Here is a 54,220-nt window from a genome sequence, read left to right as displayed (position 1 = left end):
GTAGCCCCGGTTGAAGTAGCGGATCATGCCGGGGTTGAAACCGATGATCGCGCCGGTGGCTGGATCCTGTTCAATCTCGACGATAGCGCCGCCGACGTGCGCCTCGATCGACTTCTTGCGCATGAACGGGGTCTGGTCCTGGCAGCATCCGGTCTGGAGATACCAGACGTTCCGCACCAGGCCGGGGTCGAGCTTGTGGTAGTGGCCGAGCAGGATGATGGCCGGCTTCGTGCCGCCTTCCAGCGATTCGATGATCTTCTGCGGCCGATAGGAGAGGGCGTAGGCAGTGCCGCCGCCGGGGTGCACAACGGCCATGATGACCGACTTCCCGGTGTTGGCGTTCACGATCTCGACGTGCGCCTCCATGAAGCCGAGGTCATGCCAGTCCTCGCGCCCCGCCTGGCGGAACGTCGACTGGCAGTAGCGGCCGACGTCGACGCCCTCGCGCTGCGCATACCAGCCCTCGTGATCGTCGCCCCACACGGCGTAGGTCGAGATGCCCTCCCGCTCCGGCCACCGGTTCGCCAGCTCGCGGCACTGGTTGTCGAGTCCCGCCGTGTCGATATCGTATTTGTTGAACCGCGCCTCGCCGTCGATCCAGTTGCCCGTGTGGAACACATGCTCGACGCCGGCCGCGGCGAACCGGTCGTAGAGGTCGTCGACCACATCCCACCGGCTGTACTTCGATCCGGCGTGATTGTCGCCGATGGCGCCGAAGACGAGGCGGTTGTTGGCGTCGGTGTAGATGCGCAGCGGCTCGCCGGCCGTCCATGCCGGCTGATGCTGCCGCGCCACCTCGAAGCGCTCGCCGACCAGCATGACCGACACGCCGGTGCTGCGGAGCGTCTCGACCGCCGAGAGAGCCTGCGCGGCCGTGATGCCGAACCGCGACGACAGCTCCTCCAGCGAGGCGGGCGCGGTGCGTAGCGCCGCGGCCACCTTGGCGGCGAGATCCTCGCGCGGCTGCGCGGCCACAGCGCCGGATCGGAAGAGGCTCCAGTCGGGCTCGAAGTTCGGCTTGCCGGCCTCGGCAAGCTGCCGCTGGCGCCGGACCCAATTGGTAAGCGTCGCATCGTGGATCCCGAGCATCCTGGCCGCGACCTGCACCGCGGAACCCCGGCCGCCCATGTCGACGTTGAAGGGGTTGGCGCCGCCCCGGAGCGCCGCCTCGATGGCCTCCTTCCGGCGCCGGGACTCGTTCTCGTTGATCGGAGGTGTCGGCATTGCGTCTTTCCTTTCTTCCCAACTCACAACACTTCGGGCGCGCTACTTGCGGTAGCGCGTGCCTTCCCATCCCTCGACGGCGATCGGCAGGCCGGCGGCCCATGCCGGCACCTCGCCCATGATGCGCTCGAACTCCTCCAGCGAGCCCTCACCGAGGGCGCGCTCGGCGACAACCTCGTCGTGGACCGTGAGCACGATCGGATAACCGGCGGCCTCCAGGCGCACCATGGAATCGGCGAGCACGTCGCGAGCGATAGCCTGCGTCACGTTCTCGGCGAGCTTGCCGCCGTAGGTGTACTGCTCGCCCCATTTGTGGGTGCGGCTGTCGACGCCCATGTACTGGAGCGTCCGCTTTGTCGTGCCCCACGACGTCGCCTTCTCGACAAGCTTCGGGTAGGGGTAGCAGAGCGGCCGTCCGCTCGGCAGGAGCAGCCACAGGAACGAGCCGGCCACGCGGAACTTGACCGGAGCGGCGTAGGGGTCGCCGTATTCGTCGAGAACCGGAACGACCTTGCCGGGATGCTCGACCGCTTCGATGGCCGCGTTTTCGAGATCCTGCCAGTAGCACACGATCCGCGGGTGCTTGTGGCGCCACGCGCGCTTGACGACCTCGGCCGGAAGCCACGCCCGCTTGGCGATGCCCGAGGACTTGCCGTAGGCATCCCATGCCTCGTGCGCCTCGTCGACGAACCGCGGGTCGGCCGCCTCCATGACGATGTCGAAATACTCCTCGATCTTGAGGCCGTAGGTCTTTGCCATGGTGCGGAAAGCCGCCGGGCCGCCCTGGTAGCCGAGCGCCAGCTCGGAGACCTTGCCGATCTGGCGCCGGCTGTCCTTGCCGATCTCGCTCGGTGGCACGCCGAAGATGCCGCCGGCCGCGACCTTGTAGAGGTCCGGGCCGGTGCCGGCGTCATATGCCCGGAATGCGTCGAGCTTCCAGCGCTCCCCGGCCAGCCACGCGATGCCGCGCCCTTCGATGTTCGCGAAGTCGGCCGTGACGAACCGGGTGCCCGGCGCGGAGATGACGGTGCCGCGGATGCAATTCGCCACCGCCGAGATGGGCTCCTCGTACATCATGTCCATGACGTCGAGGTCGCCGACGAGGATGGCCTCGACGGCCTGGTCGACGTCGAAGCCGTCTTCCGGCCGCATGAGGTTCTGCGGCTGGAATCGCCGGCCGGCCCACCGCCCGGTGGACGCGGCGTGGAACTGGAGCATCATCTTCGAGCGGCCGTCGCTGCTCTTGCCGGCCATGAGCGCGTTGATCTTCGACACGCTGGCCTTGGCCGCCTGCCGGCGCAGTTCCAGCGCGCGGCGCACGTCGGCCGGCAGGTCGTCGCGCACTAGGATGTCGGTGAGCGTGTCCTTCGACAGGCTCGTCGCGTCGACGCCGCGCAGCTTCACGAACTCAAGGAGCTTCTGAACCTGCGAGCATGCAGTCACGCGCTGCTCGGTGACGCGCGCCATTTCCTTGTCGAGGCGCTCGGCCGTGGCCTTCACGATGCGCTTGGCGCTCTCGCACATGGCGACGTCGACATAGACGCCGCGATCGTTGATGCTCTGGTCGAGGTGCCACAGCGCCAGCTCGGACGGGGTGAGGGGCACAAGGCGCTTGTGAAGGGAGCGCTCGACCTCGACGTCATGCTGGCAATAGGTGTAGAGGCGCTCGCGTTTCTCCGGCTCATCCCACCACTGGATGCAGCCGCAGGCGAGGCCGAGGTTGCCGTAGAACTCGCCGGTGCCGTCGCAATAGGAGCACTTCGGGTCCGGCCCCTTCCGCGGCCGGCACATCTGGAGCATGAGCGCGCGGCCCTTGGTGTCCTTCTGGACGTCGAGCCCGAGCGCGCGGGCAGCGTTCTCCAACGAGCCCGGTAGCGCCATCGCATGCGCCATCACCATCGTGCAGCGCTGCCGCTCCAGCGGGATTTCCGGCCAGCCGTAGCGCGGGGCCATGATGTAGTGCTCGGCGAGGCGTTCAAACGCCGCGTTGTGGGCATACGCCAGCCAATCCGGGTTTTCGGCGGCTTCGACGAACTCGTCGGGCACCGGATCGCCGGGCACCCACAACTTTACCGGCCCTTCGTCGACGGCGTAGGCGCAGCACCAGACGTCGGTTGTGGCGTGCTCCATATAGGCGTGGGTGCCGGCGGCCTGGAGATCGACGACGGATCGGGTCTCGTAGTCGCGGTGGAGGATGTGCTTCATGCCGCGCCCCCCGGCTTGTCGACGATGTCGTAGGAGACGATCCCGAGCCCCGCCGGCCGCCAGATGCACCACATACAGTCGGTGTGCGGGGCGCCGGCACCCGTGAAATCAAGGCGCCAGTTGAGCGCGAGGATCTGGTGCGGGCGCCACCGGCGGAAGAGCGGCGCGCGGCGTTTGGCCTGCCAGAAATTGCTCTTGAGCAGGAGGGCCATGTGCCCGATGCCGAGACGCTCGGCGTGCTCGATGAACTGCTGCGCGAGCTTGAACGGGGGGTTGGTGACGATCGCGGCGCCCCATGCGCTACGCGTCCCGAGGAAGTCGATACCTCCCTTGCCGTAGCCGCGGTCGACGAGGTCGGTGGGCGTTACAGCGTAACCGGCCTTGCGCAGCACCTCCGCCAAGGCGCCGTCGCCGCAGGCCGGCTCCCACACCCCGCGGGGGAAGTCCTCGATCCAAGGCAAGAGCGCACGGGTGGCCTCGGGCGGCGTCGGGTAGAAGTCATCACTCCGGCGCTCGCCGCCGGAAAGCATCGCGTTCAGGACAGCCATGACTGCGGCGCCCCGTTCACGAGCCGGTAGAACATGAGCTTGAAGTGCGCCGCGGCGGCCTTCGGCCTCCACAGGTGCAGCGTCACGCCGAGGGGTTCGCCTGGCAGGCGCCACGGGGCCGGCTCCGGCCTCATGAGCTGCGCCTTCTCGTCGTGCAGGATCCGGTTATCGAGATCCTTGACCTCGGCCGGCCACGGGTGGGGCACGCCGAACTTCGCGGCGATCGCCCGCTCGACGGCCGCCTCGGCCTCGGCGTAGCCGCTGACGCTCCGCTTCACGGGCCGCGGCAGGTCGCACAGATAGGCCTCGGCCGCGTCGTGCAGCAGCGCGGCCAGCTTGTTCGGCGGCGATGCGCGCTCGGCGACGAGGACGCTGTGCTCGGCGACGCTGTAGAAGGCGCGGCAGTGGCCGTTGTAGCGGCACAGATTCCCGAGCGCGTGAGCGATATCGTCGATGTCGACGTCGTCGGGGCGGGGATCGAGTGGCCAGAACTGGCGGCCCGTGTAGGTCTGCATCCAGTCGCCTTTGCGGGTGTCCATTTTCGCAACTCGCAACATCAGGGGCGAAGTGAGCCCCATTGGTCAGCCATGGCCTCGGCGATGCCGGGAAACGTTCGGGACCGCTCTTTCCATCGGTCGGGGCCTGGGGGCGCCCGATGCACGCGCGACCACGCGCGGTGCTCCGGGGTGCCCGGCTTCGGAGGGATCAGTCGTTTGGTGGGGACGAGCGGGGGAAGCCCTTTGAGGTAGAAGCTCGTTGCCTTGAAGAAGGGGTCTCCGAACCACCAGGGCTGCACCGTTTGCGCCGGCGGCTGATAGTTGCGGATGCGCTCCTTCGCGTACCGGTGCATGACCGGGTTCTCGACAGCGATCCGGGGGATGGGCGCATTCCAGCAGGCCGAGAAGAGGTCGGCGCCTTCATCCAGCTCCCGCCACATCTCCTCGGCCGTGCGGCCAGGCGGGGGCACTTTGAGCCAACGGACGCCGGAGTTGCACAGACGGGTGCACGGCGGGTGCGCGACCATGAGCAGATCCCACCCGTCGTTGAGGTAGTTCCGCACGTCGCCGACAAGGTGCTTGTTGCTCCGGTCCTCGGCCGGTAGCAGGTCGCACGACCATGCGTCGTGTCCGCGGGCGGCGAACGCCCGGCGCACGATGCCCGAGAACTCGCAAGCGATGAGGACTCTCATTTTCGCAACTCGCAACAAAGAGGGCGGACGGGGGCCGTAGCCCCCGTCACGTTCAGGCCAGCATCTCGGAGAGGAGGTGCTCCTCGTACAGCTCGACGACCGCCTGGAAGTCCGATTCCTGCTTCTGGCGGCGCCGGGCCTCCTTGAACGCCTTCACGTCGAACCCGCGGGCCTTCATCTCGGCGTAGACCTCCTTCATGTCGTCACGAACCGATTTGGCCTCTTCCTCCAGCCGTTCGATGCGCTGCTGATAGCTGCGCAGCTCCTCGGTCGCGACGGCGCCGGAGTTGTGCCCGATCGAGGGGGTTCCTTCGCTCATGCCAGGAGCCCCTTGATCTTGTCGGCCGTTGCCTTCGCACGGTCGGCCTCACGGTTGTGGGCCTCGTGCTCGGCCATCAGCCGACCGCTCTCGACGAGCTTGCGCTGGCCTTCGGTCTTCTCCCTGTCGGCGAACGCCAGCAGGTCATCGACCATCTTCGAGAGTCCGGCCGTGATGCTCTCGAAGGTCTTCTTGCGCGGAATGACCTTCATTTTCGCAACTCCCAACAAGCGGGTCACACGAAAAGCGACGCCGCGTCCTCGCTGTCGTCCCCGCCGATGCCCTCGACCGGCTCGAACTCGCTCGACGCGGCCACGCGACCGCCGCCGATGGGCTCGTCGTCCTCGAGGAGCTGGACGTTCTGGAGGCCGAAGCTGACACCCTTGCCGCCGGTCGGGTGCTTCCACGCATACGGCCGCAGCGACACGAACGCCCACCGGCCGCCGTAGACCTCGTCGGCGCGGTCCTCGAAGACGTCCTTGCCCTCGCGGTCGGCCACGCCCGGCCGCTCGTTCGAACGGGCGCGGATCATGGTCGGGTACTCGTCCGCGTAGTCGGCGAACCGCTCCTGCTCCTCGGTCTTGATGAACGGCGTCTTCACCCCCTTGGCGTCCTTGCCGAACTCGGCAAACGCCGCGTCCTGGGCGCCCTTCTTGAGGAGGGCGATGTCGGCCGCCTTCGGGACGAGGATCGTGAGCTGGAACTTCGGTTCCTGGTCGCTCCCGCGAGGCGCCCACGGCTTGAACAGGGCCGGGTATACCATGCGGATACGCGGCGTGATGATGTTGCCGGTCTTCTGGCTGATGCGGCAGACCAACGGATTGATAGCCATGCGAATTTTCCCTTTTCTCAATTCACAACATCGATCTCACACTTTGAGCACGGCTCCGGCACGTGAGCGCCGATTCCACTGGTTGGCGGGGATGTCGGGGAATCTGCTAGTGCGCGCGCATCCCGGCGATGCATCCGCTCTCGCGGAAGGCCTCTTCCATGCCGTCGAGCGCAGCGGCGATAGCCGAGGAGTCGCCGGCCACGGTGGTGGCGATCTCCTGGTCGTTCAGAAGCAGCAGAACAACGTCGCCGTTGTGCAGGACGACGATAGGAACCTCCAGCCCCTCGAAGCTCCCCATCACCACATGCGAGAACGCCCACGCTTTCTGCCGCAGGACGGCCTCGATTGTCGCCAGGATCGGTTCCGTGTTGCGCATATCAAGCCTCCGCAAACTCGGTTTTCGCGTCCACACGAACCGCCGGTCTCTTGTCTTCTTCTGGAACAAGGTTCGTGCCAGATGATTTGCTGACGACGAGGTGCTTAATGTCGTCTTTATTCTTCTTGCCGATTACCGTCTCGGCCTTCGCCGGGGACAGCATCTTGCGCTCGTAGAGCGCCTCATCGTCGAGGCCGTAGACCATCGACAGGTAACTCGCCGCCTCGTCCTCGTCGCGCCACCGGCGTGTGGCGCGCTTGGCCACCAGCTTGAACCCCGGCGGCATGCGGCCTTCGGTGGCCTCTGCGTGGGCGAACTCCTCGACGCGACGGAACCAGTCCTTGAAGAGGTGCGCCTCCCGCAGGATGGCGGCCAACCGCTCCGGGGCGATCGTCGAAGGCTCGGACAACTTCAGCTCTCCATCCTCGGCGAACTCGATCCGCGCCAGCTCGGCGCGGCGCGCCCGGTTGGCCGGGCAGTCGGGGAGAGCGGGACAGAACTTGCACCACTCGCCGGCCTGGAGCGGCGCGTCCGGCTCCTCGGTCGCCTTGGCGGCGGCCTCCAACTCGAACCGCCATTCGAGGAGGGTGACGGCGTCGGTCTTCCACGTCTTGACCTCGTCGCCCTCGGCGCGCGGCTGCACGACGATAAGCTCGACCTCGTCGATGCCGCGGTTGTGGTAGCGGAGCGCCGCGCCCACCGCGTAGGTCATGAGCTGCTTGTTCTCGCGCGGATCGACCGCGACGCCCTTGCCGTGCTTGTAGTCGACGATGACGAGCTTGTGCGTCGACGGCCGGTAGAGCAGGAAGTCGCCCGTGCCGAAGATGTCCGGGTGCACCGACGACAGGTCGAGCCGCTGCTCGGTCTCGTACTCGTCGCCCTCCTGCACGAGGCTGCGCACGAGGTCGAGGTAGACTTGGACCGCCCCTGCCATCTCCTCGTCGATGGCGAACACGCGAGGCTTGCCTTCGAGCTGCGGCGGCATGGTCTCGTGCACCCTGCCGGTGTTGACGTCGACGCATCCGTCGAGGAAGCGGTCGGCGTCGAACCCGGTATTGAGGCACATCTCCGCCAGCGTATGCGCCGCGGTGCCCTCATCGGCCCAAATCGACGACCGGGACTCGATGCCGGCCGACAGCCGAACGGAGCCGGGGCAGTTCACCCAACGGCTGGCGGCTGACGGTGCCAACTTGGCGTGAGCGCGATCAGCGTGCGCCCGGCCTTCGGCGTGTTTGTCCTTCGCTTTGGTCATGGAGCACCGTGAACGAATAGTGAACATTTAGGATCATGGACCTATGCGGCGTCAAGCAGCTTGTCTGGCTTCCCTAGACATGTGCATATTGTCCTAGTCACCGATGGGTCTTGCGGATCTTGCGAAGAGCCGCGCCCGAGTACCGGGAACGCCGGTGTGCCGGCGGCTGCGGCTCGTACTTGATCGGCACTTCAACGAAGTCGTAGAGCTCGCCGGCCTGCTTGTGCCGGCGCCGGGGGACGAGCCGCCGATGCCGGGAAATCCCGACGACCGGCAGCGGATTTTCCGCCATGAACTTCTGACGGCGCGTCGGGACGGTCTTCGCGGCCGCAATCATGGTCGCGGCAGCGACGAGCCCGAGCGCAATGGGGTTCGGCTCACGCATTGTCCGGCATGTCCTGGATGCCAAGGGGGAGGGCCTGCTGATCCGGCCCGGACGCATCGTCCTGACGGAGCGCGTTCCGCTCGACGTAGGCGAGCAGCTCCTTGGCGATGGCCTTGGCGCGGTCCTCGTCGAGGTAGATCGACACCGTCCCCTGGTTGAGGATGAGATAGCCGTCGAAGAAAAACGCCATCACGTCGCCGCGGGTGCTGTCGATGACGGCCATCTCGCTCGTGCGGAAGGTCGTCACCCGATGTTCTCCTTCGCCGTCGCGATGACCTTCGGCCGCGCATTCTCGTCGACGTCGGCGAGGGACTCGGCCTCGGCGAGCGCCTCGAGCGCCCGGTCGGCGTCAGCGATGAAGGCGGCATACTGGTCCGCCTTGAGCGCCGAGATGTTCGGCTTCTCGACCTTCGGAAGATGCTTCCTGAACAGGGCGACACCGATCTCCGGCGCCAGGCGCTTGCACACCTCCATGAGCTTCGCGCGGCAGTCGTCGGCGGTATGGGCCGGCGCTTCTTCGGGCTCCGCGGGGGGCGCCTCGAACTTCTCCTCCGGCTGCGCTTCGGCCTCCGGCACGGGCTCGGCGACGGTCTTCTCGGCCGGCTCCTCCTTCGTGCGCTTCGTGGCGCGCTTCGGCTTCTCGGCCGCCTCGGGCGCCGGGGCGCTCGGCGTCGGCTCCGCCTCCGTCTCCCGCGGAGGCGGCGTGACACGCGCCTCTCGGCCGGCGAGGGCGAAGGCGCCGAGGGTGCCGAGCAGCTTCTGCGCCAGCTCCGGGCCTTCCGCGGCAGTGATTTCGAGCTTGATGGTCATGCGATTCTTCCTTTTTCCCAACTCGCAACATCAGGACCAAAGAGAGCGGATGTCCTGCATCTTCCGCAGGACCGCTTTCTGGACGTCCTCGTCGATCGAACCGGCGAGGGTGGCCACGCGCACGATGCAAGCGTTGCGCTGGCCGATACGGTGGATGCGCATCGCGGCCTGCTGGTTCTCCGCCGGCACCCACGATGTTTCGACGAACAGGAGGTCGCTCGAGGCCGTCAGCGTCAGGCCGGTGCCGGCCGCCTGGAGCTGGCCGATGAAGACGCGGCATGCGGGGTCGTTCTGGAAACTGTCGACGACCGCCTGCCGCACCGCCGGAGTCGTCGAGCCCGTGACCACGACTGCGCGGTCGAGCGCATCAGACAAAGCAGCGATGACTTCCTTGTGGTGAGCGAACAGGACAATCTTCGAACCGCCCGCGTCGAGCCAGTCGCGCACCCATTCGACCACGGGGGCTACCTTGGCGAGGCCGGTGAGACGGCGCAGACTCGCGACATGGGGCGCGATCTCGGCGAGACCGCCGACGCCCTTCTCCGCGAGCGTCTTTCGAATGACGTCCGATTCGACCATCCCGGCATCGTTGAGCGCTACCGGCAACCGGATGCCTTCGAGCGGCAGCGTGTCGAACCGGATCGGCGGCAAGTCGGTGAGCACCTCCTCCTTCCGGCGCCGGAGCACGAACGGGGCAATACGCTGGCGCAGCTCCTTGAGGTTCTTGCCGCCGGTGATCTTGATGCCGAAGCCGTTGTCGAACGTCTTGCAGAAGCGGCCGACGAACGGCCAGTAGGCCAATGGCTTGCCCGGAATCTTGGGGTTGAGGATCGCCTCGGGGAACACGGCGCGCGCCAGCGGCCACAGCTCCGCGGGATGGTTCGGCGTCGGCGTGCCGGTGAGCAGGAAGACATGCTTTGCGTGCTCGACCAGGCCGCCCTTGCCGTCACACTTCGGGCCGAATATCGCCTTGGTGCGCTTGGCGTCCTTGTTCTTGAGGTAGTGCGCCTCGTCGAGAATGAGGACGTCGCAAGTCGTCGCGCCGCCGAAGTCGTGCGCCTTGTTGTAGGACTTGACGAACAACTCCCCGCCGAAACCGGGCCAGAACTTCTTGAACTCGCGCCTCCAGTTCTCGCATAGCGACGCGGGGCACACGATGATGACGCGGCGCGCGGCAATTTTCTTCGCAGCCGCAATCGCCTGGGCCGTCTTGCCCAAGCCCATGTCGTCCGCTAGCAACCCGCGACCGACGCGCGCAAGGAAGGCGGCGCCTTCCTCCTGGTAGGGAAACAAGCCTGCGTCTTCTGCAACGTTCATTTTTCGCAACTCTCGACAATCAAGACGCATTTGTGGCGGCCTTCCTCCGATTTCCGGTCATGTCCTCCCCGAAGGGAAGCGCCGGCCCCGGATCGCCATGTTCTTCGTCACCTCGATCAGCATGTTCGTGGCGCGCGCGGAGGCGATGACATGCGTTGCGCCATAGATGTCGAGGATCGCCTGCTTGATAACGTCGGATTCGGAGCGGTCGCCCATCTTGGCGGCGTAAACCTTGCCGTACTCGACGGCCTCGTCGAACCCGATTTCGACCTCGATATTCTTCATCTCTAGTCTCCTTGGCTACTTCAAAAGCTCTTCGATTTCAGGTGACGAGGCCTGGTGCTCCGCCACGTACCAATGCGCGAGAGCCAACGCATCGATCTCGTTCTCGTCGCCGGAATGCGCGTATCCGCGCTCGTCGGCGGCGGCTCGCATGTGGTCCTTCGAGGCGTTGCCCTTCCCGGTCCAATGCTTCTTGATGGTGCCGACCGGCACGCCTTCGCAGGGCACCCCGCGGGTTTCGCACCAGCGGAGGAGGGTGGCCTGGAGACCGCCATAGATGTGCGCGGCATCGGTGCCGCGGTGCTTGCGCACTTCCTCGTAGACGACGTGCCGGAAGCCCACGAGCTTGTGCAGCTCGTCGAGGTGCCGCTCGAACCGGACGTAGCGCATGCTGACGGTGTCGTAGCGGCCGACCTTGAGGCGCCAGAAGCCGCAGCGCAGGCCGCGCTCATCGGCGCCGTAGGCCCATCCGGTCGTCGTCCCGAGGTCGAGCGCAAGGACCGTCACGCGACGATCTCCTCGACGTTGTCGTTATGAACCCACCCGAAGCCCCGGACAGCTACTCGCCATCGGTCGCCTGGGGTGTCGTCGACCTCGCTAACCTCGCCGGAACGAAGGTCGCAGCCGGCGCGGAACCGCACCACATCGCCGACCTTGGCACGTTTCCAGGCGGGTTCTTCGACAACCTCCAGAACGTCCGGCGAACACCACCAGCAATGGCCGTCTTTGCCGCGCACGTCTCTGTCGTGGCCGTCGTGGCCGTTGAAATCCTCGTCAAACTCGACCAGAACATGCATGCTACCGTACTCGCGGGCACGGAGCACACGACCGAGAAAGCCGATGCGCATGCCCGGATGGGCATCGGGCGGCAGATTACTCAGCCGGACCCGATCGCCGACCTTGAACTTCGGCGCTGGCCCCTCCTGCGCGGTCGTTGTCGTTTCGGCACTCGCCGCAACTCGCGCAACTTCGGCGCCGCAAGCGCCGTAGCCGGCCACGTCGACCCACGAGTCTTCGTGGTCCGGGGTCTCCTCCAGCCGTGCGAGCTTGAGGTCGACGCTCATCGTCGCAACGTCGACCGCGTCGAGCGCGACCGGCGCGCCGTTACTGTCGCACAGCGTGAGGCCGCGGTTCTGGAGATGGACGTTCCAGCGGCGCGCGATGCGCTCGAAATTCTCGGCCGGTGGGCCGTAGGCCTTGGGCCGCTTGTTCACGGCGTCGAGCGCCTTTTCCAGGATTTCCTTGCGGGTGTTCATTCGCAACTGCCTCTAGTCACGGAAGAAATCGGCGCAGAGGTGGAGCGCCAGCCATACGCAGAACACAGCGGCCAGCAGCTCCACCAGAAACTGCGTCACGAGAGATCGTCCTCTCCCCGCGTGAACCAGCACGCGGCGCCGAGCCCGACCATGCCGAGCAGGTAGCAACCGAGGGCGAGGAATACCTCAGCCCATCCGGTGAGTGCGCCGAGGACAATACCGGGAACGGCGAACGTCGCCAGCGTTCCCCAAAAGATGAAGTCGTTACGGGCCGAGGTGCTTTTGAATGCGGCCATCGTAATTCTCCATGAATGATCGAATCTTTTGCTCAGTCTTCGGCCGCGGTTTACGTCCGCGCTCAAGCTCACGGACCAGGTCGGGATCACCGGCGCAGAGATGCCCGAAGCGTGCCCGGCCCATGCCGTGGCTCCGCAGGAAGCTCTCGATCTCGGTCAAAAGCGACGTGGTCGTCATGTCCTTACGATTGACAATCCTGTAGGGTTTTGTCAATCCTATTTTTGCAACTCGCGCAATTTGCGCAGAACGCACCCGCACCAAGGAGAGCCCTCATGAAGCTCCTACTGCTTATCGGCGGCCTCGTGGTCGCCGGCCTGCTGGCGCTCGGCATCTACCGGGCGCTCCAACTCCTCGACCGCAAACCGCCAAGGAAACGCTGACATGCGCCGAGACCCGTTCGACCCCTTCGAGTCCGCCCCCTCGAGGCGATCGTTTTCCCCCTCTCAGAAAGGATTCTACATGCGTGCCCCCGCAATCGCGGCTCTTGCCGTCGCGGCATTCTTCACCGCCGTCACGACCCTCTTCGGCTCCTGGTACACCATCGACCAGGGCGAGCGCGGCGTCCTGCTGCGCAACGGTGCGGTCACCGGCGTGGCCGGCCCCGGCCTCGGCTTCAAGATGCCGATCGTCGACGACATCGTGACGTTCAGCGTGCAGGACCGCATCGTCACCTACGAGCGCCTCGCGGCCTACAGCCGGGACCAGCAGCCGGCCGACATGCAGGTCTCGGTCAACTACCGACTCGTGCCCGAGCAGGTCGTGGACATCTACTCGCGTTTCGGCAGCGAGGAGGCCGTCGTTGCCCGGCTGATCCAGCCGCGTGTCATGTCGGAGCTCAAGACGGTCTTCGGCCGCTTCAATGCCGTCACGGCGATCCAGGAGCGCGAGCGCCTTAACGCGGAGGTGAGGGCGGCCATCGCCGAGGCCGTCGCCGGGCCTGTGATTATCACCGGCGTGCAGATCGAGAACCTCGATTTCAGCGACGCCTACGAGGCCAGCATCGAACAGCGCATGCTTGCCGAGGTCGAGGTGCAGCGGCTCCGCCAGAACGCCGAGCGCGAGAAGGTGCAGGCCGAGATCACCGTCACCCAGGCGACCGCCAAGGCCGACGCCGTCCGTGCGCAGGCGCAGGCCGATGCGGATGCGATCAAGCTGCGCGGCGAGGCCGAGGCGCAGGCCATCCGCGCCCGCGGCGAGGCGCTGCGCGACAATCCGAACCTCGTCGGCCTGGTGCAGGCGGAGCGCTGGAACGGCCAGCTCCCGACCACGATGGTGCCCGGCGGCGCTGTGCCCATGCTCGGGCTCAACCGGTAACGGCCGCCTGCAATGACCGAACCGACACTGGAGCGCACGCTCTACGTGCTCGTGCGCAAGGACACCGGCGGATTCCTCCGGCGCAGGCTGCGCGATGGAAGCGCCGGCAACACCCCGCAACTCTACGAAGGCCCGAGCACGGCAATCTCGGCGGCGAAGAGGTCGCCCGACGTTGAAGACGTCGACGATTGGGAGGTCGTGCCGGTGCGCGTCCAAAGGCTCGAACAATGACCATCCGCCGGAGCGACGCCAACTCCGCCAACACGCAGGTGTCGATCTCGCACCGGTTGAATTTGCCCCGGTCGCACATCGACGCCCTGGCCGCGCACGCCGCGCGGCTCCGCGAAGACCCCGAATACCTCGCGCAGAAGCGCCGCAAGGCCGCCTTCGTCGGCGGCCTCACCGGCCGGCGCAACATTCCCGTCACGTTGCCCCGCGTGGGCTTCGCCGAAGGAGGCGACGCCGCCGCACCCACGGAGGCGGGACGAGATGAGTGACGGCTCGCGTCATCCCGTCCAACGGAAGCTACTCGCCGCGTTCGCGGCGCGTGGCTGGTGCGGGAACGTCCGGGCGCACGAGCTGCCCCCGGACAGCCCGTACATCGCCTATGTATCCGTGACGCTCGGCGATCGCCCCGACAAGCAGGTGCACGGCGGCGTTGCCATCGCGAAGGAAATGGCTGACCGCCCGGACATAGACGCCTGCATCGAGCGGCGCGTTGCCGCGCTCGCGCGGATCATGGGAAGGCTGCGCGAATCGCGTCCGAAGGAATCGCCGCCTCTCGCATCTCGCAACAGTTGACGGCGTATAAAAAGAGCCCGATGGTCGACCCATCGGGCTCTTCCCCTTCCCGCCAAGGAGATCCAGGCACTCGCCCGCCTAGACGGTTCAAGATATGGCACACATCGACTTGGACGACAAGCTCTCCGCAGCGCTGGACATCGCCGGCCGTGGCTTCCGCGTGTTCCCCCTCCGCGAGCGCGACAAGCTGCCAGCCATTTCCCGATTCCCGACGCGCGCCACGCAAGACGCAACACAGATTCGCGAGTGGTGGGTTGACCCCGCCGGGCTCGTGCAGCCGAACAACATCGGCATCGCGACAGGCAACGGCCTGCTCGTGCTCGACATCGACCAGAAGCCCGGCAAGCGCGGCGCCGACAGCCTCGACATGCTGCTCATGGCTTACGGCGAGCTGCCGGCGACCGTCGAGGCCCTCACGCCCTCGGGCGGCCGGCATCTCTACTTCCGCACGCCGCGCGACGTGGCCAACAGCCAGGGCGATCGCGGCGGCATCGCCGCCGGCATCGACGTGCGCTGCCATCACGGCTATGTCGTCGCCCCCGGCAGCGTCACCGCCGCCGGCAGCTATGAATGGGCGATCGGCCGCAGCCCCAAAGACCTGCCCATCGCCGACGCGCCGGATTGGCTCCTGTCATTGTGCGAAGCGCCTCGAGAGCGCAAGGAGACCGACGACACGCCGCTCGTCGACCTCGACACCGACGACGCCATTCGCCGCGCCGAGCGATGGCTCGCCGAATCCGCGCCCATCGCGATCGAGGGAGAGGGCGGGGACGTCACAACCTACCGCGTCGCCGCGCGGCTCAAGGACTTCGGCATCTCGCCCCCGCTCGCGTTCGAGATGCTCGCGAACCAGTGGAACGACCGGTGCCGGCCGCCGTGGCAACCCGACGAGCTGATGCGCAAGGTCGACAACGCCTATGCCTACGGCACCAGCCCGCCCGGCGTGCGCACGCCGCAGGCCGATTTCGGCCCCGCCGACTACGAGCCCCCGCCGCCAGCCCCGAAGCCCTACTTCACCGCCGAGGCCTTCACCGGCGAGCCCCCCGAGCGCCGCTGGATCGTCGAGGACTGGATCCCCGCCGGCACCGTGACGTCGATCTACGGTGACGGCGGCCTCGGCAAGACGCTCCTCGCGCAGCAGCTCATATATGCGTCTTCCACCGGCCGCCAATGGCTCGGCATGGACGCGGCGCCACGCAAGTGCCTCGCCGTGTTCTGTGAGGACGACCGCGACGAGCTGCACCGCCGCCACGCGGCGATTGTCGGCGGCCTCGGCTACGAGTTTGCCGATGGCCTGGCCAACGCGCTCATCTGGCCCCGCGTCGGCGAGGACAATCTCCTCGTGACGTTCGACGCGGCCGGGAAGCCAACCCGCACCCCGTTCCTACGCCAGCTCGCGAAAGCCGTGCTCGACGAGCGCGTCGAGCTTCTCGTGCTCGACACCGTCGCCGACATGTTCGGCGGCAACGAGAGCCTGCGCGCGCAGGTCAATTACTTCGTGAAGACGGTTTGCGGCGGCCTCATCAAGGCCGCGGCGCAACGCGGCGTCGAGCTTACCGTCATCATCCTGGCGCACCCGTCGCTCGCCGGCATGGCCACGGGGACGGGCTCCTCGGGCTCGACGGCCTGGAACAACGCCGTTCGCTCGCGCCTCTACCTCACCCGGCCGGAAGACGGCCGCGGCGACGAGCGCATCCTGTCCCGCAAAAAAGCGAACTATGCGGCGGCCGGCGACGACACGGCCATTCGCCTGCGGTGGGATGGCGGCGTGCTGCGGCCCCGTGATGAGGGCGACAACGATTGGCCCGCGCCTCACGAGCTGGCGGCCGTGGCGTCTGTCTTCGGGGAGGCTTGGGAGGCGGGCGCCCCGCTCTCTCCGCACCCGCAGACGAGAGCGACGGGCCGGTTCGCTCCTCGCGTGCTGCACCAGCGCCTCGGGATGGATGCGACAGAGGCGGCGCGCCTGGTCGATGATTGGCTCGGCAAGGGCATCCTCAAATACGAAGAATGCGACAAGCGCTCGAAGCTCAAAGGGCTCCGCGTCGTCAAATCCGTCGACGAGATATTCGCGATTGTCGGGGTTGCGGAGGTTGCGGAAGTCGCGCCGGAGACTTCCGCGGAACTTCCGCAGACGGAGGGGAACACCAGCTAAGTCATTGAAATCATTATGCGGAAGTCGGTTTGCGGAAGTCTTGCGGAAGTTGCGGGACTACAGGTGCTAAGTCATTGAAATCATTATGCGGAAGTCTTGCGGAAGTTGAGTGCGGAAGTCAGTCCCCCCTAAAGGGGGGAGGACTGACTTCCGCTGACGTCGCCGAGACGGGGGGACAGGCGGAGGTTTGCGGCGGTGGCCAGAAGACGCAAAGCGTGGTGGCTCGACCTGGTTGCACTCGACCCGACACCGGTTGGCCTCGACACCTGGAGACCGCCGATGCGGCGGGGCGACAAGCACACCCCGACCGCGATCGAGCGCATGAAGCGGGCGCAGCGTGCGCGGTGGCGTCGGGAGAAGCTGGAGCAGCGGCGCGCGGCGAAAGAGCGACGCCGGCAGCGCGGGAAGGCGCGGACGACGAGGCCGGTCGTCACGCTGGAGATGAAGATCGCGGCGAGACTCGAGCCGGGGCGGCGTTATTCGCAGCCGGAGGTTATCGAGGCGACGGGGCTCAAGCGGGGCTCGGTGGTCATGCGGCTCAAGACGATGCGCGAGCGCGGACTGTTGGAGCGGGAGCGTAATCCGGCCTGGAGGCCGCACGTCTACGTGAAGGGGTTGCCCATCAGCGTGCAGGCGAAGCGCGCGCCCGAATGGCTATACCGGCTGACGCCGGCCGGCGAGGAACTGCACGAGGCCGCCCGGCTTGTGATCTGAGGGTCGGTTGCGGTATCTCTTCGGCGGGCGGAGGGCTCGACGATGAGGATTGCGATTGTCGCGTGCGCCGTGCTCGTCGGCGGTTGCGTGTCGGCGAATGGGCAGCTTGACGTGTGGTTTGATATTGCGAGCCCACCCGGCAAGACGAGGGGTAAGGAGGCGTTCGACATGGACGCGGCCGGGTGCCGATTCGCGGCGCAATCAGCGATGCAGGGAAGGGCGCCGTTCGTGCCGTATAGCGGTACGAACGTGAACGCCGCGACTGCGAACCTCATCGGGGCGATGAGTGTGCCGGAGGCGCCTTCGGTCTCTGATTGCCTACTGGCAAAGGGATGGCGTTATCTAGGCAAGGCCCCCGACAGGGCGGAGGCCGATCGGATGATTGACAGATACAAGGCCTCCGCGGGGAGGTAGGAGAGCCCTCCGAAGAGGGCTCCTTTGCGTTCAGCAATTCCGTGCGATTTGTCCCGGTGCCCGATGGTAGAGATCCAGAACTTGTTCGGCGAACCAATCGGGGACTTCCATTTCGATGTGACACATGCCGTTTCCGCGCCATCCGCAGAAGAGTTCTGTGTCGACCCACCTTCTCGCGGGCGGCCGGCGGTGGTGCGCTTTGACAGGGACCGTCTTGCCCTGACGCCAGGCCATGAAAACCTCAACAAGGAGGCGGCGGACATCGGCGGCGCGTGCGGTGCGGCTGAACATGCAAACGATAAGCGCCTGGGGCTCGTTGAGGTGATATTCGGTCACGAGGTGACGGGCGCCGTTGGCGCGGAGTTGCGCCCTGCGGCGGGGCGCAAGGGTGCCGAATGACTCAAGCTCATGCCGATTGCGCTCGATGATTTCTCGGATCTTGCGCGGGCGCTCAAAACCTAGCGCCTCAGCAAGGCGCAGGTCGAGCACACGCGGCTCGTCGTTGATGACGTGCAGGTCGGAAACTGAGATGAGATCTTGCATGGTGGTGCTCCACAGCGATGTTGCGCGGAGCGCCGGCCGTTTCTGATGCGGTCGGCGCCCAGGGCTCAGAAACACGGCTGTGGTCGTGCCTCCATGCCTTTGGGCTTGCGCCTTGGACATGCGCATGGAGACCCTGGACTCTATCGGCAGAACGCACTCTCGGGGAAGCGGGTCCGCCACAGCACATATGGGTTTCTGAGGCCCATGCGGGAAGGATGGCGGCGAACGCGATTCTTGTCAAGGCAGGAGGTGAAACCCCGCGGGCGGGGCTTCACATGAAGGCGGCCGATATCCAGACGGCCAGGATGGCGGCACCGGCAGCGGCGCGCAGGGCGGATGCGAGCAGGGCGATCATTCGAGCCATCCCATCCATTGAGCGAAGAAGCCGATTGCCAGCACGACGGATAGCGCCAGCATGGGCGAGGCGGCGATGAGGGCGCCGAACTGATATTCGTTCATGCCCTGGCGCTCCCTTGCAGGATGGCGCGGCCCGCGTTGGTGATGCAGAAGCGCCGGGGCTGACAGCGGCGGGCGAGTCCCTTGGCGACGAGGCGCCCGCAGGTTTGGACGTCGTAAGGTTCGCTCGCCTCGGCATGCCCTGCCGACGCCATGCGCGCGAGCCAGCGGAGCTGACGCGGGCCGACGTGGCGGTTGTTTTCGAGGACGGCCAGGAAGTCGATAGCTTCGAAGACGTCGAGGCGCCCAATCTCTTCGCCGGAGGCGAGCGAGAAGAGCACGCGCCGGCCATCGTTCGCGGTGCGGTCGTCGCGCCGATGCCCAAAGCCGAGCTTCTCGAGACAATGACTGATGGTCTCGTGCTTGCTCATCGCCGGCCCTCCTTGGCGTTGAGCTTGTCAGCGGCCCGTTGCGCGGCTTCGCGGGACCGGAAGAGGCGTAGGCGGCCTTTCGGCCCACAAGCTTCCTGGAATCTAGGTTCGCCCGGCGGCGGGTTGTGGAACGGCGGATAAAACTGGCGAACCACACGCCACCCGCCCGGATGTCCGCTGGCGGGAAGCCATTGGAGCCAGTAGTCGGCGCTTTCCTTTGTCATGGGAGGAGGAAGCATTTCAGCGCTCCCACACGAGGCGGCCGTGCTCGTCGAGGACGCTGTAAGCGTCGGCCGAGTATGCGTCGTCGCCCGGTTGCCACTCGGCCGACTCGGCCCGCAACAACGCGAGGCGGCGCGCCTCCTCGTGGTCGGGCGCCTCAACTTCGATCTCGGCGACTTGCTCGACATACTGTTGCAGTTGCACTTTGAATTTCGGCATGGCGGTTCTCCTGGTGTCGGGCAATGGCGCCCGCTCATGCCGGCGGCACGCGCCGGCATTGGCTGGCGTCACGGGATGAGACCGGCCGCGCGCTTTTGGTCTTCCGACAGCCAGAGGCCGCGCCGATTCAGCTCTTCAAGAGCCTCGGCTTGCTCAGGTCCGCGCATGTGAATGGCGCGGATGATGACGGCATAGGCAGGAACGGACGCGACAGGCGCGAGCGTCGCTTTCGGCCCGTGCCAGCCGAAGAAGCGGCCGGACGTGCGGCACAACAAGGCAATGCGCCATTTGCGACAGCGCTTGGGCTTGGCGGGCACGTACCAGCGCGCGGCGTCCTCGCGCTCGAACGTGAGCGCGACGGCCTCGGCTGCGGCCTGGGAGGGGTAGAGCGTGGCGGGCATTGCGGACTCCTGTCGGGGTTGGGGAGGCGGTATTTGCGCAACTCGCGCAGGTTGGGGCGAGCCAAAGCCCGCCCCGGCGCTCGCTCAGGCGGCCTTGCGAAGCTCCGCCATGCGCTCAGCGAGCACCCACAGCGCCTTGTTGAGCTTCACATCCTGGTCAATGCCGTTGACGGCGCGCGTCGAGACGCGGCGAGGGCGATTGTTGGCGTCGCGCGCGATGCCGCGCAGTCCGCCACGGATGACGTTTTCTTGCACGACGTTGAAGGTCATCCAAAGATCGCTCTTGTTCGCGTCGTCATAGCGGCGCGGCAGCAAGAGCTTTTCGGGCTGAATAGGCGTTCTGATCTCGCCCTCGGCATCGGCGAAGCGCAGGACGTGCGCGGCCTCGGCAAAGGCTTGACGTTCCGGCGGGGAGAGCTGGAGCTGCGACCACTCTATGGGCGCTTCCAACGTCTTTTCGGCCTCGCCAAGCACGCGATAGGTGCCCTCGATAACCTTGGACGTGACGTCGCCCGAGTGGCGAACCTTCACGCTGTCAATCGTGCTCGTCTGAGCAACAAGGCTGTTCAGGCAGCGAATGCGGAAGAGGCCGGCCATCAGGTCGTATGCCGACGTTCCGTCGTTCGCGTTCTTGAGCAAGATTTCGCAAACCGTGTCGCCGACCTGATAGCGCCGGCCGTCATCCATCCGGCGCAGGCGGATAAGGTGCTTGGTGAAATCGCGCTTTGATACGTCACGCGAGCGCGATTGCTTGGCGCCGACAGGCAAGAAACCTTCCTTAGCGAGCCCGCGCAGCACTTCGATGGTGGGAATCGGCTTGAAGCGCTCAGAGCGGCTTTCGTGCGCCGTGGTCGCGAAGATGGAAGGCGCGAGCCGGAAAAGCTCGTCTTCCGTGAGAGCGCGGCCGGTATCGAAGCGGGCGGTTTGGGCATAGACAGTCATGATCGGACTCCTTGGCGGGTTGAGTGCGGAGCGCTTGTTGCGTTCTGCAAAATTACGATATGTGCGACTCGCGACATGAGTCAATCGCTTTTTGCGTGTTTTGCGCGTTTGTCGTCTTTCGCATGTTGCGACAATCGGCTAGAGCTGCTATATCCTTGCGCAAACGCAAGCAAAATGGGGCGATCTTGTGCGCAGCATTGCGAAAATGCAATTGACAGAGAAGCAGCGAATCTTTGTCGAGCGTGTGGGCGCTGGGGACACGCCGCAAGCTGCTGCCAAAATGGCAGGGTATTCCAGCCACCAGCAAGAAGGATGGCGGAATCTGCAATCTCCAGTCGTGCAAATTGCGCTGCGCCAGGAGATGCAGCGGCGCCTAGCCGTGGCCGCGCCGTTGGCGCTCAAGGTGCTCGTCGATATCCTCGAAAGCCCTAAGGCGCAGCACCGCGACAAGGTAGCCGCTGCGAAAACCGTGCTCGACCGGGCCGGATTCATCGCGCCGGCCGCCACAAAGCCCACAAACAGCGACGACAAGCCGTTGCATGAGGCATCCACGGCCGAGCTTCGCGAACGTGCCGAGAGGCTGGCGCGCGAGCTAGCGGAGCGCGCGACGCCAGTGCTGGAAGGGGTTAGCGTGCCAGTTTCGCCAACGGATGACGATCAAGTCATTGATATGCTTAGGTAGTTCGAGCCTATGACAGGCGGCAACGCGCCTGGGAGTGCCCTTCACCCCCCGGGCGGGGGCCGGCGCGCGGACTCCGAAATGCGCAGGGCTTTTCGACTAAATTGCAGGTGGGTAAAAATCACGCGGCGCGAACTGCGCTTGACAAATTGCGCAACTCCCTACAGCATTTGCGTCATGGTGCGGTGGATGGGTTGCGCCGCTCGGGGCTAGCGGCCCGGATATCAGCTCCCCATTCCGAAAGCCACCCCGAGGGCCGCACCTCCCCGTTCCCCACCCCCGAGGATCCCCACCCATGGACGCCGAAATCAAAGCCCGTTGGCTCGAAGCGCTCCGCTCCGGCCGCTACAAGCAGGGCAAATACCGACTGCGCACGCACGACGACCAGTTTTGCTGCCTCGGCGTGCTCTGCGACCTGGTCGAACCGGAGAGGTGGATTCCGGCGGAGGATGGGGGAGAACCCGTCTACGCTCATGGGCACAGCCACTTCATCGGCTTCCCTGCCCTCGACATGCTCGGTGGGGGCGGCCTCAGCTCCGGCACCGCATCCACACTCATCAAACTGAACGATGCCGGCGCTTCCTTCCCCGAGATCGCCGACTACATCGAGGCGAACCTCTGATGCGCCGGCTTCGCCGCCTCCCGCCTCGGCCGCCGGAGCCGCCGGAAGGCTTCGTGACGCTCACCGCCCGGTTGGTCGACGCGGAGCGGTTCGCCAGAGTCAAGCAGGACATCATGGCGAAATACGACGCGCTCCCCCGGCACATTCGCGACCTCTTGAAAGATCCCGAGGGCCTCTACTACGGCACCGGATTGACAAAACGCGCAACTCGCAACACGATGTGAACTAATCGAACGCCCCGGCAGCGTTTCAGGACTTTGCGCCGCCGGGCATTGAGGCCACCCGCTCAGTCAGGCGGGGAATAGGGCGGGTGGCCTCCTCCACAAGAGGTTTTGCGATGGCCGAGCCTTACGCAATCCTGCTCGCCGGACTGGTCCAAATCGCCATTGAGGCGCTCAAAGTCTTCGGCATCGGCCTCCTGGGAGGCGCCGGTTTCTGGCTTGCGGCGCGGCTACTGCGCACCTCTTGATTTTGCAACTCGCAACGTGATAGTTTCGGCCCGTTCCGGGCTGTAAGGCCGCCTCGCCAGCGGCATCCGAATGGCTTCACGACTGCTGTCGTGGATGAGGGCCAGGATGCCGCAGCCGCAAAAATACTTCCCCTCGTTCAGCTTCACGAATTTCTCGACGCTCAGTCCGACGAAGCAACAGCCGGGCCAGCAGCTCGACGCGCAGTTCAACGCGCTCAAGCTCACGACTGACGAGATCATCACGAACCTGGGGCTCATCCAGCGCGACGACGGCTTGCTGGCCAATCGCACGGTCGGCCGCGAGCAGCTCCGCGAGGACATCACGCTCGGCTTCAACGCGCCTTCGCCGTGGGAGCCGAACACGGTCTACACCGACTTCGACACGGTCTTCTACGACAGCAAGTTCTACGAGGCGCGCGCCACCCACACCTCGGGTGAGGTGTTCGACCCGGCGCAGTGGAACCTCATCGCCGACTTCACCGTCGCGACCGCCGAGGCGCAGGCCTGGGCGGATAAAGCGCAGGAATGGGCCGAGAAGACGGACGGCCCGGTCGAGCCCGGCCAGTTCTCGGCGAAATATTGGGCGACCTCGCCTGATGTGGCGACGGTGGCCGGGAACATCGCCGCTGTTCAGACGGTGGCCGATAACATCCAGGCGGTCATCGACGTCCCCGACAATATCGAGTTGGCGGCCTTCTACGCCGTGCGGGCGCAGGAATGGGCCGAGAAGACGGACGGCCCGGTCGAGCCCGGCCAGTTCTCGGCGAAGTATTGGGCAGGCGTCGCGAACGAGGTCGCGATCCCCAACGGCAGCATCACTGCGGTCAAGCTGGCCAACAGCGCCGTCACCGAAACCAAACTTGCCAACAGCGCCGTCACCGAGGCGAAGCTAGCCGATAACGCGGTCTCGGCGCGGACGCTGGCCACCGGCGCGGCGACGCGGCCCAAAATCGCCAACGACGCGATCGACGCCGCGAAGATCGACGCCGCTGCGTCCGCGGCGATCCTCGACAAGCTCATTCCAGCCGGCGTCATCTGGCCGTTCGGCTTGCCCGAAAACGAGATCCCGGCTGGCTGGATCGCGCCTTACGGCCAGCAGATCACCACCGCGTATCCGGTCCTGCGCCAGAAGCTGCTCGACGCCGGCTCGCCCTACGGGACGGCCGGCGGCAACCCGCTGGCGCCGGATTATCGCGGCCGTGTCCTCGTCGGCAGGGACAACATGGGCGGCGTCACCGCCGGCCGCATCACGGCGGCCGGCTCGGGCATCGACGGGACGGTCCTTGGTGCCGCGGGCGGCGCGCAGAACGTCACGCTGAGCGAAGCGCAGATGCCGGTGCACAATCACACGGCGAGTTCGGTTGTGAACGATCCGGGGCACTCTCACTCGGATGTTCGCACCGACTATTGGGGCGTCGCGAACGGGATCGTCGGGGGCTCGACGCCTCCCTACACGGGGTCCGGCGGCTCGGCGTTCACCGGCATCACAGTGACGACCACCATCCAGAACAAGGGCGGCGGCCAGGCGCACCCGAACGTGCAGCCGGCGGCGATCGTCAACGTCATCATGAAGGCGCACTAGAATGCCGTACCTGCAGCCCTACGAGCCGGATTACAGCTTCTTCGGGTTCCAGAACGCGAACCCGCAGAGCCCGTTGCCGGGTGACAGGCTCGACGCGCAGCTTGAGGACGTCGCGTTCTCGCTGGAGCAGGTGATTGCGTTCCTGCAAGGGTTCACGACGGCCGAGGGCAAGCTCGCGCCCGGCAGCGTCGGCCCCGACCAGCTCGCCCCGTCCATCAGCCTGTCGTTCGAGCCGCCGGCCCCGTGGCAGCCGAACACGACCTACACGACGCGCTCGACGGTCTTCTACGCCAACGACTTCTACATCGCGAAGAAGGACCACGTGTCGGGGGCGGTATTCGACCCGAGCAATTGGAACCTCCTGGCGGACTTTTCGCAGATCCTTGTCGGGGCTGAAGCGGCGAAGGTCGCGGCCGAAGCGGCGGCCGTGTCGGCCGCAGGCTCGGCGAGCGCCGCCGGAGGCTCCGCTACCGCCGCAGCAACAGCGGCCAGCAACGCAGGCAACAGCGCGACGGCGGCAGCGGCATCGGAATCGGCCGCCGCCACCTCGGAGACCAACGCTGCCGCCAGTGCGGCGACGGCGTCGGACGCTGCGGCAGTGGCGCAGACGGCCGCCGTGCAGGCGTCGGACGCGGCAACGGCGGCGGCCACATCGGCAGTCGTCGCGGAGCAATGGGCGGAGGCGGCGCAGGAGGGTGCGCTGCCGGACGGCAGTGTGACGACGGCGAAGCTGGCGCTCGGGGCTGTCGACAGCGACCGGCTTGCGGATGGCAGCGTGACAACGGCGAAGCTGGCGATGGAATCTGTCGACAGCGACAGGCTCGGGAACGGGAGCGTCACCGCAAGCAAGCTGGCGCTCGGCGCCGTTGGCAACGGGCAGCTCGCCGACATGGCCGAGGGCACGATCAAGGCGCGTGCTGCCGGGGGCGATTCCGGTCCCCCGCAGGATCTGTCGGTCTCCGACGTGCTGAACATGATCGGCACGACCCACGGGGATCTCATTTTCCGGGGGGAGCATGGTTGGGAGAGGCTCGCGCCGGGCGGCGTGGGGCAGGTCCTGGCGACATTCGGCGAAGGTGGCAATCCGGCGTGGATCGACCCGCCTTCCGGCGGCGGGAAGCTCGACGGCGTCGGCAACATTGACGTCATCACCGGCGGGACAACGCTCCTGCGTCCTCAAAGCGACGACCAGTTCCTCCGCATTCGCGCGCTCGAAGGCTTCGGGGGCTTCCCCTACACCCACAACTTCGACCTCGAAACCGGCGTCGCTGAGGAAGGCGACTTTTTCTTTATTCACCTGACGCTCAACTCCGGCGAGGACACCGCCACGGTGAACTTCCGCAACGGCACCGGCGGCGCGGTGCTTTGGGGTGTGACGTATTCCGGCTCGATCGCCCGGTACTCGCTTTGCGTCGTCTACGACGGCGCCGCCTGGCGCGTGGCCTGGGTGATCCAAAGTCTGGCGTGAGGCACATGAACCAGCTCGACGAAATCTCCCGCGCCATCGGCGAACTCTCGGCCAAAGTGTCGGGAGTTGAGAAAACGGTTGCGCGCATCGACGGCAAGATCGGCGACGTGGTGGAGCGTGTCGTCAAGGTCGAGAGCACTGTCAGCGAGCACGAGGAGCGCATCGATGGCGCCGAGGCGGTGGCGAAGCGCGTGGAGCGCTACGAGCAGCGCGCCGTGGGCGGTGTGGCGCTTGTGACGCTGGCCGCCGGGGGCCTCGGCGCGATGGCCTGGGCCAAAATTCGGGAGTGGCTCGGCATATGAGCGACGACTTCCGCATCAAGGAGCAGCTCCTCAAGGCGACGCGCCGCGAGATTGCAATCCGCGAAGGACGCGACGACCTGCTCCGTTACATGCAGCTTACGATGCCGGACCCGGAGGATCCCGAGGATGCCGACCGGAGCGCGTACATCGTCACGCCGCAGGCGCGGATGCTCTGCCAGATCGTCGAGAAGGTCTACGCCGGTGAGATTCCGCGTGCGGCCGTGTCCATCGGCCCGCAGCTCGGCAAGTCGCAGATCCTCACGCGCGCCGGCCCGGCGTGGATGAGCGGCAAGAACCCCCGCATGAACGTAATGGTGGGGGCCTACAACCAGGACTTCGCCAACGACTTCGGCAACGACGTCAAGACGATCGTCGAGAGCCCGGTGCACAGCCAGGTCTTTCCCGGCTATGGCCTGATGAAGTCGGCCGTCGACCAGCTCATCACGCACCGCGGGGGCAAGCTGTCGTTCGTCGGCGTTGGCGGCTCCGGTACCGGTAAGCCGGCCGACCTTTTCATCGTCGACGACCCCATCCGCAACGACGATGACGCGCAGTCCGAGACCTACCGAGAGAAGGTCTGGAAGTGGTTCACGAGCGTGGCGTTCTCGCGCGCCCGGACGGGCTTTCGCACCATCGTCGTGCACACCCGCTGGCACGAGGACGACCTCATCGGCCGTCTGTGCGACCCGGACCATCCCGAGCGCAACAAACGCTTCAAGGGGATCGCCGACAACTGGAGGTATTACAACCTGCCGGCGGTCGTCGACGACCCCAAGCTGGCCAACGCGCTCGGCCTGACGCTGGAGCCGCAGTCGGACAAGCTCATCGTGTCGATGTTCGGCACGAAACCGATTGCCGCGCTCGCGCCGGAGATGAAGGATCTGCGCCTGCTCGCCGAGGCGAAGAACCTCGACTCGCGCACCTTCGGCGCCCTCTACATGGGCAGGCCGGCGCCCGAGGACGGCGACTACTTCAAGGAGGCGGACCTCGTCCCCTATTACAGCGAGGACGAGCTGCCGCTCGTGCTCGAGGTCTTCGGCGCGTCCGATCACGCCGTGTCCGAGAAGCAGCGTGCCGACTACACGGTGCTCGGCTGCGTCGGCGTAGACTCGAGGGGCGATATCTGGGTGCTCCCCGACCTCGTGTGGGAGCGTATGGAGACCGACGACACCGTCGAGGCGCTCCTCAACCTCTTCAAGACGCGCAAGCCTTTGCTCTGGTGGATGGAGAGCGACCTCATTTCGAAGTCGTTCGGCCCGTTCCTCTACAAGCGCATGGAGGAAGAGAACGTCTACTGCACCATCGACCCGGTGACGGTCTCTCAGGACAAGCGCAAGAGGGCGCGCGCCATCCAGGGCCTCATGCGCCGCAAGAAGGTGCACTTCCCCGCCTTCGCGAGCTGGTGGCCGCAGGCCAAGCAGCAGCTCCTCAAGTTCCCGTACGCCACCCACGACGATTTTGTCGACTGGCTGGCGCACATCGGGCTCGGCCGCGTCAAGGAGACCGAGCCGAGCGAGGCCCGCAAGGCCGCCAACTCCAACGAGCCCCCGAGCGGCTCCATCGCGTGGGTGCTGCGGCAAACTGAACAGGCCGAGCGCGCGGCGAAACGCCGTGCCGCGACGGCGGGATGGTAGCGTATGGACGATTTCGCCGAAACCGTGTGGCTCGACAAGACCGAGGAGGGGAGCCAGTACGGCTCGACCCCGGTCAAGGTGCCGGACGACGCCGAGAAGGCCGCACCCGCTCAACTCGCGCTCATCGAACAGTGGATCGAGCGCGTCAAGCACGCCAAGCGCTATTTCGAGAAAGACTTCGAGCGCATGGACAAGTGCGAGCAGCTCGCGACCGATGGCGCCGAGCAGGAGTGGATCGCCGGTAACAACTACACCGTCCCGGTGACGAACCGCCACATCAACCTGGCGGTGGCGGCTCTCTACGCACGCAACCCCACCATCGTAGCCAAGCGACGGAAGAGGCTCCAGTTCCAGTTGTGGGATGGGAACCCCGAGACGCTCATCGCCGCGATGCAGGCGGCGCAGGGGGGCGTCGACCCGGCAACGGGCATGGTCCAGCTCCCCGACCCGAACGCGATCGCGCTCGTTCAGGAAGTGCAGCAGGCGAAGCAGTACAACCAGATGGTCGAGCGCATGGGGAAGACCATGGAGATCCTCTCCATGTACTTCTTCAACGAGCAGACGCACGGCTACAAGGAGGAGTTCAAGCAGCTCGTCCGGCGCGCGAAGACGACCGGCGTCGGCTACGTGAAGCTCGGGTTCCAGCGTATCCTCCAGAAGCGGCCGGACGTCATCGGCAAAATCCAGGACGTCACCGACGAGATGGCCGCCATCCAGGCCGCCATGCAGGATGCCGCGGAGGGCAAGCTCGAGGCCGATTCCGCGCGACTCGGTGAACTCGAGACCATGCTCCAGGCACTCCAGCAGGAACCCGACCTTATTGTGCGGGAGGGGCCGGTCTTCGACTTCCCCCGCTCGAAAGAGATCATCATCGACCCGAAGTGCCGGAACCTGCGCACGCTTGCCGGCGCCCGGTGGCTGGCGCACGAGTTCGAGATGACGCCGGAGGAGATCAAGGAGACCTACGGCATCGACGTCGGCACGGCGTACACCTCGTATGACCCCGCCGGGAACGGCATCAACATCGACTCCACCGCCGGCAAGGACTGCCGAGGCGTGGCGAAGGTGTGGGAGGTGCAGGACAGCCGGACGCAAACCGTTTTCACCATCTGCGACGGCTATCCGAACTGGCTCAAGGCGCCGGCACCGCCGGATGTGAAGATCGACCGCTTCTTCACCGTGTTCCCGTTGGTGTTCAACCAGGTCGAGAACTCGAAGAAGCTCTATCCGCCGTCCGACGTGTGGCTGATGCGCCATCCGCAGCAGGAATACAACCGGGCGCGGCAGGGGCTCCGCGAGCATCGGCAGGCGAACCGGCCGAAATATGCGGTGGCCAAGGGCAAGTTCGAGGAGACGGATCTCCAGAAGCTGGAGAACCATCCGTCGAGCGCCATCCTGGCGCTCAAGGGTCTCGGCATCAACGACAAGGTCGAGAATTACATCCAGCGCATTCCGTTGGTGAGCATCGACCCGAGCCAATACGAGGTCGAAGGCGTCTTCTCCGACATCCTGCGCGTCGTCGGCTCGCAGGAGGCGAATTTCGGAGCTACGCAGCGGGACGTCACCGCGACGCAGTCGTCGATCGCCGAGCAGAGCAGGACGGCGACCATTGCCGACTACGTCGACGACCTCGACGATATGCTGACGCAGCTTTCCCGCGGCCTCGGGCAGCTCATGCTCTTGGAGATGAGCAAGGAGAAGGTCGTCGAGATCGTGGGGCCGGGGGCCGTGTGGCCGGAGCAGATGCTCACGCGCGAGCAGGTCGTGCAAGACCTCTTCCTCGACATCCAGGCAGGCTCTTCCGGTCGGCCGAACCAGGCCGCCGAGCTGGCGAAGTGGGAACGTGCGACGCCGCTCCTCATCCAGATTCCTGGCATCGGGCCGAAGCCGATCGCGCGCAAGCTGTCCGAGCTGCTCGATATCGATCTCGACGAGCTGTACATCGAGGGCCTGCCGTCCATCATGGCGCTCAACGCGATGGCCGGAAAGCAGGCGCAGCCGGGCACCGGCGACCCCGCAAACGACCCGAACGCGCAGGGCGACCAGGGCGCGCAGAACGCGAGAAGGCCGCCGCAGAACGAGCCGGGACCGCAGCCGGCCTACCCGGCGCCGGCCTCCGGGCTTGCACCAATGCAAAATGCGGCTTGACCTGAGCTGCTAGTTTTGCGAAAAAGCAAAGAGCGCAAAACGCGCAACTCTCGCAAGGAGTGACCGTATGCCGGGTTCGTCGCCGGAAGATTTCGACCGTATGCCGGGTTCGTCGCCGGCCGAGGAGCCGGCCACGGCGCCGGTGTCTGGTGAAGGCGGAAACGACGCGGGTTCGCCGACCGCAGCAGCCGAGGACGGTAAGTCCCTTCTGGATGTTCTTGAGGGCGTCCTGGGGACCGGGAAGTCGTCCACCCCGGAAGGTGGTGAGGGCTCGGAACCCGAGGCCGAGCCGGCGGCCGAAGCGAAGGAAGGCGCGCAGCCATCCGACGACGAGGACGACGGTGCAGACCTTGGGCCTGTGACCGAGGAAGAACTCGCCAAGTATCACTCGAAGACGCGCAGGCGTATTCGCGGGCTTGTTCAGAACGTCGAGGCGCTCGGCCAAGAGGTGGAAACCCTCAAGCCGCACGCCGAGATCGGGCAGAAGCTCTCCGCGTATATGGAGACCACGGGTCTCGACCAGAACGACGTCAATCTCGCGATGGGTATTGCGAACCTCATTCGCAACGACCCGGAGAAGGCGCTCGGAGCACTGGTCCCGATCGTCCAGCACTTGCAGCAGAACCTCGGGTTCGTCATCCCGCAGGATCTCCAGCAGCAGGTGCAGCAGGGCCTCCTTACCGAGGAGCACGCCGCGGAGCTGGCGCGCACCAGGGCACGGGAGCGGATTGCGACTGAGAGGGCTGCACGCTCGACCGAAGCGGTAGTCCGCCAGAATCAGGCGCACCAGACCGAGAGGCTGACGGAAGCGATCACGGGTGCTGCGAAGGCGTGGGAAGCCAACTGGTCCAAGACCGACCCTGACTATGGGTTGAAGCAGGGCCGCGTGCGCGAGCTGATCGAACTCGACCTTTATCGGAACGGGCCGCCGGGTTCGCCCCAAGACGCTGTTTCCCGCCTGGAAAGGGTGAAGAAGCAGGTCGAGGAAGAACTCAAGAGGTTCGCCCCTCCGAGGCGAGAGATCAAGCACGTGACTGGCCAGGCTTCGAGTGGCGCAGCGCCGAAGCCCAAGTCCTTTGAGGAAGCCGTCGATTTGGTTCTCGGGCAAGGGATCGGTTGAGCGCCTTCGGTGAAGGCACACGCAAGCGATGGCAACGTTCCCTCTCCAGGTGTGGGAGAACCTGGTTAACACCACGCTCGATTGGTTCATGGACACTCCGAATGTCCATGTCCAGAGCATCCACGAGCGTCCTCTGTACGACTGGCTGATGGCCAAGCAGAAGACGTTCCCCGGCTCGAAAGAGTTCCTCCAGGTCCGCGTGCAGGGCGACTTTCCGCCCATTATCGAGGGCTGGTCCGGCGACCAGACGGTCGGCTACGACAACCCGGCCTACGTGAAGGTCGCGTCGTATCCGTACAAGAGGATTCACGCCGGCATCAGCTTCACCGCGGACGAACTCATCCGCAACGGCATCAGCATCGTCGACACCACGACCGGGCAGGGCGATTCCGTCCACAGCCGGGCCGACAAGCTCCAGCTCGTCAACCTGCTGGAGAACAAGGTCATGACGATGCGGGAGTCGATGAAGAACGACATGAACGAGATGTTTTGGGGCGACGGCACGCTCGACCCCGAGCTGGTGCCCGGCCTGCGCTCGTTCATCGTCGACGATCCGACCGCACCCCTCGTGGTCGGCGGCATTGACCAGGGCGCCCCGGAAAACTGGTGGTGGCGCAACCGGGCCAACCTGGCCATCGATCTCGGCACCGACCCGAAGGAGCAGCGTCTCCTCCGGTACATGGACAACGAGATCGTCCAGCTCTCCAAATACCGCGCGCGGCCTGACCGTGCCTTCGCCGGCTCGGACATGCTCCAGCGGTTCAAGGACGAGATGCGCCTCGGCGGCTACTTCTCGATGGATGGCTTCCGCGGCAACAAGGATCTCGGCACCGGCGGGATCTACTTCAACGGCATCGAGATCCACTACGATCCGACGCTCGACGACCTGGGTTACTCGAAGCGCCTCTACCTGCTCGACAGCAAGCACATCCGGCCGCTGGTCGTGCAGGGCGAGAACATGAAGCGCCACAACCCGGCTCGTCCGCCCGAGAAGTACGTCTACTACCGGGCCGTTACGTGGGTCGGCGGGCTCGTGTGCGACCAGCGCAACAGCTCCGGCGTCTACGCGTTCGCGTGACCGGATTGTTGGGAGTTGCGAAAACATGGATACCGCACTTTTCTCCGACCTCCTCTCGGTGACGACCTCGGCGCCGGTCGCGACCAACGGGACGCTTACGTTCCCGTATCCGTCCGGCAAGGCCGCCGCCGACTATGTCGCCGACAAGGGCAGGATCTTCGCCCGTGGCCTGATGGCCTACTTCGACGCGGCGGATGACGGCATCGACATCGCGTTCGGTGCCAGCATCACCGTCACCTACAAGGGTGAGACGTCGATCCCGGCCAACACACAGGTCCAGCTCGAAGTCTTCCACGCCAACGGCGGCGTGGCGACGCTGACGCCGATCGCCGACCCGTCCGCGGCCACCGCCGAGGATGTGGCGAACAAGGTCAACCAGATCATCGCGGCCCTCCAGGCCAACGAGCCTCCGCTCGTCTGATGCAGACGGCGGCCTACGGGCCGCCGTTCCCTTCTTCACGAGGTTCAGATGCAGCTCTACGACATCAAGATCCGCTTCTCCGAAAACGACGGCATCGTCTTCACGGAGGTGCTCAAGAAGGATGTGCCCGCCTCGGAGGTCATGTTCCTTCAGGCGCTCCACGGGCCGGGCCGCGTGCATGTGCTCAAGGCGTCGGGCGAGAAGCAGGTCCACGGCGGCGCCGAGCGGGCTCGTCTCCGCGACCTCTACGCCCGCGGTCGGGAGACCGGCCGGAAGGTCGCGCTCATGCAGCAGGTTTTCGGGCCGGCCCATGTGCCGCTGCCCGAGTTCGTGCCCGGCTACGAGCCCGCCCCGGCCGTCGAGGCCGAGGGACCGGCGGCGGCCGAGGTGAAGCCGAAGCGGACCCGCGCCAAGCAGGCGTCCGAGCCGGCGGAGCCCGCGGCCGAGGATATGCTCGGGTAACGCCCGATGCCGCGCGGCACGCAGCTCATTGAACTCGTCGGGTTTCTCCGCGAGGAGATCGGCCGATCGACGGACATGTCGGTCGGCAACGACGACGTGCCGGCGCTCAAGCGCATCATCCGGCGCACGCAGAACACGCTCTACGCAAAGTGGGACTGGCCGTTCCTCATGGTCAAGCCCACGATCCAGCTCCAGCAGGGCCAGCGCTACTACGATTTCCCCGAGGGGCTCTCCTACGACAAGATCCAGGAGATCGTCGTCTGGTGGAACGAGCAGCCCATGCCGCTGATCCGCGGTATCGGGCCGGCGCAATACCTCATCCTCAACAGCGAGAAGGGCCAGCGCGTCGACCCCGTCCGCCGGTGGGACGTTTACGATTCCGAGTTTGGCATCCCGCAGATGGAGGTGTGGCCAGTCCCGGCCAGCAATCACCAGCGGATCCAGATGTGGGGCAAGCGCAACCTGCGGCCCCTCGTCAAGGATAGCGACCGCGCCGATCTCGACGACGACCTTATCGTCCTCTTCGCGGCGGCCGAGATGCTCATGCGGCAGGAGGACAAGGACGCCGAGGCGAAGCTCGCCGCCGCGCGAGACCTCTTCGAGGCCCTCAAGGCGGACTCCAAGAGCGAGCAGCGCACCTACGCCATGGGCCGTGGCAGCGGCGCCGGCAGCGGGTGGCCGAACATCACCAACCGGGCAATCGTCATTGTCGGCGGTGGCGGCTCGGGCCACGGCACGTGAGGTGCCCCGGTGGCCTACCTCGCGGTTGAAGACTTCAAGCTCGGACTAGACCGCCGCAGGCCGCGCAAGGCCGGCGTGCCGGGCACGCTCTGGCTCCTCGTCAACGGGCACATCAGCCGCGGCGGCGACATCGAGCGCCGGAAGGAGTTCGTTCCCTTCTACGCCTTGCCGCCCGGCACCTTCGGGATGGCGTCCGTCTACACGCAGCTCTTCGTTTTCGGATCCCTCGACCTGGCCGGCGCAATGCCCATCGGCGTCCAGTATCAGCGCTGCGAGGCGACCGGCGCGAACATGGTCGAGGTGCTCGATGTTCAGACGTTCGACGGCAAGTTCTATGTGATCGCCGAGTTCGACGACGGCAACGTCTATCACTTCTACGACGGCGCGCGCGTGGCTGATTGGGATGTGATCGCGGACGCCAACACCAACTTCGCGGCGCTCGCCGGCCTCCTGGCCGAGAAGGTGTCGGCGGATGATGCCGTCCAGGTCGCGTCGGCCGGCCAGACGATCACGCTCCAGGCGCGGGTGCCGGGGGTGCCGTTCACGGTCTCGGGCAGTGCCGTCGACCGGGGGAGCACCGACGACCAGACGGTCACCATCACGACGGTGCAGCCGAACGTGTCGGAGGTGCCCGAAGTCCGCGCATCGGCCGCGATCGAGATCATCGACGGGGTGAACGACACCGACAACGCGGTCACGTCGGTGACGGTCGACGGCGTCGAGCTGCTGTCGGAGCCCGTGCCGTGGACGGCGACCAGGGAGGCGACGGCTATCCGCCTCCAGCAGGTCATCACGAGCGCGGCGGCGCAGACGGGCTATGATGCGACCGTCGCCGGGGCGGTCGTTACGATCCATGCGGCGCCCGGCACCGGTGCTGCGCCCAACGGTCTCCCCGTGGCCGTGACCCACGGGACGAACATCCAGCTCAGCCATGATCCGGTCCTTGGTGGCGGCGTCACGCATGTGGACCCCGTCCGGCAGGTCGTGACCGCCACGCTCGGCGGCACGTTTGAGCCCGTCGACATGTTCTCGTTGACGGTCAACGGTGTCGAGTACCGGGCAACCGGTCGCGCCGCCGGCACGGGCCGGACCTGTTGGGTGTTCAAGCAGCGGCTCTGGAGCACGTCGCGGAGCCTGCTGCGCTATTGCATGCTCAACAATCCGTCCGTGTGGGATCCTGCTAACACGACCGAGGACAACGACGCCGGCTTCATCAACCTCGCGAACCAGAACGAGGGGCAGGACAACCTCGTCTGCGTCGCCGAGTACAACGGCCGGGCCGCCATCTTCAGCCGCAACAGCATCAGGATTTGGGAGCTGGCCGTCGACCCGGCGCAGAACTCGTTCGTCCACACGCTGGAGAACAGCGGCACCATGGCGCCGCACTCCGTTGTCTCCTACGGCAACAACGACGTCTTCTACCTGAACGACACGGGTCTGCGGTCGGTGCGCGCCCGCGCGGCCACTGACAACGCCGCCGTCGCCGACGTCGGCAACGCCATCGACCCCTATGTCCGCCAGTGGCTCGACGCCGTCTCCTCCGACACGGCGCGCCGCGCGGTGGCCGTCATCGAGCCGATCGACGGCCGGTACTGGCTCGCTGTCGGCGAGCGCATCTTTGTCCTCAGCTACTTCCCCGGCGGCGGCCAGAACAACATCAGTGCGTGGAGCGTGTACGAGCCCGGCTTTGTCGTCAGTGACTTCACCCGCATCCACAATCAGCTCTACGCGCGCAGCGGCGACACGATCTATCTCTACGGCGGCTTGAACGGCGACACCTACCCGGACGAGGGGCAGGGTGTCGTGCAGGCCTGGCTCCCGTTCCTCTCGGCCCGGAACCTCGGGCAGATCAAGGGCATCATCGGTTTCGACATCGCATGCGAAGGCTTGTGGGAGGTCGAGGTCTGCATCAACCCGAACGACGAACGCCAGGTGATTCTCGCTGGCCAGCTCGAAGGGTCGACCTATTCGGAGCCGAACATCGCCCTCAACGGGCGTGCGGCTGTATTCGCGCCGAAGTTCGAATGCCGCTCGGCCGGCCCGGCGACGCTCTCGTCGTTCGCCCTCTACTTCAAGAACGCGGAGCCCGCGAAGTGAGGGTGCGCCCGCTCACCACGGAGGCCCTCCGGTTCGTGCTCGCCAACATGAGGGCCGCCGACCGCGGGGAGATCGGCATGCTCCGGCATGCCAGCGGAGCGGAGGCGCTTCAGGCGGAGCTTGAGGTCGTCCTGCAACCGCCGCTCGGGGCCGGCTGGTCCTTTCATCTCGACGACGGCACGCCGGTGGCCATCGGCGGCGGTTACGAAAAACATCCCGGCGTGGCGTTCATCTTCCTGGTAGCCACCGACGACCTGCCGAAGTTGCGCGTGCCGATCGCCAAATGGGCGCGCCGCGTCATCCCCTTCGCCTTCAAGAAGATGCCGATCCACCGCTTCGAGACGACGTCGTTCGCCGGCCGGCGTGACGCGCACCGATGGCTCCGGTTCCTCGGGGCCGAGCGCGAGGCCGTCCTCAGCCGTTACGGCCGCAACGGGGAGGACTTCTACGTCTATCGCTGGCTGCGTGAGTTGCAAAATTGAAACCTCGACAAAATGGACAGCCGGTGCTAGGTTCCCGATCGGGCGGCCGTACTAGGTCGGAGATCGCCGCACCGACGCGTGTCCTGACGATGAAGGAGTCTCAGGATGGGCCTCGGTGGCAGTGGGAAGGCGGCGCGTAACGCCGAAATCGCCCGCAACGTGAAACTGGACGAGGAAGAGCGCGCCCGGCAGGATCGCATCCGGCAGGGGCAGTCGACGATCGACCAGAATTTCTCGCAGTTCAACGACGACTACTACGGCAAGCTCCAGCAGGACTACCTCGATTACTACAACCCGCAGATTGACAAGCAGTACGAGGAAGCCCGCAAGAAGCTGATCTACAGCCTGGCGGAGTCGGGCGGCCTTGAGAGCACGGCGGGGGCGAAGGCGCTTGCCGACCTGCAAGAGGCGCTCAACACGCAGCGCACGAGCCTCGGGCGCTCGGCGCAGGGGCTCGTCGACGAGCGTCGAGGGGCGATCGAGCAGTCGAAGTCGGACCTCTACGGCCTGAACACGTCCGCGGCTGACCCGTCGCTGGCCTCCGCACGGGCGCTCGCCAGTGTCGGCTCGCTCAACACGCCGCTGGCCACGTCGCCGATCGGCGACCTCTTCGGCTCGTTCCTCAGCAACTACGCGGCGTATCAGGGCGGCAAGAACCAGAACAACATGAAGGGCTTCGGCGGCGGGGGCTTCTCGCCCGGATCTGCGTCGGGGTCGTCTTCGAGCTACGTGCGAGGGTGATGAGCCATGGGAATGGAGATCGTCCTCCCGCTGCTCGCCTCCGCGGCCCTCAGCGGCGCGGGCACCGTCATGTCGGCTCGCGAGCAGAACAGCGCGCGCCAGCGTGACGCGATGGCGCGCCTCGCCGCGACGGACCAGGAGATACAGAAGCAGCGCAAGTTCCAGCAGGAAGCGGCCGACATCTTCGGCAACACGATGCAGCGCTTCACGCCGGAACAGCAGCAGGCGACGCAGCAGGGCGAGACCGACAAGCGCACGCAGGCGCTCGTCGACAACCTGGAATCCAACGCGCCGAACTACACGCCGCCGATCTCCGGTTCGGCGCCGACCATCGTCGGGCAGACCCTTGCCGACGCCATGACGAAGGCCATGGACCGCAGCAAGGCGGATGCGACGCGCCTCGGAAAGCTCCTCGGCAGCGAAGGAACCATGCTGTCGAACAGCCTCGGCCTCACGCAGGGCGCCCGCGGCATCAGCACCGTGAACGACTTCTCCAACGTGTCGGCGAGCCTCTTCCCGACCCGCATGGAGTCCATAAGGAACGCAGCCTTCAAGCAGCCGTCCGGCTTCGGCGACGTGCTCCGCTCCGGCGGCCAGCTCTTCGCTTACGGCGCCGGCCGCGGCTGGTTCGGGTGAGGTAACAGATGCCGTCGCAGCGCATTCCCGGTGTCCTCTCGCCGGTGGCTGATTCCATGAGCAGCCTGCTCAAGGTGCTCATGTCGGCGCCGGACGACGCCACGGTGGCCGCGAAGCGCGGTACGGCCGAGAAGCTGATGCGCGAGAACGAGGCCGCGGCGGCCCTCGGCACGCTCATGTCCGGCTTCAAGCCCGGCGGCAGCGTGGCCGACCTTTACGGAACCGCACTGCGCGGCGGCATCAACCCGCAGCACGTCGGCGACGCCATTCGCGGCGTCACGGCGGTGGCCCCCGACGTTGACGACCTGATGCGGTCGCGCGCCTTCCTCGGTGCGGGAGGCGCCTGGAGCAGCACGCCGACCGGCTTCGCGCAGGGGCAGGCGACCGAGATCCAGAAGCAGCGGTTGGCCAACGACGCCGCGATGGCGCGAGCGCAATTCGAGCTGAACAACAAGCCGACCGAGATCATGACGCCGGAAGGGCCGCGCATTGCTCGGACGCAGGACGCTATCGGGCAGATGCCGCTCGCGGCCGAGTCCAACGTGCGGGGCGGCTTCCTCGCGCAGAACTTCGGCAACGTCGGCGCGCTGCCGCCGGCCGAGCAGCGCATCCTTGGCGCGGAGAGCAAGACGCAGCCGACGCCGCGGAACTACGTCGCCGGGGGCCAAAGCTTCATCACTTACGACGGCGTCACCGACGCGCGCAGCGGCCAGCCGCTGCCGGCCGGCGGCTATATCGCCAACGCGCAGGGCACCGCGAACGACGTCGGGCTGCGGCCGAACGTGCAGGGCGACCTCCAGACGCGCGTCATCAACGCGAACTCGGCGCTGGAGGTCGGCAACCAGATCCTCGGCATTCTCGCAAAAGACCCCGCGGTGGTCGGCCCGACCGGCAACACGCGCCGCCTATTGCAGGACGCGACCGACGTCTTCGGCTCGGTGGCGACGGTGTTCGGGGGGCAACAGCAGCTCGTCGGGGAGATCGACCGGGCGCGCCAGGATCTCGTGCAGACGCTCGGCCCGCAGGCGCAGACGCTGCTCCCCGAACTGTTCAACCCGAACCTCAACAGCATCGAGACGCTCAACGGCTTCCTCGTCTACAAGGTTGCCGAGGCCCTCGGGCAGTCCGGGCGGGGCGCCAGCGACCAAGACATCCAGCGTGTCATTCAGATGGTCGGCTCGCCGTCGAGCTGGCTCACCGGCCCGACCACCTACGAGAACAAGATCCGCACGATCCTCGACCTGGTCACGTCCAGTCGTGATGCGGCGCAGCGGGCGCTGTCCGGCGGAGCCGGCGCCTCGGCCGGTGCGGCACCCGCAGGCGACCCCACGGTCGGCACAACCCCGGCGCCGGCCGGCGATCAGCCGCGCCGTCGCCGCTACAACCCGGCAACGGGGCAGATCGAATGATCGAGATCGAGGCCCCTGACGGCAGCATCGTCGAGTTTCCCGATGGCACGCCGGACGACGTGATCACCGACGCCATGCGGCGCGCCTTCGGCGGCCCGCAACAGAGCGGCACGCCCGTGGCGCAGGCCCCGGCGGCTGCGCCGCAACCGGCGCCGGGCGCTCAGCCCGCGCCGCCGATCTCCCTCGGCGACTCGCAGGTCAACTGGCAGGACCAGGTGCCCCCGCCTGCGGCGGCGCAGGCTCCCATTGAGCCGCCGGGCGCGGCCAAGTCGCTTCTGTTCGGCACGCAGGCGGTCGGCCGTGGCCTCGCCGACGCGGCGGGCGCACTGCCGGACCTGTCGAATTTCGCAGCCAACATCCTGCTCGGCGGCGCGGACCTCGCAGCCCGGCCGTTCGGTGGCAGCGTGGACTTCCGCTTTGGCCCGAGCCCGATCGGGTCGAACGCCATCGCCGACAGGGCGTCGCAGCTTGTCGAGAGCGCGGGCATAGACTTGGTGGACCCGCAGGAGATGCCGGCCGGTCAGCGTGTCCTGTACGATGCGGCCCGAGGCGGCACCGCCGCGGCGGCGACCGCCGCGCCGCTCGCCCGCGCGGCGCCCACCCTCGTGGCGGCGCGGGAAGGCGGTCAGCGCATCGCGCCCCCGGCGGCCGAGCGGCTGATCGAACCCTACGTCTCGAGTCCGGCCCGGACGATCGTCGGCGACATCGCGGGGGGCGCCGGTGCGCAGACCGCCGCCGGCCAGGTGGAGCGCAGCGAGACAGTTCAGGATGCCCCGCCGTGGTTGAAGGGTATTGTTCAGATCCTCGCGCCGTTCGTCGGTGCCGTTGGCGGAGTCGGCCTCACCGAGGGCGTAGGCGGCCTCGGCAGCGCCGCACGGACTGCGGCATTGCGCCGGTCGACTGACACGAACCTCGCGCCCGATCCGTTCACCGGCCAGTCGTTCAACCGGGCCGACGTCGAGCAGGTGGCGCGCGAGGTGCAGGACGCCAGCCGGCAGGGGCTCCCGATGCGCCAGGCTGGTGCAGCGCCGGAGCGCGCCGCGCAGACGATCGAGGATCGGGCAAACGAGTTCCGCGCTGCCGGCCTGCCGGTGCCGACAACCGGGCTCATCGCCGACAACGTCGGATTGGCCGGCCTGGAAGGGCAGCAGCGCGTCACGAATCGCGCGCCCTTCATCAACAGGGATGACACGGTCTCGGGCGCCGCGAGCGAGCGTGTGCGCTCCATCCGCGACGAGACGGCCGACCCGCAGGCCGCGCGGGAGTATGCACAGCGCTATGGCGAGACGCGTCTCGACCAGGCACAACGGGAGGTGGACCGCGAGCGCGGCCGGCTGCGGGAAGTCGAGACGGCGCAGGCCGCCGACCGCGGTGCGCAGGTGCCGCTGGCCTCGCGCGCGGCCCGCGATGAGGCCAGCGGCCGGCTGCACCAGTCGGTCGTCGAGGACTACACCGCCGCGCGCGCCGAGAAGAACCGCCAGTTCGACGAGGCGCCGGGGCGCGTTGAGCAACTCCCAGCCGACAGCGTGACTGCCGCTGCGCAGCGCGTGCGGGAGCGTGTCAATGCGCTCAATCCCCGCCAACGTGAGGAACTTCCCGGCGATTTCGTCGAGCGGCTGGAGGCTCTCGCACCGGACATTCGACAGCGGACGGTTACAAGCCCGGTCCTCGATGAGAGCGGCCGGCCGATCACCCGCGTAGAGGAGGTGAATGTCGGCGGTCCCGGCACGGCAGCAGGTGGCGACTTGGCCGAGCTGCGTAAGACGCTCAGCACTGCCGAGGAGGTTGCGCGCACGCGGGGCAACTTCAAGCTGGCCGATGGCATCCGCGATCTGCGCGGCGCCATCAACCGGACCATCGAGGAGGCGCCCGGCTACGCCGAGGCCAACCAAACGTACCGCGAGTTCGCCGGCCGCTACCGGCCGACTCCGACCGACGAGATGGCGAAGTTCACGCGCGAGATTGATCGGGGGCGCGAACCGCCGCCGTCGCAGACCGCGTCGCGCTTCCTCGGCAGCGGCCCCGAGAAGGTCGCGTCGCTCCGGCGCGTCATCAGCGAGCGGGGGGAGGGCGCCGCGACGGATTACCTGCTCGGCGAGGTGGCGAACATCGCCCTGTCCGGCAGCAACCGTCTCAACTGGCAGGCCGTGTCGAATTGGGCTTCGCGTAATGCCTCGGTGCTGCGCGAGTTCCCGGCCGCGCAGCGGGAGGTCAACAGCATCATCGCGCGGGCGCGCCGCGGCGACCAGCTCTCGACGGAGCAGCTCGACCGCCTCCGGCAGGCCGAGCGCCAGCTCGGCGCAACGCAGCGCGACCTCGATCGGAGCGCCGCCGGCATCCTGATGGACAAGGATCCGCAGCGTGCCGCGCGCGCCATCCTTAACGACAGCGACGACCCGGTTGGGAGGATGCGCGAGGCCGTCAAGCTCCTCGGCCGCAACGAGAAGGCGCTCCGTGGCTTCCGGGCGGCGGTGGCCGACGAGATGCTTGAGCGTGTCACGACCACCAAGCCGGATGCGCTCAAGCCGGACGAGTTCGCGACCACCTACGCGCAGCTCACGCGGAACTTCGAGAAGAACCGCGCAGCGCTGGCCGAGGTGCTGACGCCGGAGCAGATGAACGCGCTCCAGCAGGCGCACAGCCTGCTCAAGAGCTTCACGACCATGGGCAAGCAGGCGCTCCCCGGCTCGCAGACGGGCGAGCGCTTCGGGAACTTCCTCCGGCCGCTCGAAATGGCCGTGCGCATCCGCTACGGCGCCCTCCAGGGCGGCAGCATCATGAAAAAGGCGCGGCTGCTCCTGTCGAACATCCCGACCAACGAGGAGAGCGTCAACGCCCTCAAGCTCATGATGGCCACCGACCCTGATGTGGCCGTCTACCTGCTCCGCAAGGACGTGCGGAACTTCGACGCCCCGGCGGCCAACGGCCGCCTGCAACGCCTTCTCGCCACCGCCAGCGCCGCCCGTGCCACCAACGAAGAGGATTGAGGATGGCACGTAGGGTCAATGCGGAAGGGCTCCGGCTCATCAAACAGTGGGAGGGCCTGCGGCTGCGGGCCTATCGGGATTCGGGCGGTATCTGGACGATCGGCTACGGCCACACGTCGGACGAGAAGCTCACCGTTCGCGAGGGGCTCACTATCACGGAGGCGATGGCCGAGGAGATGCTCGTGCACGACCTGCGCGAGGCCGAGGCCGCCGTCGAGCGCCTGGTGAAGGTGCCTCTCACCGACAACCAGTTCGCCGTTCTGGTGTCCTTCGTCTTCAATATCGGCGTCGGGGCTTTCGAGAAGTCGACCCTGCTCAGGAAGCTCAATGCCGGGCAGCACGACGCCGTGCCGGGCGAGCTGGCCCGGTGGGTGCACGTCAAGGGGCAGCGCGTGCAGGGGCTCGTCAACCGCCGGGCGGCCGAGGCCGGGTTGTGGGCCAAGGGCTCGTTCGTCTGCTCGAACACCGTCGAGCCGCAGCCCGACAAGCCGCCGGTCGTGGACAAGGAGACGGTGTCGTGGGGCGCCGGCATCCTGTCGACCCTTGGCGCGCTCTTCGCCGGCAGCGGGCCGGTGCAGTGGGCGCTTGCGGTCGTCATCGTTGCGAGCTTCGGCGTCGGGCTCTGGTTCTTCATCAGGAAGCGGGTGAGGGCGGCATGACGGCGGCGCTGGCGTGGTTGTGGGGCAAGGCGAAGGACTTCGCCATCTGGATCGGAATCGCTGTCGCGCTGCTCGTCACCATTGTGGTCGAGGCGCGTCGGGCCGGCGCCTACAAGGAGCGCCTCGCGCAGCGCGAGAAGACGGATGCGATGCGGGAGAAGTGGGATGAGGTTGATCGCGAGCGTGTTGATTTTGACGCTTCCCTTGGCCGCCTGCGCGACAGGTCGAAGCGTTGAGTGCCCGCCGCTTGCCGGCCCGCCCTCCGCGGTGGTCGACGCTCTGGAGAGCGCTGGCCGCACGGATCCGAGCGCGGCGGCGTGGGTGATCGATCTCGACCGCCACTACCAGAAGCTCGACGCGTGCCGGTGAGGAGGTAGACCGTGGCCAACATCGACCTCGCCAACTTCCTCGCTCCTGGGCAGGACGTCAGCCACCTCCGGCTGCAAGAGGCGCTGATGCGCGGCCTCACGGGATTGCTCGCCGAGGCGCCGGACATTGTCCGGCAGAACCTCCGCATCAACAGCGGCTATCGAAGCCCCGAGCGCCAGGCGCAGCTCTTTGACCAGGCGCTCGCCAAGTACGGCTCGGAGCAGGCGGCGCGGAAGTGGGTCGCACCGCCCGGCCGCAGCCGGCACAACTTCGGCATGGCGGTCGACCTCGGCTACGGCCAGAAGGGGACGCCGATCTACGACGAGGTTCGGCAGTGGGTCCACCAGAACGCCAATCGCTTCGGCCTGCACTTCCCGATGGCTCATGAGCCGTGGCATGTCGAGCCGATAGGCTCCCGCCGCGAGATTCCGGGTAGCGCTCCTGTTGCAGTTTTCGCACATAATTCTCAATTCCCGACATCCGCAAGCGGATACGCGCCCGAATCGACGCCCGCGCCGCAGGAGAACCTCAGCTTCTTCCTGCGCAACGCGTATCTGCAAAAGGATTTGGGATCAGGCGCTTACCTCGATCCGAAGAAGGCGGAGATGGCGCTGGCCGAACTTGCGAGGCTCGGCCCCTTCGGTTGAGCGGCTCAGTTGTGCCCGTGCGCGTTAATGTCTATATTCGCGTTTGTCGCGAAAACGCGATTTTTGACATTTCCGCACGAGGAGAGGATGGCCAAACACTACATAAACCCGCCCCCGACGAGTGAACCGTCCGAGGGGGTATCGTCCCTGGATGCGCGTAAGGAGTTCGCTCGGCGCCTCCAGGCGCTTCGCAGCGCCAAGGGATGGAACCAGTCGGAGCTTGCCCGTCATGCGTCCAAGCACATGACGGCGGGAACCGACTTCAACCGCAGCAACATCTCAGCCTACGAGCGCGCAGTGACCCTGCCGCGCACCGAGCATCTGCACGCGCTGGCGAAGACGCTCGGTGTCAACCCGGCCGATCTTATCCCGGCCCGCGGCGTCGCGTCGGTCAACACCAAAGCCTCGCCGGTGTCGATGCAAGATCTCGGCGACGGTCGCGTTTGGTTGCGCGTCAACAGCACGGTGCCGTGGGAGACGGCGCTGGAGATCATTCGAAAGGTGAAAGAGTCGGATGAGCCTACTGACAAGTAAGGACGTCGCCGCCGCGCTCGGGGTTGACACTCGCACGGTGCAGTCGTGGGTCCGCAGGGGTGCCCTCGTGCCGGATTCCATCACCCTCGGCGGCCACGCTCGATACTCGCCCGAGACCGTTGAGGAGCTGAAATCCAAATGTCTAGAGCGAAACGGGATCTCCCCTGGGTCGACACCAGGGGCGGTGTCTACTACGTCCTCTGGAGCGTCAGCAGCGTCGATGCTGCCGGCCGGAAGCGGACGTCAGTTGAGCGCCTCAGCCTTCGCACGCGCGACCCGGACGAAGCGCAAACTCGCTTCGCTGCCTTCCTCGCGGAAGGGCAAGACGTCCTGCGCCCCGCTGCCGAGCGTCGAGGAAATGCTGGCCTGACGATCAAGCAGGCACTCGACGACTATTGGCGCGAGCACGTCAACGCGCTGGACGACCGGGGGCGGCCGAACGTCGCCGACCCGACCCGCCAGGAGAATGCCATCCGTCACCTCAAGGCCTTCTTCAAGGAAGACCTCGTGACGGACATCGACATCCCGAAGTGCCGGGCCTACACGGCGGCCCGCCGGGCAGGGACGATCGGCGGCGGCAAGCGGCGCAAGAACAAGAAGGGCAGCGACAGCACCATTCGGCGCGAGCTGGTAACTCTGCATGCGGCGGTCGAGCACGCCATCAAATGGAAGCGGCTTACCGGCATCACCGTCGACCAGCTCCCGCAATTCGAATACCCGTCCGATCGTCGCGACACAGAGGAGAGCGGGGAGGCCCCGTGGCTGACGCATGCGGAGCTGGCGATGCTGCGCGCCGCAGCCACTGGTCGGCTCGCCGACTTCATCGAGATCGCCTACTACACGGCCAGCCGCAAGCGCGCCGTCGAGACGCTCCAATGGTCGCAGGTGAGGCTCGCCGAGGGCAAGATCCATCTGGCCAAGGTGGGCGAGCGGAAGACCAAGAAGCGGCGCCCCATCGTGCCTATTGATGCAGAGCTACGGCCGACACTGGAGCGTCTGCACCAGGAGCACGTCGCAGAGAAGAGGGCGACCGATTGGGTGCTCGGCACCCCGACTTCGCTCTATCGCCCTTTCGTGAAGCTGTGCGCGAGCCTCGGCATCAAGGCGAGCCCGCACATTCTGCGTCACACCCGCGCGACGCATCTCCTCATGGACGGGGTGTCGATCTACGACGTGGCGCGCCTGCTCGGCGACACGGTGCCGACTGTCGAACGGGTCTACGGCCACCACTCGGCCGAGTACCTCGCGAAGTCGATCGAGAAGAAGAAGGGGAAGCGAAATGGAGAAGGCCGAGAAGCTGCTTGAGACGACCGCCGCAGCGGTCGGCGCGTTCGAGTGGACCGACATTGGGGCTGCGTGGGGCTGGTTCGGAATCGCGGTCGCGCTGTCGCTGGGAATCATCCAGATCGGCGACCGGATCCTGGCGAAGTTTGGCTTGTGATACTGGCCATTGATTGTCGCGTTTTGCGCGTTTCAGTTATGGCAGATTGTTGATTTATAAGGCGAAAATGCGTTTTTGCAACTTGCACGCAGCCCTTTCACGGCGAAAACAGGGGTTCGAGTCCCCTTGGGCGCGCCACTTCGGACCAATCTGCGAACGCTTGCGCCTGCCGCCTTCGCGCCCGAAGCGTCCGTTTCGATCCCATCATCCGAATTTGCAGCTCTTCCACTGTAGCGCGCAAAATCGCGTGCGACTCTGCGCAACATCACATGCGAGCGCGCGCCGTGCCCTCACGACGGCCCTCGGATGACCACTTCGCGCACGGATTTGGCCGCACCATTCCCACCCGCCGTGTAGGTCAATTCGGCCGTCTCGATCCGCGCCCATGAGAACAGCGCCCGGACCTCGGGCACGTCGTTGAGCGTGAGGATGAAACGGCCTTGAAGGCCCCTCAAAATGGCCGCCATCTCGGTGAACTCGTCGCGCCCGAACAGCTCCCGGCCGTAGTAGTGCTCGGTGCCCCAATAGGGCGGGTCGAGATAGAACAGCGTGCCCGGACGGTCCCAGCGCTCGATGAACTGCCGCCACGGCAGGCACTCGATCCAGACACCAGCGAGGCGTTCATGTGCCGCCTCCAAGAGCGGCCCCAGCTTGCGCACGTCGAATCGGCCCGGCGCCTGGGTGTCGATGCCGAACACCCGACCGGCTACCTTGCCGCCAAATGAGAGGCGCTGCAGATAGAGGAATCGCGCTGCTCGTTCCAGGTCGGTCAGCGTGTCCGGCTCCCGCCTCAGCAGCCGTTCGAACTCTGCCCTGCTGCTCAGCTGCCATTTCAGCATGTCCATGAACGGCTGGTAGTGCCGCTGCAGGATGCGGAAGAACGTCGCGACGTCGCGGCTGAGGTCGTTGATCGCCTCGGCCTTGGGCACGGCATGGCGCTTGAAGAACACGCCACCCATGCCGACGAACGGCTCGCAGTAGGTGGTGTGGTCGGTTGCGGCGATGAGGTCCGCGAGCAGCTTCGAGAGCTGCTTCTTGCCGCCGATGTAGGCGGCCACCGGGCGGATCGGCCGCACGGTCTGCAGATCAGCATTCATATTGTGTATCGACCCAGAATCAGCGCCCATGCGCGCGCGGCCTTCCAAGGCCGTCGTGGCGGGCGATGTGGTGCAATGCTCGTCGGGCGGTCCCCCACTTCCCCAAGTAGGCCGCCGGAGCCCTCGGGCTCCCCCGTCACGTCACCATTCAGTCGTCGTCATCGTCCTTCGTCGACGTCCCGTCCTCCTTCGCCTTGATCTCGATGCGGGTGTGCCAGCCCTCGTCGGCCCACGTGTGCTCGACGGCCTCGGCGCGCCACACACCGGCGATCTCCTTGCGGAAGGAGCTGCCGGCGATGACGTCGGCCTCGGCCTGGGCGTCGACGCGGCCGAGGGCCAGTTCGAAATGGCCGTCTCCGGTGTTGCGGGTCAGGCGCCGGGCTTCGGCCTGCGCCGCCTTCTCGGCCTGTTCCCGGCCGGGCAGCGGATCGCGGATGGTGAAGTCCGGGCCGTCGAGGCCTGTCGGTGCGTCGACGATGACGCGCTTGCCGGTCCGCTGGTCGATGTAGGCGGCCCGCACCTTGCCGTACTGCGCCCGGCCATTCGGGTTCACTTCCCAGCTCGAGCAGTCGCTTTTCTCGATCTTGATGGCCGGCAGGAGCAGCCCGCTCGCCGACTTCGCCATGCCGCGCGGCGCCATGACGATGACGTTGCCCATGGGCTTCAGCACGGCGCCCAGGTCATCGGCGAGGCGCGTCAGAAAGTCGATCTCGCTGCTGTCGATGCGGGCCTTGTACGGGATCGAGATGCCTGCCAGCTCGGGAGAGACACGGGCCGAGAGGCCGTTGCGGCCGGCGATGCGCTCAACGATCTTGCCGACCGTCGTGTTCTCGAAGTGCTCCCGGCCTTCGCCCTTCAGCTTGCGCCGCAGGTCGGCCGCACTCGCCTGTAGCACCATGGTCTCGCCGCCGCTCACATCGCCGGCGAGGCTCAGCGTCTGCAGCTCATAGAGCCCGATCAGCTGGGCCGGTCCGGTTTCCTTCCAGCCGGCATAGAGCTCGATCGACGCCTTCTCGCGCGGCAACTCCAGGGCATTGCCGGCATCGTCCAGCTTGAACGTGGCCTGATCGGACTTCTGGCCGGCCTCGTCACGCACGCTCGCCTCGATCAGGCGATTATAGAAGCCGCCCGAGACCTCCTGGCCGTCCACCTTCACGATGAGGACGGGCGTGAAGCCGCGCTGCGTCGTGCTGAAGACGTAGGGCATCTCAACTCCACAGGCGCACGACGTCCTGCCGTGTCCTCGGCCGCGCCTGCGGCTCTGGCAGCTCGACCTCGATGCCCACCGGCAACATGATGCCGACGTCCGCGATATCGGGATTGAGGGCGAGCACTTGCTCGACAAGGCCCTCGTCCTGCCGGCCGAAGGCCTGCCAGACGACGAGGTCGACGGTCATGCTCTCTCGCTCCACCTTGACGCGCATCAGAACAGCCCCCCGAAGCGAGGATCGCCACCGAGGGGAGCGATCCTGACGTCGAAGCCGACCTTGCGGCCGATGCCGTTGTCGCCGATCCACTCATGCTCGGCGCCGACTTCGAGAATGACCACGGTGCCGAACACGGACGCCGCCGCACCGCCGGCCGCCCAGCCGAGAAGATCGACCGGCTGGCCGGCCGACTGCGTCGCCTTGAGGGCGAGGTACTCCTCGTGCCCGCCGAAGTCCTGGTGGAAGTAGAGGCCCTCGATCTCGAACTCGTCCTCGCCGCGGCCGGTGAACTGCCGCGCAGGACCGACGCCGAAGCGCCCCACCGCCGGCCAGTTCGCGACCGTCCGCTCACGCAGGCGCTGCAGCGACAAAGGCAAGGACGCAAAGACATGCGGGCCGAGGGCGAGCAGCGGGATCTGCATCAGTCGACTCCGTCGTGAAGGGCGCCGTTGATCGGCGCCGGTCGGCCGCCGCCGGCCCGCCCGGAGACGGCCTGCACGCGCCGCGCGACGGCCTCTGCCTCGGCAACCGCCTGTGCCCCGCCGGCCCGGATGCCGGCAGCGAGCGTCGACATCATCGCCTGCCCGGCCGGGGCGAGATTGGTGCCGGCGAGCGTCGAGCGGATGGTGGCCCCGGTCTCGACGGCACTGTCGGCCGCTTCCTGCAGCTGCTGGGTGATGGTGGAGCCCAGGTTGATGTCGACGCCAGGCCAATGGCCGGCACCGATCGGGGCGATGCCACGGCTCTCCTGGCCGAAGGGGCCGGACGGGCCGAAATGCAGCGTGCTGTTCCCCTGCAGCTTGTCGAAGGCGGCACGGCGGCGCCGCTCGCGCTCGTGGATCTGCGCCAGCACGGCCTTGCGGTCGCGGAAGCGGCTGTCATAGGCGTGATCGGCCTCGGCCGAGGCCTTGGCCTTCGCCTCGGCATCCTCGGCCGAGCCGCCGACCCAGTCATTGAGCCACTCGTTCCACTTCCGCCCGCTCAGCCAGGGCAGGGTTTCCTCAAGCTTGTTCTCGATATTGCCGCCTGCACCGAGGTTTGCGGCGGGCTCGATCTGGATGAGACCGTTCTCACCCATTCGCCCTTCGAGCCGCGCGCGCTCGCGGTAATACGTGTCGATCTTGGTCATGAGCCGCTGGAGGAACGTGCCGCGCTCGTCGACGCGGCCCATGAGATCGATCAGCTCCTGGACCTGCTCATTGATGCCGGGCAGCGCCCAGCGGCCCATGCGGTCGCCGACTTCCGTGGCCAGCGTTTTCAGGCGTTCGAGGTGATTGGCGGTGGTCCCTAGCTCGATGTTGAGGTTCTTCTGTGCCGAGCCTTGCCAATTCGCCGGCGATTTGAGGATTTCAAGGTTCTTCATGATCTCAGGCAGCGCCTGACCGGCACGAGCTATCTCGTCCCACCACTCCTCGCCAAAAATCTTGATCGCAGCCGATGCCTGATCCGGATGCTTCTGCAGCCGCTCCAGCACGTCGAGCATGGTCTTGAGGGCGTCCGTTCGCATGCCCTTCTCGACCTGTCCGCTGGAAAGCCCAAGCATCTTCAGGCCTTGGCCCACTCTCTTCTTGCCGCCCGAACGTGCTGTCCGAAGCGTCGATGCGAAGGCTGCGAATCCCCGCGAAGCAACCTCGGGTACGATCGCAACGTTGTTCATCGCAGTCAGGAACGCGAGCGAGGTGTCGAACTCGACGCCGGCCGCTTTCGCAGCCGCTCCGGCGCGCTGGAACATCTCGACCACGTCCATTTCCTTCGCCGATCCAGAGTCGGAAAGGGCGTTCACCTTGTCGACGAACTGCTCCAGCTCTTGGTTCGTCCATTGGGTGGCAGCGCGGATCTTTGCGAGCGCCTGCGACGTCTGGTCGGCCGGCGCATCCCAGGCCGTGGCTGCGGCCATGGTGATTCGAAGGAACTCCGGCATGTCCTCCTTGGACACGCCGGTGGCGCCCGCTTCAGCAACGAGTCCGGCGATCTCCTCGCGGGAGCGCCCATAGGCGATCGCTGCGTTGACGATCAGCCTTTCGATCTTCGCCAGTTCGGCGGGATCGTCCATGCCATCGAGCTTCTTGCGGACCTCGGCCATTGCCTTCTCGAAAGAGATGGACTGGCCGACGGTGGCACCCGTGGCGAGCCGTGCGGCGTAGACGCCGCCTGCCGCGGCCAGAACGCCGCGCCCTCCGGCGATGATGCCGGGCGGCTCCTCCACGGCTGCTGCCGACGCATGTCTCGGCGCCCCCGACTGCCGTTGGTTGCGGGGTTGGCGCTTGTTGAGCTTGTCCAGCTCCTGACGGGTCCGCGCCGCCTCCTTGCCGGCCCTGCGGAGATCGTCCGCCAGCCGCTTGCCCGCGCGCGTGTTGTTCAGCTTCCTCGCCTCGGCGACGACGCCTGCGACCTCGCGCTTCGTACGGCGTGACTCGTTACCGGCACGCTTGAGCCCGCGCTCCAGCTGCTCGCCGCCGCGCGTCTTGCCGAGGCGGTCGGCCTCCTTCTTCACCCCCTGAAGATCCCGCTGCGCCCGCTTGGCCGGGCCGGCCAGCTTGTTCACCAGCTCCAGGAAGAGCTTGACGCGCATGTTGGACATGTCAGTCCTCCTCCCCCAGCGTCACCAGGGCGGCCTCGTGGTGCCACATGAGGATCTCGGGCACGCGCATGGCGAGGACGGCGGGCAGAGGTGTCATCAGCACATGCGCCACCTCGGCGACGAAGGCCGGGAACGCCGTCAGGCCTCGGTTCCGGTCTCGCCCATCGCTTTGTCTGCCAGCGCCACGACGTCGGCGAGGTCCGGGTCGTCCCGTAGCTGGCGCGGCAAGAAAGGGCGGCAGGCGGCCACGAAGCGCAAGTAGTCGTCGTCGCGCAGGCCGGCGACGACGGCCGGGTGCACGCCGGCCATGGCCGCGCGGGCGAGATCGAGCAGGGCATCCTCGTCGCCGCCCGCATCGACGATGATGCCCATGAACTGGATGCCCGACAGCGCCCGCACGGTGAGCTGATCGAGCCGTTCGCCATCGACCAGGAGCGGATAGTCCAGCGGCACCACGGTCGACCAGCGATCGGGATCCGCCGGCGCCACGACTGGCCCGGCCGGCGCGATGCGTGCGGCCGGCTGGGGCGTTGCACCGGGGAAGCCTGGCGGTGGCTTCACGGGCGTCAGATCGTCCTCGGCCATCAGAGGTTCGCCCCGATCATGTTGGCGATGCGCTGGGCCTGCCCGTCGCCGTCGACCCAGCCGCCCAGCTCGACGTTCCACCGGCAGATCTCGCGGGTGCCGATGGTGAGGACGTATTTCGAGATCGACTTGATCTCGTATTCCGTCCCGGCGAAGCCGCCGCCCTCGGTCTCGTCCGTCTCGGCATTGAGGCGCCCGTACATGGTGGCGATGACCTGCACCTCCCTCTCGGACGCCGAGGTCGCATATTCGTTCACGAGGGCGCCGAGGATGGTGAACTTGCGCCGCGTGCCGAAGGGCGTCTGGAACAGCGCCAGCATCTCCGGCTGCATGCCCTGCATTTTGAAGGGCACCGCGCAGGGCTCGCGCGAGGTGGCGATCTCGACGGCGCCATTGGCGCCGGCCGGCGTAAACGACTCGTATGTCTCCCGCTGCACAGGGAGCTTGGTGCGCCCGAGCACGAGGTGAGCGTTCAGCGTCTGGCCGTTGGCGTCCTCGGCCAGAAGATTGGCTGCGCGCAGGATGAGGAAGGGAAGCTTCGCCATGGGAGGTCTCCGTTGCCCGCGCCGTCAGGCCGCCTGCCGCTCCAGCGTCTGCAGGATGCCGTTGGCCAGCTCGGCGTAGTAGGTGAGGTTGCGACGGGCGCCGAACTGCAGATCCTGCAGCGGCGCGGCGGGCTCGCGGTCGTACTCGACGCGCAAAATGCCCGAGGCGAGGCTCTCGTTCGTGTTGAGCGGGCGCTCGAACCACGCCCGACCGCCAAGGATCGCGCCGACTGCCTTCAGCTCGTCGAGGAAGTTGTCGAGCGACTGGATGACGGCGACGCCGAGCGGCACCGACAGGTTGCGGTCGAGCGCCCAATAGAAGGCGTTGATGACCGCGTCGTCGATGGCGTCCGTGGTGCGCACCACGTTGACGAAGCGGTCGAGCGGATCCTGCGCGCAGGTTTCGTTCCCCCACAGGATCGAGCCGGCGCGGATCGTGGCGATACGCTTTTCGTTCAGCCAGTTGGCTTCGCTGTCCGGCTCGCCGGTGTAGTAGCTGATCGGCCGCGACGGGCCGAGGATGCCGCCGATCGTCTGGTTGGACGGGCTTTCCCACGGCCCGCCGATGTCCCGGTCACGCTTGACGAACAGCCCCGCGACGCGGCCCGAGCCCGGCTGGTTGATGATCTGCGTACCGGCCAGAACCTTGACGGACGGGTGAAAGAGGTACGCCCGCTTGTCGTCGGCGAAGTCGGAGCGATAGGTGTCGGCCGCCTCCCTCGACGTGTCCGGCGTATCGAGGATCTTGATGCCGCGCAGGCGGTTGCAGATGCCCGTCAACTCGGCCGCCACCGGGTTCTTGGCATTGCCCAGGCGCTGACTGGTGTAGCCCGGCACGAAGACGAGTTTCGCGGGCTTCGAAGCCTCTTTGAAGGCATGGACGCCCGAGTTGTTGGCGCCCGAGCCGACGATGTTCGCGATGGTCGCTTCCAGCTTGTCCTGGTCGTTCGCCCCGTCGCCCTCGGCCACGCGCACGACCTGCAGTTCGGCGACGACGCCCTGGTCGTCGACAGCATCGAGCACCGCGTCGACGTTGCCGCCGGCGCCGAGCGCCGTGCGCATCTCGGTGTCGTTGGTGAACATGGTCGTCACCACGTTGAGCGGGAACTTCTCCGGGTCTGCGGCTGGCGCCACCACGACAGCGCCGAGCGTGGAATACTCGTTGACGGAGACGGGCCGCGTCGTCTGACCCGCCTGGAAGACGCGCGTGCCGTGGAAATATTCGGAGATGGGCATATCGTCCCTCGATCGACAGGTGCTTGACAGCGGACTGATCGACGGGAACGGTAGGGAGACAGCCAAACTGCAAGGCCCCGGACGCGCGTCCGGGGCCTTTTTTCGAAGGCGCAACGGCGAGGCCGTCCGCTGACGCAGGTGGAGCTTGACACAGCGGCCCAACTGGACTGAATGCTTGGAACTCCCGGGTCGGTTGGGCCGTTCTCCGGCCGACACCCCGCAGCGCGCGGGTCCCGCTAGGAGGTACTATGCCTGAATGTCCGTCGGATTCGGACCTCAATCTGCTGAAGACCGAAATCTACATGATGCCCATGGGCGGCGGCAGCAGGCTCCTGAATAGTGCCAGGATGCATTTAGAGAACGCGATGTCCCGCGTGCAACCGGACGGCGCGGCTCTCGATCTGAGAGACAACGTCCTCCGCGAGTGCGAGCGGCTGGCCGCGGCGGCCAACAGTCTGAGCACAAAAAAAGGGGATCACGTTGCCGAACTGCGAAAGGTGGCCAGCGATGCAGCGGATGCTCTGCGCCGCCACCTTTCTACGTTGATGCCGCTACCGGTGCAGAACAGTCTCGCCCCGGATTCGGCCGCATCCCCTGCTGACGATCGGGCATGAGATAGCCGCTGTCATGAACCGCCGTTCGCAAAAGCAGCATCAATCTGCGCGGTGGTGGTGATTGCCCCTGCCGTGATGTCCGCCAGGACCTGTGCCTCGATCGCGAACGCGTCGCGGATATGGGTCCGCACCGCCAGCGCCAGCGCCTCCATGTCGGCATTCGTGAGCGCCCGGAACTCGCCATCGGCGAACTTCCACGCGTCGCCATCCTGGCGCTCGCCGCGCTCGATCGCGAGCACCTCGGCAACGATCTTGCCCTGGCTTTCCCGGTCTGTGTGGACCGACCAGCCCGACCAGGTTGTGCCACCAACCTCGGCTTCCCAGCGACGCATGGCGGCATACTCGGCAAGGCTCGGCTCTGGCTGCGGAACGTCTTCGAGCTGATAGCTCTCGCGCGGCACGCCGTCGTCATCGACCAGGACGGGCCCGCCGACCGGCACCTTGCCGGGCGGGATGATCGCCGGTTGGATCACGGCGAGCCCCGCGTCCTCCAGCTCGGCCGGCGACCAGCAGCGCTCAACGTCCAGCGTGTTGTGGCGGGCCTCGTCGAGCCAGCCGTCCCAGCG

At 66.6% G+C, this 54,220-nt stretch carries 64 protein-coding genes and 2 pseudogenes (1 of these 66 cut by a window edge); 34 read left to right on the top strand and 32 right to left on the bottom strand.

The features are described from left to right. The 18 genes and pseudogenes from GGR16_RS13095 to GGR16_RS13010 all read right to left on the bottom strand — a co-directional run. On the bottom strand, window positions 1-1,224 hold the 5' portion of the coding sequence (locus GGR16_RS13095; protein ID WP_019402985.1) for a metallophosphoesterase family protein. 72 nt of this gene lie to the left of the window's left edge; only the first 1,224 of its 1,296 coding nucleotides appear in the window; it begins with the start codon at window positions 1,222-1,224; its stop codon lies off the left edge, out of view. 1,139 nt (window positions 1,225-2,363) lie between these two features. Continuing rightward, window positions 2,364-3,429: pseudogene (locus tag GGR16_RS26585) on the bottom strand (hypothetical protein); the annotation flags it as partial. Next, window positions 3,426-3,977, bottom strand: coding sequence for an SAM-dependent DNA methyltransferase (locus tag GGR16_RS13085; RefSeq protein WP_183316921.1), 552 nt, complete (start codon window positions 3,975-3,977; stop codon window positions 3,426-3,428). The pseudogene GGR16_RS26585 and the gene GGR16_RS13085, both read right to left, overlap by 4 nt. Then, complete coding sequence (locus GGR16_RS13080) at window positions 3,965-4,516, bottom strand: phosphohydrolase (RefSeq protein WP_183316920.1); 552 nt, start codon at window positions 4,514-4,516, stop codon at window positions 3,965-3,967. Before GGR16_RS13080 ends, GGR16_RS13085 begins: the two co-directional genes overlap by 13 nt. Window positions 4,517-4,533: 17 nt before the next feature. Further along, window positions 4,534-5,166: a hypothetical protein gene (locus tag GGR16_RS13075; RefSeq protein WP_019402989.1), complete on the bottom strand. Its 633-nt coding sequence runs from the start codon at window positions 5,164-5,166 to the stop codon at window positions 4,534-4,536. A 52-nt stretch (window positions 5,167-5,218) separates the two neighbouring features. Beyond that, on the bottom strand, window positions 5,219-5,485 hold the full coding sequence (locus tag GGR16_RS13070; RefSeq protein ID WP_019402990.1) for a DUF2312 domain-containing protein: 267 nt from the start codon (window positions 5,483-5,485) through the stop codon (window positions 5,219-5,221). Then, the gene (locus GGR16_RS13065; RefSeq protein WP_019402991.1) at window positions 5,482-5,697 is read right to left on the bottom strand and encodes a hypothetical protein; all 216 of its coding nucleotides are present in this window, start codon (window positions 5,695-5,697) and stop codon (window positions 5,482-5,484) included. Before GGR16_RS13065 ends, GGR16_RS13070 begins: the two co-directional genes overlap by 4 nt. Window positions 5,698-5,720: 23 nt before the next feature. Next, window positions 5,721-6,317, bottom strand: coding sequence for an ssDNA-binding protein (locus GGR16_RS13060; RefSeq protein ID WP_183316919.1), 597 nt, complete (start codon window positions 6,315-6,317; stop codon window positions 5,721-5,723). 106 nt (window positions 6,318-6,423) lie between these two features. Further along, complete coding sequence (locus GGR16_RS13055; protein WP_183316918.1) at window positions 6,424-6,693, bottom strand: hypothetical protein; 270 nt, start codon at window positions 6,691-6,693, stop codon at window positions 6,424-6,426. Between the two features lies 1 nt (window position 6,694). Beyond that, a complete protein-coding gene (locus GGR16_RS13050) occupies window positions 6,695-7,945 on the bottom strand; it encodes a DUF2800 domain-containing protein (protein ID WP_183316917.1) in 1,251 nt (416 codons plus the stop codon). A 97-nt stretch (window positions 7,946-8,042) separates the two neighbouring features. Continuing rightward, window positions 8,043-8,330, bottom strand: a complete 288-nt coding sequence (locus GGR16_RS13045) for a hypothetical protein (protein ID WP_183316916.1) — start codon at window positions 8,328-8,330, stop codon at window positions 8,043-8,045. Further along, the gene (locus GGR16_RS13040; protein ID WP_183316915.1) at window positions 8,323-8,577 is read right to left on the bottom strand and encodes a hypothetical protein; all 255 of its coding nucleotides are present in this window, start codon (window positions 8,575-8,577) and stop codon (window positions 8,323-8,325) included. Before GGR16_RS13040 ends, GGR16_RS13045 begins: the two co-directional genes overlap by 8 nt. Continuing rightward, the gene (locus tag GGR16_RS13035; RefSeq protein WP_183316914.1) at window positions 8,574-9,140 is read right to left on the bottom strand and encodes a hypothetical protein; all 567 of its coding nucleotides are present in this window, start codon (window positions 9,138-9,140) and stop codon (window positions 8,574-8,576) included. The genes GGR16_RS13040 and GGR16_RS13035 overlap by 4 nt, the downstream gene beginning before the upstream one ends. 30 nt (window positions 9,141-9,170) lie before the next feature. Next, on the bottom strand, window positions 9,171-10,457 hold the full coding sequence (locus tag GGR16_RS13030; RefSeq protein ID WP_183316913.1) for a DEAD/DEAH box helicase: 1,287 nt from the start codon (window positions 10,455-10,457) through the stop codon (window positions 9,171-9,173). A gap of 57 nt (window positions 10,458-10,514) precedes the next feature. After that, a complete protein-coding gene (locus GGR16_RS13025) occupies window positions 10,515-10,742 on the bottom strand; it encodes a hypothetical protein (protein WP_183316912.1) in 228 nt (75 codons plus the stop codon). A gap of 15 nt (window positions 10,743-10,757) precedes the next feature. Beyond that, window positions 10,758-11,246 carry a hypothetical protein gene (locus tag GGR16_RS13020; protein ID WP_183316911.1) on the bottom strand — a complete coding sequence of 163 codons (489 nt, stop codon included), beginning with the start codon at window positions 11,244-11,246 and terminating at the stop codon, window positions 10,758-10,760. After that, window positions 11,243-11,995, bottom strand: coding sequence for a DUF6378 domain-containing protein (locus GGR16_RS13015; protein ID WP_183316910.1), 753 nt, complete (start codon window positions 11,993-11,995; stop codon window positions 11,243-11,245). Before GGR16_RS13015 ends, GGR16_RS13020 begins: the two co-directional genes overlap by 4 nt. 95 nt (window positions 11,996-12,090) lie before the next feature. Then, window positions 12,091-12,291, bottom strand: a complete 201-nt coding sequence (locus GGR16_RS13010; RefSeq protein ID WP_019403002.1) for a hypothetical protein — start codon at window positions 12,289-12,291, stop codon at window positions 12,091-12,093. A gap of 460 nt (window positions 12,292-12,751) precedes the next feature. On the opposite strand from GGR16_RS13010, the gene GGR16_RS13005 reads away from it, so the two are divergent. The 6 genes from GGR16_RS13005 to GGR16_RS12980 all read left to right on the top strand — a co-directional run bounded on the left by GGR16_RS13005 (window position 12,752) and on the right by GGR16_RS12980 (window position 17,273). After that, window positions 12,752-13,606, top strand: a complete 855-nt coding sequence (locus tag GGR16_RS13005; protein WP_183316909.1) for a prohibitin family protein — start codon at window positions 12,752-12,754, stop codon at window positions 13,604-13,606. A gap of 12 nt (window positions 13,607-13,618) precedes the next feature. After that, window positions 13,619-13,837 (top strand): hypothetical protein, encoded by a 219-nt coding sequence (locus GGR16_RS13000; RefSeq protein WP_183316908.1) that lies wholly within the window; start codon window positions 13,619-13,621, stop codon window positions 13,835-13,837. Next, a complete protein-coding gene (locus GGR16_RS12995; protein ID WP_183316907.1) occupies window positions 13,834-14,103 on the top strand; it encodes a hypothetical protein in 270 nt (89 codons plus the stop codon). Before GGR16_RS13000 ends, GGR16_RS12995 begins: the two co-directional genes overlap by 4 nt. Then, entirely contained in the window at window positions 14,096-14,407 is a 312-nt protein-coding gene (locus GGR16_RS12990) for a hypothetical protein (protein WP_019403007.1), read from the top strand. The genes GGR16_RS12995 and GGR16_RS12990 overlap by 8 nt, the downstream gene beginning before the upstream one ends. A gap of 109 nt (window positions 14,408-14,516) precedes the next feature. Further along, entirely contained in the window at window positions 14,517-16,559 is a 2,043-nt protein-coding gene (locus tag GGR16_RS12985) for a bifunctional DNA primase/polymerase (RefSeq protein ID WP_183316906.1), read from the top strand. A 195-nt stretch (window positions 16,560-16,754) separates the two neighbouring features. Beyond that, entirely contained in the window at window positions 16,755-17,273 is a 519-nt protein-coding gene (locus tag GGR16_RS12980; protein ID WP_156332650.1) for a MarR family transcriptional regulator, read from the top strand. A 444-nt stretch (window positions 17,274-17,717) separates the two neighbouring features. Here GGR16_RS12980 and GGR16_RS12975 read toward each other — a convergent pair whose 3' ends face one another. The 5 genes from GGR16_RS12975 to GGR16_RS12955 all read right to left on the bottom strand — a co-directional run bounded on the left by GGR16_RS12975 (window position 17,718) and on the right by GGR16_RS12955 (window position 20,841). Next, the gene (locus GGR16_RS12975) at window positions 17,718-18,230 is read right to left on the bottom strand and encodes a hypothetical protein (RefSeq protein ID WP_183316905.1); all 513 of its coding nucleotides are present in this window, start codon (window positions 18,228-18,230) and stop codon (window positions 17,718-17,720) included. A gap of 455 nt (window positions 18,231-18,685) precedes the next feature. Next, complete coding sequence (locus GGR16_RS12970; RefSeq protein WP_183316904.1) at window positions 18,686-19,057, bottom strand: hypothetical protein; 372 nt, start codon at window positions 19,055-19,057, stop codon at window positions 18,686-18,688. 240 nt (window positions 19,058-19,297) lie between these two features. After that, window positions 19,298-19,498 carry a hypothetical protein gene (locus GGR16_RS12965; protein ID WP_183316903.1) on the bottom strand — a complete coding sequence of 67 codons (201 nt, stop codon included), beginning with the start codon at window positions 19,496-19,498 and terminating at the stop codon, window positions 19,298-19,300. A gap of 68 nt (window positions 19,499-19,566) precedes the next feature. Further along, entirely contained in the window at window positions 19,567-19,899 is a 333-nt protein-coding gene (locus tag GGR16_RS12960) for a hypothetical protein (RefSeq protein ID WP_183316902.1), read from the bottom strand. 84 nt (window positions 19,900-19,983) lie between these two features. Continuing rightward, the gene (locus GGR16_RS12955) at window positions 19,984-20,841 is read right to left on the bottom strand and encodes a DUF932 domain-containing protein (RefSeq protein WP_183316901.1); all 858 of its coding nucleotides are present in this window, start codon (window positions 20,839-20,841) and stop codon (window positions 19,984-19,986) included. 211 nt (window positions 20,842-21,052) lie between these two features. Here GGR16_RS12955 and GGR16_RS12950 point away from each other — a divergent pair, with 211 nt between their 5' ends. The 27 genes and pseudogenes from GGR16_RS12950 (at window position 21,053) to GGR16_RS12825 (ending at window position 45,569) form a co-directional block, all read left to right on the top strand. After that, window positions 21,053-21,523, top strand: a complete 471-nt coding sequence (locus GGR16_RS12950) for a terminase small subunit (RefSeq protein ID WP_157672256.1) — start codon at window positions 21,053-21,055, stop codon at window positions 21,521-21,523. 292 nt (window positions 21,524-21,815) lie between these two features. Continuing rightward, window positions 21,816-22,142, top strand: a complete 327-nt coding sequence (locus tag GGR16_RS12945) for a hypothetical protein (RefSeq protein WP_019403017.1) — start codon at window positions 21,816-21,818, stop codon at window positions 22,140-22,142. A gap of 53 nt (window positions 22,143-22,195) precedes the next feature. Further along, on the top strand, window positions 22,196-22,366 hold the full coding sequence (locus tag GGR16_RS12940) for a hypothetical protein (RefSeq protein ID WP_156332649.1): 171 nt from the start codon (window positions 22,196-22,198) through the stop codon (window positions 22,364-22,366). Between the two features lie 113 nt (window positions 22,367-22,479). Then, on the top strand, window positions 22,480-22,611 hold the full coding sequence (locus GGR16_RS26420) for a hypothetical protein (protein ID WP_019403019.1): 132 nt from the start codon (window positions 22,480-22,482) through the stop codon (window positions 22,609-22,611). A 106-nt stretch (window positions 22,612-22,717) separates the two neighbouring features. Then, entirely contained in the window at window positions 22,718-24,193 is a 1,476-nt protein-coding gene (locus tag GGR16_RS12935; RefSeq protein ID WP_019403020.1) for a phage tail protein, read from the top strand. A gap of 1 nt (window position 24,194) precedes the next feature. After that, complete coding sequence (locus GGR16_RS12930) at window positions 24,195-25,661, top strand: hypothetical protein (RefSeq protein ID WP_183316900.1); 1,467 nt, start codon at window positions 24,195-24,197, stop codon at window positions 25,659-25,661. 5 nt (window positions 25,662-25,666) lie between these two features. Continuing rightward, window positions 25,667-25,963 (top strand): hypothetical protein, encoded by a 297-nt coding sequence (locus GGR16_RS12925; protein WP_183316899.1) that lies wholly within the window; start codon window positions 25,667-25,669, stop codon window positions 25,961-25,963. Further along, window positions 25,960-27,597, top strand: coding sequence for a phage terminase large subunit (terL, locus tag GGR16_RS12920; protein ID WP_183316898.1), 1,638 nt, complete (start codon window positions 25,960-25,962; stop codon window positions 27,595-27,597). Before GGR16_RS12925 ends, terL begins: the two co-directional genes overlap by 4 nt. Window positions 27,598-27,600: 3 nt before the next feature. After that, the gene (locus GGR16_RS12915) at window positions 27,601-29,745 is read left to right on the top strand and encodes a hypothetical protein (RefSeq protein WP_183316897.1); all 2,145 of its coding nucleotides are present in this window, start codon (window positions 27,601-27,603) and stop codon (window positions 29,743-29,745) included. 67 nt (window positions 29,746-29,812) lie between these two features. Beyond that, window positions 29,813-30,865 (top strand): hypothetical protein, encoded by a 1,053-nt coding sequence (locus GGR16_RS12910; RefSeq protein ID WP_019403024.1) that lies wholly within the window; start codon window positions 29,813-29,815, stop codon window positions 30,863-30,865. A 28-nt stretch (window positions 30,866-30,893) separates the two neighbouring features. Further along, window positions 30,894-31,943, top strand: a complete 1,050-nt coding sequence (locus tag GGR16_RS12905; RefSeq protein ID WP_040404846.1) for a phage major capsid protein — start codon at window positions 30,894-30,896, stop codon at window positions 31,941-31,943. Between the two features lie 25 nt (window positions 31,944-31,968). Beyond that, the gene (locus GGR16_RS12900; protein ID WP_019403026.1) at window positions 31,969-32,364 is read left to right on the top strand and encodes a hypothetical protein; all 396 of its coding nucleotides are present in this window, start codon (window positions 31,969-31,971) and stop codon (window positions 32,362-32,364) included. Between the two features lie 48 nt (window positions 32,365-32,412). Then, window positions 32,413-32,826 carry a hypothetical protein gene (locus GGR16_RS12895; RefSeq protein WP_019403027.1) on the top strand — a complete coding sequence of 138 codons (414 nt, stop codon included), beginning with the start codon at window positions 32,413-32,415 and terminating at the stop codon, window positions 32,824-32,826. A gap of 6 nt (window positions 32,827-32,832) precedes the next feature. After that, entirely contained in the window at window positions 32,833-33,567 is a 735-nt protein-coding gene (locus tag GGR16_RS12890) for a phage adaptor protein (protein ID WP_019403028.1), read from the top strand. 9 nt (window positions 33,568-33,576) lie between these two features. Continuing rightward, window positions 33,577-35,664: a hypothetical protein gene (locus GGR16_RS12885; protein ID WP_019403029.1), complete on the top strand. Its 2,088-nt coding sequence runs from the start codon at window positions 33,577-33,579 to the stop codon at window positions 35,662-35,664. Continuing rightward, entirely contained in the window at window positions 35,592-36,146 is a 555-nt protein-coding gene (locus GGR16_RS12880; protein WP_183316896.1) for a hypothetical protein, read from the top strand. The genes GGR16_RS12885 and GGR16_RS12880 overlap by 73 nt, the downstream gene beginning before the upstream one ends. 105 nt (window positions 36,147-36,251) lie before the next feature. Continuing rightward, window positions 36,252-36,887: a hypothetical protein gene (locus GGR16_RS12875; RefSeq protein ID WP_019403031.1), complete on the top strand. Its 636-nt coding sequence runs from the start codon at window positions 36,252-36,254 to the stop codon at window positions 36,885-36,887. A gap of 12 nt (window positions 36,888-36,899) precedes the next feature. Then, the gene (locus tag GGR16_RS12870; RefSeq protein WP_019403032.1) at window positions 36,900-37,523 is read left to right on the top strand and encodes a hypothetical protein; all 624 of its coding nucleotides are present in this window, start codon (window positions 36,900-36,902) and stop codon (window positions 37,521-37,523) included. Window positions 37,524-37,531: 8 nt separating this feature from the next. Next, window positions 37,532-38,932 (top strand): hypothetical protein, encoded by a 1,401-nt coding sequence (locus GGR16_RS12865; protein ID WP_019403033.1) that lies wholly within the window; start codon window positions 37,532-37,534, stop codon window positions 38,930-38,932. Continuing rightward, window positions 38,929-41,919: a hypothetical protein gene (locus GGR16_RS12860; protein WP_020424491.1), complete on the top strand. Its 2,991-nt coding sequence runs from the start codon at window positions 38,929-38,931 to the stop codon at window positions 41,917-41,919. Before GGR16_RS12865 ends, GGR16_RS12860 begins: the two co-directional genes overlap by 4 nt. Window positions 41,920-41,921: 2 nt before the next feature. Then, on the top strand, window positions 41,922-42,578 hold the full coding sequence (locus GGR16_RS12855) for a lysozyme (protein ID WP_019403034.1): 657 nt from the start codon (window positions 41,922-41,924) through the stop codon (window positions 42,576-42,578). Continuing rightward, window positions 42,575-42,814, top strand: coding sequence for a hypothetical protein (locus tag GGR16_RS12850; protein WP_019403035.1), 240 nt, complete (start codon window positions 42,575-42,577; stop codon window positions 42,812-42,814). Before GGR16_RS12855 ends, GGR16_RS12850 begins: the two co-directional genes overlap by 4 nt. Window positions 42,815-42,958: 144 nt before the next feature. Next, the gene (locus GGR16_RS12845) at window positions 42,959-43,594 is read left to right on the top strand and encodes a M15 family metallopeptidase (RefSeq protein WP_343059725.1); all 636 of its coding nucleotides are present in this window, start codon (window positions 42,959-42,961) and stop codon (window positions 43,592-43,594) included. Window positions 43,595-43,681: 87 nt separating this feature from the next. Then, window positions 43,682-44,128, top strand: coding sequence for a helix-turn-helix domain-containing protein (locus GGR16_RS12840; RefSeq protein WP_157672257.1), 447 nt, complete (start codon window positions 43,682-43,684; stop codon window positions 44,126-44,128). Then, window positions 44,109-44,204: pseudogene (locus GGR16_RS26580) on the top strand (helix-turn-helix domain-containing protein); the annotation flags it as partial. The gene GGR16_RS12840 and the pseudogene GGR16_RS26580, both read left to right, overlap by 20 nt. 62 nt (window positions 44,205-44,266) lie before the next feature. Further along, the gene (locus tag GGR16_RS12830; RefSeq protein WP_019403039.1) at window positions 44,267-45,433 is read left to right on the top strand and encodes a tyrosine-type recombinase/integrase; all 1,167 of its coding nucleotides are present in this window, start codon (window positions 44,267-44,269) and stop codon (window positions 45,431-45,433) included. Next, on the top strand, window positions 45,408-45,569 hold the full coding sequence (locus GGR16_RS12825) for a hypothetical protein (RefSeq protein ID WP_019403040.1): 162 nt from the start codon (window positions 45,408-45,410) through the stop codon (window positions 45,567-45,569). Before GGR16_RS12830 ends, GGR16_RS12825 begins: the two co-directional genes overlap by 26 nt. Before the next feature lie 290 nt (window positions 45,570-45,859). On the opposite strand, the gene GGR16_RS12820 is transcribed toward GGR16_RS12825, so the two are convergent. The 8 genes from GGR16_RS12820 to GGR16_RS12785 all read right to left on the bottom strand — a co-directional run bounded on the left by GGR16_RS12820 (window position 45,860) and on the right by GGR16_RS12785 (window position 53,040). After that, window positions 45,860-46,696 (bottom strand): DNA adenine methylase, encoded by an 837-nt coding sequence (locus tag GGR16_RS12820; protein WP_246373067.1) that lies wholly within the window; start codon window positions 46,694-46,696, stop codon window positions 45,860-45,862. Between the two features lie 118 nt (window positions 46,697-46,814). Then, entirely contained in the window at window positions 46,815-47,873 is a 1,059-nt protein-coding gene (locus tag GGR16_RS12815; RefSeq protein ID WP_183316895.1) for a phage late control D family protein, read from the bottom strand. A 1-nt stretch (window position 47,874) separates the two neighbouring features. Continuing rightward, complete coding sequence (locus GGR16_RS12810; RefSeq protein ID WP_246373065.1) at window positions 47,875-48,063, bottom strand: tail protein X; 189 nt, start codon at window positions 48,061-48,063, stop codon at window positions 47,875-47,877. A gap of 26 nt (window positions 48,064-48,089) precedes the next feature. After that, complete coding sequence (locus GGR16_RS12805) at window positions 48,090-48,515, bottom strand: phage tail protein (protein ID WP_183316893.1); 426 nt, start codon at window positions 48,513-48,515, stop codon at window positions 48,090-48,092. Continuing rightward, window positions 48,515-50,674, bottom strand: a complete 2,160-nt coding sequence (locus GGR16_RS12800; protein WP_183316892.1) for a phage tail tape measure protein — start codon at window positions 50,672-50,674, stop codon at window positions 48,515-48,517. The genes GGR16_RS12805 and GGR16_RS12800 overlap by 1 nt, the downstream gene beginning before the upstream one ends. Window positions 50,675-50,812: 138 nt before the next feature. Then, window positions 50,813-51,259, bottom strand: coding sequence for a phage tail assembly protein (locus tag GGR16_RS12795; RefSeq protein ID WP_183316891.1), 447 nt, complete (start codon window positions 51,257-51,259; stop codon window positions 50,813-50,815). Next, complete coding sequence (locus tag GGR16_RS12790) at window positions 51,259-51,804, bottom strand: phage major tail tube protein (RefSeq protein ID WP_183316890.1); 546 nt, start codon at window positions 51,802-51,804, stop codon at window positions 51,259-51,261. The genes GGR16_RS12795 and GGR16_RS12790 overlap by 1 nt, the downstream gene beginning before the upstream one ends. Window positions 51,805-51,828: 24 nt before the next feature. Further along, window positions 51,829-53,040: a phage tail sheath protein gene (locus GGR16_RS12785; protein WP_183316889.1), complete on the bottom strand. Its 1,212-nt coding sequence runs from the start codon at window positions 53,038-53,040 to the stop codon at window positions 51,829-51,831. Window positions 53,041-53,288: 248 nt separating this feature from the next. Between GGR16_RS12785 and GGR16_RS12780 the strand changes: the two genes are divergently transcribed. Then, window positions 53,289-53,654: a hypothetical protein gene (locus tag GGR16_RS12780; protein ID WP_183316888.1), complete on the top strand. Its 366-nt coding sequence runs from the start codon at window positions 53,289-53,291 to the stop codon at window positions 53,652-53,654. 11 nt (window positions 53,655-53,665) lie between these two features. On the opposite strand, the gene GGR16_RS12775 is transcribed toward GGR16_RS12780, so the two are convergent. Beyond that, window positions 53,666-54,220: DUF4376 domain-containing protein (locus tag GGR16_RS12775; protein ID WP_183316887.1), on the bottom strand; the 555-nt coding region annotated here is incomplete at its 5' end.

The sequence above is a fragment of the Chelatococcus caeni genome (genome assembly GCF_014196925.1).
Taxonomy (GTDB): Bacteria; Pseudomonadota; Alphaproteobacteria; order Rhizobiales; family Beijerinckiaceae; genus Chelatococcus_A; species Chelatococcus_A caeni.
This window is presented reverse-complemented; position numbering and strand designations above follow the sequence as displayed.

Excerpts from the sequence above, each read along its gene's own strand:
- GGR16_RS13045 (WP_183316916.1), bottom strand. The coding sequence starts at position 8,330 with ATGCGTGAGCCGAACCCCATTGCGCTCGGGCTCGTCGCTGCCGCGACC.
- terL (WP_183316898.1), top strand. The coding sequence starts at position 25,960 with ATGAGCGACGACTTCCGCATCAAGGAGCAGCTCCTCAAGGCGACGCGC.
- GGR16_RS12840 (WP_157672257.1), top strand. The coding sequence starts at position 43,682 with ATGGCCAAACACTACATAAACCCGCCCCCGACGAGTGAACCGTCCGAG.
- GGR16_RS13075 (WP_019402989.1), bottom strand. The coding sequence starts at position 5,166 with ATGAGAGTCCTCATCGCTTGCGAGTTCTCGGGCATCGTGCGCCGGGCG.
- GGR16_RS12900 (WP_019403026.1), top strand. The coding sequence starts at position 31,969 with ATGGATACCGCACTTTTCTCCGACCTCCTCTCGGTGACGACCTCGGCG.
- GGR16_RS12965 (WP_183316903.1), bottom strand. The coding sequence starts at position 19,498 with ATGCCGAAATTCAAAGTGCAACTGCAACAGTATGTCGAGCAAGTCGCC.
- GGR16_RS13060 (WP_183316919.1), bottom strand. The coding sequence starts at position 6,317 with ATGGCTATCAATCCGTTGGTCTGCCGCATCAGCCAGAAGACCGGCAAC.
- GGR16_RS13015 (WP_183316910.1), bottom strand. The coding sequence starts at position 11,995 with ATGAACACCCGCAAGGAAATCCTGGAAAAGGCGCTCGACGCCGTGAAC.
- GGR16_RS12780 (WP_183316888.1), top strand. The coding sequence starts at position 53,289 with ATGCCTGAATGTCCGTCGGATTCGGACCTCAATCTGCTGAAGACCGAA.
- GGR16_RS13010 (WP_019403002.1), bottom strand. The coding sequence starts at position 12,291 with ATGGCCGCATTCAAAAGCACCTCGGCCCGTAACGACTTCATCTTTTGG.
- GGR16_RS12895 (WP_019403027.1), top strand. The coding sequence starts at position 32,413 with ATGCAGCTCTACGACATCAAGATCCGCTTCTCCGAAAACGACGGCATC.
- GGR16_RS12960 (WP_183316902.1), bottom strand. The coding sequence starts at position 19,899 with ATGCCCGCCACGCTCTACCCCTCCCAGGCCGCAGCCGAGGCCGTCGCG.
- GGR16_RS12855 (WP_019403034.1), top strand. The coding sequence starts at position 41,922 with ATGGCACGTAGGGTCAATGCGGAAGGGCTCCGGCTCATCAAACAGTGG.
- GGR16_RS13080 (WP_183316920.1), bottom strand. The coding sequence starts at position 4,516 with ATGGACACCCGCAAAGGCGACTGGATGCAGACCTACACGGGCCGCCAG.
- GGR16_RS13005 (WP_183316909.1), top strand. The coding sequence starts at position 12,752 with ATGCGTGCCCCCGCAATCGCGGCTCTTGCCGTCGCGGCATTCTTCACC.
- GGR16_RS12935 (WP_019403020.1), top strand. The coding sequence starts at position 22,718 with ATGCCGCAGCCGCAAAAATACTTCCCCTCGTTCAGCTTCACGAATTTC.
- GGR16_RS12800 (WP_183316892.1), bottom strand. The coding sequence starts at position 50,674 with ATGTCCAACATGCGCGTCAAGCTCTTCCTGGAGCTGGTGAACAAGCTG.
- GGR16_RS12955 (WP_183316901.1), bottom strand. The coding sequence starts at position 20,841 with ATGACTGTCTATGCCCAAACCGCCCGCTTCGATACCGGCCGCGCTCTC.
- GGR16_RS12910 (WP_019403024.1), top strand. The coding sequence starts at position 29,813 with ATGCCGGGTTCGTCGCCGGAAGATTTCGACCGTATGCCGGGTTCGTCG.
- GGR16_RS12860 (WP_020424491.1), top strand. The coding sequence starts at position 38,929 with ATGATCGAGATCGAGGCCCCTGACGGCAGCATCGTCGAGTTTCCCGAT.
- GGR16_RS12875 (WP_019403031.1), top strand. The coding sequence starts at position 36,252 with ATGGGCCTCGGTGGCAGTGGGAAGGCGGCGCGTAACGCCGAAATCGCC.
- GGR16_RS12905 (WP_040404846.1), top strand. The coding sequence starts at position 30,894 with ATGGCAACGTTCCCTCTCCAGGTGTGGGAGAACCTGGTTAACACCACG.
- GGR16_RS13055 (WP_183316918.1), bottom strand. The coding sequence starts at position 6,693 with ATGCGCAACACGGAACCGATCCTGGCGACAATCGAGGCCGTCCTGCGG.
- GGR16_RS12820 (WP_246373067.1), bottom strand. The coding sequence starts at position 46,696 with ATGGGCGCTGATTCTGGGTCGATACACAATATGAATGCTGATCTGCAG.
- GGR16_RS12880 (WP_183316896.1), top strand. The coding sequence starts at position 35,592 with ATGCCGCTCGGCCGGCCCGGCGACGCTCTCGTCGTTCGCCCTCTACTT.
- GGR16_RS12970 (WP_183316904.1), bottom strand. The coding sequence starts at position 19,057 with ATGAGCAAGCACGAGACCATCAGTCATTGTCTCGAGAAGCTCGGCTTT.
- GGR16_RS12805 (WP_183316893.1), bottom strand. The coding sequence starts at position 48,515 with ATGCAGATCCCGCTGCTCGCCCTCGGCCCGCATGTCTTTGCGTCCTTG.
- GGR16_RS13050 (WP_183316917.1), bottom strand. The coding sequence starts at position 7,945 with ATGACCAAAGCGAAGGACAAACACGCCGAAGGCCGGGCGCACGCTGAT.
- GGR16_RS12825 (WP_019403040.1), top strand. The coding sequence starts at position 45,408 with ATGGAGAAGGCCGAGAAGCTGCTTGAGACGACCGCCGCAGCGGTCGGC.
- GGR16_RS13070 (WP_019402990.1), bottom strand. The coding sequence starts at position 5,485 with ATGAGCGAAGGAACCCCCTCGATCGGGCACAACTCCGGCGCCGTCGCG.
- GGR16_RS12995 (WP_183316907.1), top strand. The coding sequence starts at position 13,834 with ATGACCATCCGCCGGAGCGACGCCAACTCCGCCAACACGCAGGTGTCG.
- GGR16_RS12815 (WP_183316895.1), bottom strand. The coding sequence starts at position 47,873 with ATGCCCTACGTCTTCAGCACGACGCAGCGCGGCTTCACGCCCGTCCTC.
- GGR16_RS13030 (WP_183316913.1), bottom strand. The coding sequence starts at position 10,457 with ATGAACGTTGCAGAAGACGCAGGCTTGTTTCCCTACCAGGAGGAAGGC.
- GGR16_RS12790 (WP_183316890.1), bottom strand. The coding sequence starts at position 51,804 with ATGGCGAAGCTTCCCTTCCTCATCCTGCGCGCAGCCAATCTTCTGGCC.
- GGR16_RS12930 (WP_183316900.1), top strand. The coding sequence starts at position 24,195 with ATGCCGTACCTGCAGCCCTACGAGCCGGATTACAGCTTCTTCGGGTTC.
- GGR16_RS12870 (WP_019403032.1), top strand. The coding sequence starts at position 36,900 with ATGGAGATCGTCCTCCCGCTGCTCGCCTCCGCGGCCCTCAGCGGCGCG.
- GGR16_RS12830 (WP_019403039.1), top strand. The coding sequence starts at position 44,267 with ATGTCTAGAGCGAAACGGGATCTCCCCTGGGTCGACACCAGGGGCGGT.
- GGR16_RS12915 (WP_183316897.1), top strand. The coding sequence starts at position 27,601 with ATGGACGATTTCGCCGAAACCGTGTGGCTCGACAAGACCGAGGAGGGG.
- GGR16_RS12890 (WP_019403028.1), top strand. The coding sequence starts at position 32,833 with ATGCCGCGCGGCACGCAGCTCATTGAACTCGTCGGGTTTCTCCGCGAG.
- GGR16_RS12865 (WP_019403033.1), top strand. The coding sequence starts at position 37,532 with ATGCCGTCGCAGCGCATTCCCGGTGTCCTCTCGCCGGTGGCTGATTCC.
- GGR16_RS13065 (WP_019402991.1), bottom strand. The coding sequence starts at position 5,697 with ATGAAGGTCATTCCGCGCAAGAAGACCTTCGAGAGCATCACGGCCGGA.
- GGR16_RS12945 (WP_019403017.1), top strand. The coding sequence starts at position 21,816 with ATGGACGCCGAAATCAAAGCCCGTTGGCTCGAAGCGCTCCGCTCCGGC.
- GGR16_RS26420 (WP_019403019.1), top strand. The coding sequence starts at position 22,480 with ATGGCCGAGCCTTACGCAATCCTGCTCGCCGGACTGGTCCAAATCGCC.
- GGR16_RS13085 (WP_183316921.1), bottom strand. The coding sequence starts at position 3,977 with ATGGCTGTCCTGAACGCGATGCTTTCCGGCGGCGAGCGCCGGAGTGAT.
- GGR16_RS12810 (WP_246373065.1), bottom strand. The coding sequence starts at position 48,063 with ATGACCGTCGACCTCGTCGTCTGGCAGGCCTTCGGCCGGCAGGACGAG.
- GGR16_RS12850 (WP_019403035.1), top strand. The coding sequence starts at position 42,575 with ATGACGGCGGCGCTGGCGTGGTTGTGGGGCAAGGCGAAGGACTTCGCC.
- GGR16_RS13035 (WP_183316914.1), bottom strand. The coding sequence starts at position 9,140 with ATGACCATCAAGCTCGAAATCACTGCCGCGGAAGGCCCGGAGCTGGCG.
- GGR16_RS12990 (WP_019403007.1), top strand. The coding sequence starts at position 14,096 with ATGAGTGACGGCTCGCGTCATCCCGTCCAACGGAAGCTACTCGCCGCG.
- GGR16_RS12925 (WP_183316899.1), top strand. The coding sequence starts at position 25,667 with ATGAACCAGCTCGACGAAATCTCCCGCGCCATCGGCGAACTCTCGGCC.
- GGR16_RS12975 (WP_183316905.1), bottom strand. The coding sequence starts at position 18,230 with ATGCAAGATCTCATCTCAGTTTCCGACCTGCACGTCATCAACGACGAG.
- GGR16_RS12785 (WP_183316889.1), bottom strand. The coding sequence starts at position 53,040 with ATGCCCATCTCCGAATATTTCCACGGCACGCGCGTCTTCCAGGCGGGT.
- GGR16_RS12795 (WP_183316891.1), bottom strand. The coding sequence starts at position 51,259 with ATGGCCGAGGACGATCTGACGCCCGTGAAGCCACCGCCAGGCTTCCCC.
- GGR16_RS13000 (WP_183316908.1), top strand. The coding sequence starts at position 13,619 with ATGACCGAACCGACACTGGAGCGCACGCTCTACGTGCTCGTGCGCAAG.
- GGR16_RS13025 (WP_183316912.1), bottom strand. The coding sequence starts at position 10,742 with ATGAAGAATATCGAGGTCGAAATCGGGTTCGACGAGGCCGTCGAGTAC.